We start from the raw sequence: 57,671 nt of genomic DNA on the forward strand, positions 1-57,671 counted from the left end.
CGCTTTGTTTGCTGTACGCTTTTTTCTTGCTTGAACCAAAAAACAAACGGCACAGGGCTTTTCCTATGCCGTTTTGCATTTCAGTTTTACTCCCGGTCTTGTCTTTGATCTTATCTTAATGACATTGCCCTCACGGGCACCCTTCTTCTTCTGTTGTCATCTATGCTACGCGCCGGCTCCCTCTAGCGGAATCAACTCCTGCTTCACGAGCTTCACGCGCGATATTCTCTTGTTGTCGGTTTGTTCCACTACGTAAATATAACCATCATTCTCGACAGATTGCCCGACCTGTGGCGGCAGCACCTGGATTCTTGAATATAACCAGCCGCCGATCGTATCGTAATCATCCGAATCCAACTCTAGTCCGAACCGGTCGTTTACCGCTTCAATCAGCATAAGCCCATCGATAGAATAGGTATCCTCGCCAATTTGCTCGATCCCGGGACGTTCCTCATCAAATTCATCCTGGATTTCACCGACGATTTCCTCGACGATATCCTCCAGCGTGACAAGTCCGGACGTACCGCCATATTCGTCAATCAGTATCGCAATTTGCGTCTTGTTCCGCTGCATGCGCTTCATCAAGTCGCTGATGTGGGTGGATTCGGGCACAGCCATAATTGGACGAAGCAGGTCTAAGTAATTCGCCGAGTTCGAACGTATCAAATCTTTTATATGAATAAAGCCGATCACGTGATCCTTGTCGTTGGCACATACCGGATAACGTGTACGTGTTCCCTCTAAAGCGATTTCCAAATTTTCATGCAAGGTGTTCTGGGTATATAGACAGATCATTTCGGTACGAGGTATCATAATTTCTTTTGCCGTTGTATCCGCAAATTCAAAAATGTTATCCACGAGGGACATTTCGGTACTATCGATCAGGCCGCTCTCGCTGCTCTCCTTCATCATTACTCTGATTTCTTCCTCAGTATGAGCTGAATCATACTGCTCCTTAAGCGGCTCGATGCCGAATATTTTCAGCAGGCCGGATGACAAGCCGTTCAGTACCCAAATCATCGGAAACATCAATCGGTAGAACACTTTCATGGGGCCTGCCGACAGCAGGGTTACCCTCTCCGCATTGCGGACGGCAACCGTCTTCGGTGCCAGTTCCCCAAGAACGATATGCAGCACAGCGATAAGCAAAAATGCCGTTGCCAGTGAAATGGTGTATGCGGCCTTGCTCCCTATCCCCGTGAGCTGAAAAATCGGATTCAGCAGACGCGCTACAACCGGCTCACCAAGCCATCCTAGACCAAGAGAGCTAAGCGTAATTCCCAGCTGGCATGCAGACAAATAACCGTCCAGACGGCTCATGAGTCCCTTTGCCGTGATGGCGCTCTTCTTCCCCTCCTCAATCAAGGCATCGATTCGGCCTGCGCGAACTTTCACAATCGCAAATTCAGCCGAGACGAAAAATCCGTTAAGCAGAACTAACATAATCATAAGTCCCACGTGGTAAATACTCGGTAAAGGGTCAGTCAATACGATTCCTATTCCCGCCGTACAAAAAGCGGAGAACAGGTGCACCTCCTTCGCGGTTTGAATTAATTTGACTGTGAACAGGTTCATGACCTTTTACATCTAATTATATTATTATACACTACACAGTCAAACGGCACGGTATGACAACAGACAAGAGTAAAGGGCCAATTTATTTTGTTTTCCACATAAAGTTGCGGCTGGTACAGCAATACCTAGCTTTTACTGGCTTTTCCTATCGATTTGATGCCAATTCCCATATGAATGAACATAAATAGATCACAGAATGAAACAAGGCTGCCCGATAGGGCAACCTTGTTTTGCGTTCGCTGCGAATCGGAAATAAGAGCCCGCTATCTTGACGTCTGCGGATTTCCGATCGTTCCCGGATATTGATAATACAGCGGCTCAGCAAAAGTAGCGTAGTCCAAATTCACCATGAGCAGTACTGTACGTACTCCCGTTGCAGGATCACTGATAATGATATGGTCGCGGCCTGCCGCTTCAAGGACGCCTTTGAATATTTTCGCGTTCCATTCTGAGTTGTTCTCATAAGTCATGTAAAATGTGCCCACCTTGCCCAGGTTCAAGCGGAAAATGTTCTCGATATAGGATTGCTCAAATTGTGGAGTTGCCGTTGGCACGACCGTACCCGTCGGCGTCATCGGACTGCCGCTTGGCACCTGCGGCGGATACGGCATCTGCATTCCCCCTCCCCCTTGCGTTTGCATTGGCACTTGCTGTTGGGGAGAATAAGTGCTGCCCCCGGCGAAAGCTCCTGACGGGCTGTTGCCGATCTTATAGGTGACCGGCCGGTAATTTGGATTGAACATGGAAATATACCTCCTTAATTTCTTGTTTGTGAAGGGAGACAGCTCCCGTTAAAATACAGAAGGACAATTCTCAACGGTTGGGGAGAAGAAGCAATGAGACTTGAATCGTCCTGTATTCTGCTGGTTGTACCAGGTACCCGGGCATTCGCCTTCCGGTCTAAAGAACCACAAAGCATTGCTCGCAGGCCATGTGCGCTCGCCGTTAATCACCCTTCTGGCCATGCGGATGTCGGAATCGCGGGCTCTTTGATAGAAGTAGCCTTTTTGTGTGGCCTCGAACCCTCCGGGCGACTGAAACACCATTTGGTTCATGGTTCGTATATCCCTGAAATCAAGGCAATTGCCGAGTATCCGGTTAACCCCGACGTTGCCGACCATCAACATGCCTAGTTCGCCTTCCCCTTCTGCTTCCGCACGCATCAGACGGGCCAGCAGTCTGACATCCTCGGAGTTTGCTTTTATGACAGCCAAGTGGCCTTCCTCCTTCGATCTCTTATGAACGATATATCCTATGTGCATACGCCCATATTTGTGCCTATTTTTTTGATGTTTGCTGCCATGTCAATCCGGTATAGCTAAGGTTTGCGATGAATGCGATTTCATTTTTGAACAAATCGTGTCTATTTCTATGGACGCGCTTACATGAATAGCATATACTAATAATGAATCCATGCTTCGAACATACGTAGTCGGAGCAGAATGTTGCGAGAAGCGCTTAAGCTGTGCTTCACAAAACGAATGGGAGGTACGACTAATGAGAATCGCGATTGTTGGCGGTGGACTTTCAGGGTTAACGGCCGCTGCTTATCTGTCCGACAGTCCGGGTATACAGGGAACAGTGTTCGAGCGTAGCCCACAGTTGGGCGGTAGAGCCTTTACTTATGAGAAATCAGGTTTCACGCTAAATTATGGAGCACATGCGGTTTACGGCATCGACAGACATACGCTGTTGGATATGGAGAATGAGCTGAACCTCCGTTTTAACAGCAAGCAGGTAGACAAACGGAATGTTGTATATGCCAAGCATGGACAACTCACTCCCGCTCCGCTTGATTTCGTAAATATTATGAAGACTGGCGTACTTACGACGATGGAGAAAATTCGTTTCGTTGCAGAAGTCGCTGCGGTCATCACTAATATTCATCAATTGAAGAATTATCCGACGTTAGGCGAATATTTGAATAAATCTAACGCTTCCCCTGACGTCAAAGAACTGTGGGAACATCTAGTCAGTTCCAATTTCTTCATCACTCCGGAAGAAGCGAGACGCGTATCCGGCGAAGTGATCGCCGAATACTACCATAACCTGTTCCTCTCGCACAAGCCGGTAAACTACATCCTCGGCAGCTGGTCAACGATTACGAATCAGCTGGTGGATAAGATTTCCCAGAACAAGGATTGGGAAATTGCCGTTAAGGAGCCGGTTGAATCGATTACGATGGAAAATGACAAATTCATACTGAACACCAAAACTCGCGAATCATTAGTTTTTGATCAGGTCATTTTCGCTATGCCAGTACAGCAGGTCGCTAAATTACTGGAATCGACACCTTGGGGCCAGTCCCTTGAACCTTTCAAAAATAATACATCAACAGAAGTGCTGGTATACGACGTCGGATTCTCCAAGATCATCAATCGTCCCTTCCACTATATCAGCGATATGAACAACAAGCTGTTCATCAGCGACGTCTCGGCGACGGATCATACCGTTGTTCCCGAAGGCGGCCAGCTTCTGCAGGGCATCGCCTACTTGAATGATGACTTTGCAGATGAAGAACAGAAGAAGCAATATCTGGAGAGCAAGACCTTGCAGATGGAAGCGCTCTTTGATACTTACTACCCGGGCTGGCGCGACAATACGGCGGTCAAGCGCGTATCAAAGAAGGCAATGGTCGCCAGCGTCAAGAACATCCATTCAAATAGGCTGCTGCCCAATAGGCTGGATCAGGTTCCCTTCTATTTCTGCGGGGATGGCTGCGAAGGCAAGGGAGAGCTGGCTGAACGCGCCTTCTCAAGCGGGCGCAAGGTGGCACAGGATATTCTGGCCAATACGGCCAGCATTAAAGCGCTATCTTATTCATGACAGTCAAATAGCAAGAGAGCTGCCCGGCCTGGACAGCTCTCTTATTGTTATTTGTAAGGCGCCTCAACGGCAGCCTGCTTGGAACAATTCAATAATTTCTCCTCAAGTCACGATAACCATCATCCATATTCCGGGACGATTTGCCTAAACGTTCGAATCCCAGGTAGCGATTTCCTTGAAAAGACAGCTTTCCTTGATCCCCTTCCGCACATTGTCCATACTCCAATCCACTTACCGGAAATTCCAGCCGGTCCCCACTTTCTACCTCAAATGTGATGAAGTACTTGCTATCCATCTGGCTTACTGCCGTATCCGTGTTATGGCGATGAGAAACCTCCGTACGTTTGCCCACGATAATTGTTGAGACAATGAGCAGCGGCTGTTTGGAGTTGTTCGCGTACCTTAGTATTCCCCGGCCAACAGAAATGAGAATGATCCCTAGGATGATAATGAAGAAAATAGGAAGCGCAGTGTTCATGACGCCGAACATTTCCACCCATGATTGCATCCTTCTCCCTCCTCGCATTCATGCCGGTAGTAGAACAATGTTAATGGTTCTTTGGTCGTCCCTGTACTTCTCTTCTATGTATATGCCTTGGACAGTGAAACTTGTCATAGGCCCGTGATAAATTCCTGGGTCTAAAACAACAATAACCTCCGGTTCCTGAGCCTTGAACCGAAGGTTATGCTGATCGTGCCCTTACTATAGAGCGGAAACTATGCATAATAGAATTGCAGCAATTGACGAGTTTCTTCTGCTCCGGCCGCTTCTGCTTCCGGCTCAAACCATCCATTTTCAGCCCAGCAGGCTTTGCAGGCTTCTTCTGTCGTACACAAATGCGCATCCTCGCAATGGTAACAAAATTGCAGCAGGTTGCGGGTTACTTGATCTTGATCGGTTTTCATCTTAATCACTCCTATTGTTTAAGCTCTTAAGCTGTCAAGCATTGTTCTTCCTGAGTTAAATATATCACACACCCCCTCCTTGTTAATGTGATTATTTTCACAATAATATGTATAATTATTTTTTGTGAAATAAAGCCATTTATTCCGCTGATACAGGAATAAATGGCTGCTGATTAAGCTATAATACACGCCAGCTGACGCCTCCGTCGAGGGTTTGAAGCAATAATGACCGTTTCTGATTGCTTTGCGCTACGAGCAGCCAACCGACTTCAGCTGTCGAGAATCTCAGTTTGACAATCTCCGGATAATCCGTCAGGATCTTCGTCAATACTTTGCTTTCCGGCAGCAGCGTCCATGTCTTGCCCTGATCCAGAGTGTGATACACCTTGGAGTCCCGCAGGAGCCACCCTTCCTCGCTGCTTATAAAAGCAGGAGCTAAAGACTCGTTTAATCCGTCCTGCCAAAACGAATTAAATGGAGCCAGATTCCACGTATCCCCATTGTCTGGCGTGAAATAGCCATTGAATTTTGTACTCTTCTCTTTCACACAGCCGATCGGTATCCAGCCGTTTAACGGTTCTGAAGAGAAAAATGGCTCTGAAGAAAGAAATGGTTCTGTAGAAAAGAATTGCAGCTCCCCTGCCACAAATTTCTCACAGGATTTGTATTTAGCTGTAGAGAAGAAATCCTTGACCTCGGACCAGCTGATTCCGCCGTTATCCGTCGTGTACAGCTTGGGAATGCCTGAGCTGATCATACTAACATAGCCATGCATCCGGTCCCGGAACACCATGGAAAGCTCGCTTCCGGAGCTAGGAAGCAGATGTTCGAGAGCGGCATCCGAAGAAGAGAGACTGCCCATGATTTTGGACCATGTCGCTCCCCCGTCTTCCGTTTGGTACAGTGTCTTTTCTTCCTTTTCCGGGTAAGATTTCGCCGCTAATATCCAGCCATGTGAATCGTCCGTGAAATAAATTGCAGCAACCTGCTCCGATCCCGGAAGAGCTGCGATTTTCCAGGTAGCTCCCCCGTCACGGGTACGCAGCACAATCGCATCGCTTGAGCCGACAGGATTGCGAACGATCCAGCCATATGTTTCGTTATAAAAGAAAATATCACGATTGTATTTAGGATGATACGGAAATTGCACGGAAGCGGCCGGTGATATGCTCGTCCAGGTTTTGCCGCTATTCTGCGTAAGATACAGGCGCAGCTCACTGCGAGTCGCCCCCCAGGCAATGCCCGAATTCTCGCTAAGCAGATGGAAGTCAGTCAGCCTCGTCTGAATTTGATACTGCTTCCCGTCTTTTGTATTGGCGGCTGTCTGCTCCGTTAGTACCTGGGGATTCTCAATCGTAATGACTTGCCCTTCCTCAACGGATTCATCCTGAACCGGACTTACTGTCTCGCCTTGCTGGGAGGAACATGCTGTCAGAAGCAGGCAAAAAATCAGCAGCGCTCCGGTTAATTTATACCATAAACTCAACTATCAGCACCTCGCTTACCAGGATCAAGCTGCATTTCATATTATATCATAAGATAAAAATCATAGATTAATAGCTTCCAATAAGGAAATTACAAGCGGGAATCCCCAGCAAAATTGACGGAGAAATGCTGCTCCGGCTTATATACGGCAAAAGCATAACCCTTATCTGTTAAATACTGAATGATTTCCGGCAAGATTTCGACCGTCTGCGCTTTCTCATGCATCAAAATGACCTCTACGTCCCGATGCGTCTGGCGCTTGACTTCTTGCATGATTTTATCCGGCTTTCCCGTGTATTTCCAATCTTTGGAGTCTATCGTCCAATCCCACATTTTAAAGCCTGCCTTCACGATATCGTTGCGAAACTCCTTGCCAATCTGCGGTTTGCTGCCGTAGGGCGCGCGAATGAGCCAAGGAGCTGTTCCAGTTATATCCTCAACCATGCCCTGTGCCTTCTTGAATTCCTTGAGGAAATTAGCAGAGCTGCCGCTGTTGTACAATATCTTTTTGTTATGGGTCATGCTATGTAAACCGATGTAGTTTCCCTGTTCAGATGCGGCTTTAATGGAACCCTCATAACCTTTAATCTGGTTGCCGATGACAAAAAACGTAGCATGAATACCATGTTCGTTCAGTATGGATACAATATCGTCAGTATACTTGCTTGGACCGTCATCAAAGGTCAGGTAAGCCACCTTAGGTTGGGCAGCTTTGGGCGGGTTAGTCGGCTCATTAGTGCCGGCTGGTGAATCTTTGCTATTCTGCGGTTCATGGTTATTCTTCGAGGGCTGCGTGGATTCAGAATCAGGCTCGCTTTCCGCGGGAATTTTGTCTGGAAGCTGGGCTTTCTCGTTGCCTCCGGCTAATTTAGGGATAATAACTGAAGCACTGTTCGTTTTAACAGTTTTGAAATTGATGTGCGATATCCCTACGATTGCGGACATAATTAAAGCCACAGAGGATAATACTAATGCCAATAAAATAATAGGCTGTCTGAATTTTTTGCGCGGCCTTTTGCGAATTTTTTTTCTAGTTTCCATCTGGTTGTTATTCGACATCATCATGCTTATCACCATTTCCCTCTCTCCATGTGTATTACTAGGATAATATAAAAAGAGGGGTTACGTCCTTACAGAAAGGTTACCCTCTGGTTACAAAGTTCTCATTTAGAATCTGTGAAAAAACTCAAAAATTAGCAAAAGCCCGACGTATTCCATGTTGAAGTCCGCAGCGGTAAAGCTCAAATTTTAGCCTTTAAAACTTAAGCTACATGCTTTTAATTTGAAATGATTCATGTACAATGAAATTAGGTGAATACATATTCGTCATATATTTAGAAGGAGATGAAACATTGACAACACAATTGCGATCTAGCCGAGTTGTTATTATTGGAACAGGTGCTGTAGGAGCGACCACGGCTTATACATTGCTCCTTCGCGAGAGGGTATCCGAGCTGGTGCTTATCGACGCCAACAAAGACAGAGCCATTGGAGAAGCCCTGGATATGAATCATGGCCTCCCTTTTACCGGCGGCGTCAAGCTGTGGGCGGGCGATTACAGCGATTGCAAAGATGCTGATATCATCATCATCGCGGCCGGAGCCTCCCAAGCGCCTGGCGAGACGCGGATTGACCTGCTTAAGCGCAATGCGGGAATTTTCGACAGCATTATCAAGAATATCGTAAAATACAATAACCACGGAATCATTCTCGTTGCAACGAATCCTGTGGACATTCTGTCTTACGTATCCCTTAAGAAAAGCGGCTTCCCATCCAACCGCGTTATCGGTTCCGGAACGCTTCTGGACAGTGCACGCTTCCGTTATTTGATCGGCCAGAACAAGAAAATCAATCCGCGCAGTATTCATGCGCATATTATCGGCGAGCACGGCGACACGGAGGTTCCGCTCTGGAGCCTGGCCAACGTCGCAGGCATCGATCTGGAATTCTCAGAGGAAGAACGCACAAACATTTTTAACAGCACCAAAAATGCAGCCTATGAAATCATCAATGCCAAAGGTGCTACCTTCTATGCTATTGCGCTCGCACTGGATCGGATCGTCACTTCCATTCTTCAGGACGATGGCTCCGTGCTTAATGTCTCTACCCTGTTGAGCAACTATAACGGGGTGTCCGACGTATACCTGGGGGTGCCAAGTATCGTTGACCGTACAGGGGTGCGTGAAGTGCTTGACTTGAAGCTCAGCGGAGAGGAACTGGAGAAATTCCAGCATTCCGCAAATAAGCTAAAATCCGAAATCGAAAAATTGGAGTTATAAGCGACAAACCTGGGGTTCTTTCGACCTCAGGTTTGTTTGCGCATTAAGGCTTTGTCAGATCAGAAACAAATGTTGTGCCAAGACTCGCATATACAGCGTTCACACAGTTGGCTAAACGGACAAGGTCACCGCCTATGAGCGTTTCGGTATTTCTCGCCGAAACAGGTTTTCATTTTAGGTAGCAAGTCATCTCTGCCAAGGACGGGAACACGATTGGTTCTCCCTCGCCTATCTTCTAGCAAACTCTTCATTATGGGTGAGAACATCAACATCATCGACATCATCGACATTCTAGCCACAGGCCTTTAGTTAATATTATTAATTATTTCGTCTGTGGCCAGACGGTTGAGTCTACCCAACGACTGCTGCTGGAAGATGTTGGGTTTCCGCTGATAGGTGTTGCTGATAGGTGTTGCTGGCAGGTGATGTTACGATTGATGCTGACGGGTGTTATTACCTATCGATTGTTACAACCTAACGATTACCGCCAGATCGTTGGTAGTTGACGATACTTACGACTGCGCTTGATTTGTTGATGTAACCTATCACTTAATGTTGACACTAGACGTTACCTAACGGTCGATGCTGGCTGTTGATGTTCCCCTAACGATTGTCGTATGACGGTTCATACTACTTAACGGTTGCTATCGCTGTTATTCCGCGGATGCATCACGGTCTTGAGAATCTAACGGTTGTATATGCCGCTATTTTAGCAATTATTTATTGCTGCGACGATTTCGGCGTGAATAACGTGAATAACAACCACTAGAATTCCTAAGAGCTCATTTTCAACTGAATAACGAATATGGCAACCATTAGAATTCTTGCTTCTCTCAACGAAAAGAATGGTACCTCAAATTTCTGCTAGCCACAGCAAGCAAATGCTTGGCAACAGAGAACGAGAATAACTTTTTGCGCGACGCTCAGACAGAGCCAGGAAGCTGCATATTCGCGAGCTTCGAATATCCGCACCAATCAGCATACATACCATATCTACTTTTTCTGCTACTCTTTTTCTGCCGTCAAGTCAAACCTAACGTCAAATCTATCGTTAAATTAATTTCGAATACATCAAGATGTGACTTAGTTATTCTTGTTTAATTAACGTCATTAATAATAAAATTAATTAATCACATTAATCATATGGATTAGAACGGAACATCGTCATCGCTTGGGTCAGCCCTCTTCTCGGCAATCCGCTTCGGCTACGACCTCAAACGGCTCCGGCTGCATCAGTTCCACTGGAGAGAAGGCTTTATCGAACACAAATGAATCCCTCTCTAATGTAACGGCGTAACGGCCGTTCAGCTGTGCAATATGGATTTGGTCGGCAAATTCGGCGAGACGTCCTTTGACAAGCGTATCCCCGATTCTGAATTTAAGCTCGATTTCCGGTTTAATTTCCACAATGCGCTCGGCAGCCTCCGCGACCTGCTCAGGCTCCCATTTTGCCTGAATGGACTTCATATTTCGTGTACTGATCGCCATTTCCACCTGACTGGTCAGGCTGCATTCATCGGATATTCTGGCGATTTTTTGCTCGAAGTCGCATTTTAATACGAAGATGTACGGATCATCGGAATATTTCGGCAAAGTTGCCTGTACAACAATTAACGCCCCGCCCCGAACCGAGCTTGTATCCAAATAGCTGCGGACGAGGTCGTCGCAGGAGTTCTTGAAATCCTCTTTATTATCGGCCCCGCGCAACCGGGCGAACATATCGGACTGCTATCGAGTTCATAACCTGGCTCGACGATGAACCGGCCTATTTTGGTTGGAGCATGCTCCGCTGCCGGATTCTTTTCGACCTTCCGTTTGGCGATCCGTGCAAATTCTCCGTCGAGAAAGGATTTGATTTCACTATCGATGTATTCGTAGCCGTCTGATGCCCCTTCTTCATCTGCGTCGATTTCGATGGCATCCATTTATTATAGCATGAGGCCGCATTCTTAAGATTAGAATATAATCTTTGCTGCCTTCGCTGTTTCAACTGCGCTTTTTACTTGAATGAATTTACTAGAGCGAGCTGCATGTTGAATAATATATAAAAGTGACTAGGAAGCGCAATGAATTAGTTTCCCTATTATGAATTTTTCATATAGTGTGTTTTTCATTATAATGCCGTAATGCTGGCAAATTCAAGCTATTTATTACTTATTTCTTCGTTTTCTCGTTCTCGTTTTCGTTTTCTCGTTGCGCCCTCCTTCGCCAGTGTGCGACTGGTTTATGCTACAATAGAATCAACATTGTTGGATTCGGAGGTACAGCCCTTATGAATATACAAAAAGCGATAGATCGGAAAAAGCTGGATGAAAAAGTTGTTCATATGCCCTGGTTCGTCCAGCAATTCATTGATTACAAGCTCCCGGATCTTTCCCCCTCGACCTTGCTGGAGTACATTCGCGACTATGAAGCGTTCTTTAACTGGCTTCGCGCCGAAGGCCTCTCTCCCGCAGCATCGAACGCCGAAGTAACGCTGCTCGATTTGGAGACGTTGCGGATGGACAGTATCGTAGGCTTCCGCCTTCATTTGACGACGCGAGTGGAAGGCAACAACTCCAAAATTACCATATCACGCAAAATGTCGTCCCTACGCTCCCTCTTCCATTATTTAAGCCAAATCGCCGAGGATGAGGAGTTTTATCCCCTACTAAAGCGCAATATCATGGCTAAAGTCGAGATTAAACGGATACATAAGCCCAAGGATACGGCGGCCAAGCTGAAAGGAAAGCTGCTTGAAGAGGACGAACTGCTGGAATTCATCGGATATATACGCGAAGGCTACGGAGCCGATGTGCAAAATAACAAGCAGGCGCTATATGCTCACGAGCTTAATAAAGAACGGGACGCCTGCATCGCGAGCCTGATCCTCAATTCGGGCCTGCGCGTATCCGAGGTCGTCAATTTGAACATCGACGATCTCGATATAACCAATAAAATCATTTATGTATATCGAAAAGGAAACAATGACGAGACCTTTAAAACGCCGGTATACTTCCGCGAGCAATCCAAGGACGAGCTGACCGAATATTTAGAGCTGCGCCAAGCGCGCTATAATACACCCAAACGGGAAAAGGCTCTGTTCGTCGCCCTTCCGAACGGCCAGAAGGACGGCAAACGGATGACGAAGCGGGCGATCCAGGCTATGATCATCAAATACGCTAAACGATTCGGCAAACCTTATTTAACAGTTCACAAGCTGCGCCACTCATTCGCGACCGATTACTACTTGCAAAATGATATTTACAAAACCAAGGAGCAGCTTGGGCATGCCTCAACTGAGACAACGGAAGTATATGCCCACCTTACCGATAAAACGATGTCCGAAGCCATCGAGCGGCGGGCAAGCTCCGACTCCTAACCGATATATCCTTGTGCATATGAAATCCCCCTCTGGATCGCCCAGAGGGGGATTTCTCGTCAATGATTCAATGATAATACCGATACGATGATTAGCTTAGCCAATTCTTCAACGTCATCAATATGGTAACACGGAAGATCGGAGCCAGCCAACACGCCGCCTGTACCATTGTTATCCAAGCAGTTTCCGGCGTCCTGCCTGAACACGGCGGCGCGTATTTCCGTCAACTCCTCCAGCAGCGGAAGGTCCTCCCGACTGCGGATCAACACAATTTTGGGATAATCCTCCTGTTTGAAACCCTCTACAATAGTCAGATCATAGGCTTCGAAATGATTGATCAGGCCGCTGAGCACCGTTTCCCGTTCTTCTATGATCGCAGTGCGCCAGGGAGAAGTAATGGCCGTCGCCACCGCTCCAGCCCGGCGGTGGCGAAACGTGTCGGTGCTCTCGCGGTCCGCTTCAAATCCATGAATGTCATGCTTAATGACGGCGACCCTCAAATTCATGGCATTGAAAATTTCCAGCAGCTTGCCGATCAACGTCGTTTTGCCGCTGTTTTTATACCCGACAATTTGGATAACCGGCATATATGCCCCTCCCTTTCTTTGTATTACTGTTCTAGTACTCAGCCCCGGCTTCCTCTGGGCAGCACGAGCACATCGACGAGTTGTCCCGCCTGCACTCCTTGATTCGTAGGAGGTATAACGATGAGCACATCGCTGTCCTTGATCGTGATCATGACGCTCGATTCATCCAGCGATGCCGGATAGACAACAATCCGTCCATTCTCGAACGCCAGGCTGCCTCGGACAAACCGGGTAAAATTGTTCACCTTTGCATAATTCCTGCCTAGCACCGCTTGAATTTTTGGTAGAAACGGCTCGCGAACGCCCAGCATCGCCCCGATAAACGGACGGACGAACAATTCACAGCCGACGAAGCATGCTCCGGGATTCCCGGAGAGGGCAAACAACAGCTTCCCCTCTTTTACGGCTGCGGTAGTGACGCTCCCCGGACGCATCGTCACCTTGTTGAACAGCATCTCCAGCGACTGCTCCCGCACTAGTTCGGCCATGATATCATAGTCGCCAACAGAGACGCCCCCGGTCGTAATGACGATGTCATATTCGGCAAAAGCCTCCTTTACGCGCTGCCGTGCCACCGAGAGATCGTCCTCAATCGCTTCAAGCATATAGGGTTCGCCCCCGGCCTCCCGAATTTGATGGACAAGCATATATGTGTTGCTGTTGCGGATTCTGCCGTCCTGCAGCGGCTCATCGATGGCAAGCAGCTCCGAACCGGTGGAGAAAACGGCTACTCGCGGCTTTCTCGCTACAGGAACCTGGTGAATGCCGAACGTTGCCAGCACCGATACTTCGCCCGGCCCGATGCGCCGCCCCTTCTCCATGATTAAATCGCCTTCGGCAAGCTCGAAACCTGCCGGTGTAATGTTTTTGCCCGGCTCGATCTCCCGCTTGATGAGAATATACCTTTTTCCGTCCTGTTCAGTGGCTTCAGTCATCTCGAGCATAATGACGGCATCCGCTTCGTCCGGCACCTTCGCTCCGGTCATAATTCTGGAGGCTGTTCCAAGGGCAACGCTTGCCGAAGGTAGCGATCCGCAGGGAATTTCGTCAATGACCTCCAATTTAACGGGCTGGGCGCTATGGCATCCTATCGTATCCAAGCTATGTATGGCATAACCATCCATCCCCGATCGGCGGAAATGAGGAAAAGGATGCGGGGCTTGTACATCGCTGGCTAGAACGCGGTGACCAGCCTCCAATATCGGAACAAGCTCGCTTTCGGCCGGCCGGACATGGGCCAGCACCTTAGCTTGGGCCTCTTCAACCGATACGGCGCTGCGCCGAAATTTATCTTCATTTATCTTCCCTTGCACCAATGCAAATCCTCCATTCTCCCTATCCTGCAAATAAGTTTACGCTATCCATGTTATCCCCTATATCACTTGAAAAGCAATGTTTGGATGAAAAATAGGAGCTACCTTGCAAGGTCCGCTCCTATTCATTACCCTGATTTGATTGATGTTCAAACCTGGTACCTACCTGCCGGAGCAAGTATTCTTCCATGAGACGGGATACATGCCCGCTAATCGCACTAATCTCCTCGCGGCTAAGCTGATCATAATGAATGCCCATGACGACCGTGACCGTTCGGCTTAGCATTTCGGCGGCCCGCATAGCCAGTCCTTCGCTTAATACATGTTCCTTATGGCCAGGCACAGCGCAAGTCTGGACATGCATCTGCCCTTCGTTCAAGTAGGCGGTCGACGACGCTCCGATATGCCGCTCTCCCCCGGAAACAATGAGCAGAATATCCTTGCCAATAGCTATCTCTTGCAGAGCAATATCCGCAAATCGATCCATTTAAACAATCCCTCGAATCTCATCCAATGACGAGATCCCTTCTCGCTCCATAAAAGCTTGCAGCCCGTCAACCAACTGCTCCCCTGCCCGCAAATGGACGAAATTGTGAGTCCCTACCTGAACGACCGCTGCACCTGCCATAATATACTCCACAATATCCTCAGCGCACTGTATACCACCCATCCCGGCTATGGGAAGGGTGACCGCTTTGCTCACCTGATGCACCATACGCAGTGCAATCGGCTTAATTGCCGGGCCCGATAGACCAGCGTACAGATTGTCAAACACGCTGCGCCGCTTATATATATCAATCTTCATGGCAGAAAAGGTATTAACTAGGGAGACAGCATCCGCCCCTTCCTCCTCGCACATCACCGCCATTTGCACGATATCCTCGGCATTTGGAGACAGCTTGACCATTAATGGCAGCGTCGTCGCCTGGCGGATTTCCCTGACAACCTCGCGGGCAACCGCCGTCTTAATACCGTAAGCCATACCGCCTGCTTTGACGTTCGGACAGGATATATTAAGCTCAATCATATCAACCGCCTGATTTCCGGACACCCTGCGGCGGAGTGCATCCTCCTCGATCAGCCGTGCTCCTTCTACATACTCCTCCAGCGTATTCCCGCCCAGATTAGCGATTCTCGCAAGCTTCAAGCCTGCCCAGTACTCACATTCCTCGCACAGAAATGACGCTACGCCCGGATTCTCCAAACCTACGCTGTTCAGCATGCCGGAAGGCGTCTCGAATACGCGCATTCCGTGGTTGCCTTCCTTTGGATGCAGGGTCAATCCTTTACCGGAGATGCCGCCCAATCGGTTAATATCGTACAACGAGCCGTATTCCCGGCCGAAACCGAATGTTCCTGAAGCCATAACGACCGGATTTTTAAAATGTACGCCCGCGATGCTGCACGACAAATCAATCATTCGAATACTACCTCCTCCGCCAAAAATACCGGTCCGTCCGCGCAGACCCTACGCCGTTGATCCCGGCATTTTACGCTGCACACGAGACAAGCCCCTATGCCGCACGCCATGCGGTTTTCCAGCGATACGTACACTTTGGCCGCATTGGCGGATTCCTGCTTTCTGCGCTGCACAGCCTGGAGCATCGGCTCCGGCCCGCAAGCAATAATGGTATCGTAAGCGTTAAAATCGACCTTATTCAGCACAATACCGCCCACATCCACTATTACGTTACCGGTCGTCGCCGCTTCGAATTGCTGCACCAAGTAAGCCTCCCGGCTAAATCCCAAATACACGTCCGCAGCAGAATACTCGCAAAGCGCGTAGAACAACGGAGCTGCGCCGATCCCACCCCCGACCAGAGCGATTTTTTCTTCAGCCGGCACTTCCGGGAATCCATTTCCAAACGGGCCTTCCAATTGAAGCTCATCGCCAGGCCGTAAAGCGCTGAGAAGCTTCGTGCCTTCCCCCGCCAGCTGATATAGAAACTCGATGCCTCCCTCGTCCCGGTCAAAGATGCTGAGCGGCCTGGAGAGCAGTGGATACTTATCCCAAGCCCGAACCATATAGAACTGGCCCATCCGTCCCGTATATGATCCTGCTGCTTTTAACCTGAATATGTTCGGGGCTACTTCTACATTTGTCATCACAACCGCCATGCCTCTCACCTCACTACAAATAAGCATTCTACTGCTTCACTGCTTTATCTAAAGATGCTATTTTTGCGCGGGCAAGTCTGTGACAAATAGCACACCCTTGCAGAAGAGGTCATATTTATGTCGAGTTTTGGGCATACCAGTAAATAACCATTCAGCGATCAAAGGAGAAGGTATCCATGTCCAAACTCTTCAAAGCGCCGGTCGCATGGCTATTATGCCTGGCGCTAGTTACGGGAATGGCCCCCGCGCCTGCCGAACCCGTGTCAAACCCGGAACCCACCTCCTCCAAACAAGCCGTGAAGGCTGAAACTAAGCCAATGACGCTGGGAGAGCTCCGGCGGAAATACTCGGAAACGTTCAAGTTCAGCGGTCCTGAGGTCAAGCAGGTCGCCCTGACCTTCGATGATGTTCCCGATCCCCGCTTCACCCCTAAAGTGTTGGATATACTGAAGAAACACGGCGTCAAAGCCACTTTCTTCGTCGTAGGCAGCCGGGCGAAGAAGCATCCGGAGCTGCTGCGAAGAATTCACCTTGAAGGGCATATCATCGGCAACCATTCCTACAGCCACCCTTTGTTTAAGAAACAATCCGTCCAGGAATTCAAAAACGAAATTGAGCGCACCGAGAAAGTGATCGAACGGATTATCGGTTACAAACCTCGCCTCATTCGTCCCCCCTACGGAGAAATTAACGAGGAGCAGCTTAAATGGGCCAAGCGGCGAGGCTACAAAATCATTAACTGGAACGTCGATTCCCTCGATTGGAAAGCGCTAAGCAAAGAGAAGGTCAAGCGTAACGTGCTGAGCGCCGTCGGTCCGGGATCCATCGTGCTGCAGCATGCCGGAGGCGGTACGGGTTCCAATTTGACGGGAACTATCGAGGCTCTGCCCGATATTATTAAGGTGCTGCGGAATCGCGGCTATCGCTTCGTAACGATTCCCGAGCTGCTATCTTATAACAAAGCACTATAACCAGCACCAGCTTGCAGGCAAAAAAGGACATCCCTGCAGATCCCCAGATCTCGCAGTGGACGTCCCTTTTTTAAGATAATCTAATCATAGCTTAAATTCATACTAATCCAAAACATATAGCGTGACATCCTGAAAACCAAACTCGTTAACTTTCTGCGGGCTCGCCGGAATAAAGATGTCGATGCGGTTTCCTTTGATCGCGCCGCCCTGGTCAGTCGCTGTGGCGACGAAGGCGTTCTTCGGCAGATCAGGATGGCTGTGTCCGGTGACCAGCACTTTGGTGCCCATCGGAATGACGTTTGGATCAACGGCGATCGTTCCAAGCTTCAAAGGATTGCCATAATAGTCGACAGGGCCCCATTTCCCGTTTTCGCTGGCAGCCGCAGAGTAAGCTGTCGCTTTGACCTTTACTGTGGATTTGTAGTTAAACGATTTACCCCAGGCCTGTACGACCCGGTCCGCCGTTAGTACTTTTAGCGTAGAGAGCGGTTGAACCTCAGTTTCTGTGGCGGTAAGCGCCTGCATGTTTTGTCCCGGTATCGTGATTTTTAAACCTTCGTAAATATTCGTAGCTTCTATGCTCGGATTCGCTTTCATCAGCTTGTCCAAATTGACTCCGTACTGCTTGGCGAGAAAATAGAAGGTGTCTCCATTCTTTGCCGTATGTACTGAATCCGCATATGCTGGCACGGCCTGCAGTGCACCTAACAACCCTGCCGCAATCATGGCTGACTTAATTCCCATCCCCAATTTGCGAAGACCTTTACGTTGTTTAAACATGATGCTCCTCCTTTAACTTGGCCTGCGGAGTTAGTTGTCGGATTCGGAAAAAAGGATAGCTCCCGGCGCCGGATCATCAGCGCTTCACCCCAAGACATACCATGCTGTCACCTTGTACTAGCATTGCTTGTCATAAGTCGTCCCCCGTACCTGCCTTGGCAGTGTTTCGGCCGTAATGAATATATCACAATTTTGTAACCTATGGACCATGCAAATGTTACCAATGGTATTAAAACCAGTATTTATCAAGAAAAAACAATGATGAAAACCGTGACAAAAATTTAAATTATTGGAGGTAACACCAAAAAGGCATGACCCTTGGTCATGCCTTTGCAATGCTATTTTCTAATTACCAATTACAAAACTTTGCTTAAAAAATCCTGCGTCCGCTGATTCTGCGGCGAACCGAACACCTGCTGCGGGCTGCCCTGCTCGATAATAACGCCTTGATCCATAAACAAGATGCGGTCGCCGACCTCGCGGGCGAAGCCCATTTCATGCGTGACGATAACCATCGTCATCCCGCCTGTAGCCAGCTCCTTCATGACTTCCAGAACCTCGCCCACCATCTCGGGATCGAGTGCGGACGTCGGCTCGTCAAACAGCATCACATGCGGCTCCATCGCCAGGGCGCGAGCGATGGCGATGCGCTGCTTCTGTCCTCCTGACAGTTGGGAAGGGTAAGCCCCGCTCTTCTCCTCCAGACCCACTTTGCGCAGCAACTGAAGCGCGAAGGCCTCTGCGTCCTGCTTCGCCTGTTTTTTCACCTGGAGCGGAGCCATCATAATATTCTCAAGCACCGTTTTGTGTGGAAAAAGGTTAAAATGCTGAAATACCATTCCCATTTTCTCACGGGTTTTGTTGATATTATGATTCTTGCCGGTAATAAGCTCTCCTTCGAAATGGATTTCGCCGCTGGACGGCTCCTCTAACCGGTTCAGACAGCGCAGGAAGGTGCTTTTTCCCGATCCGCTCGGCCCGATAACGACGACGACCTCTCCGCGGTTGATTTCCAGGTCAATGCCTTTTAAAATATGCAGCTGGCCGAATTTTTTATGCAAATTCTTAACGGTTATCACTAGCCTGCAGCCTCCTTTCAAAACGGCCCAAAATACGGGAAAGCGTAAATGTGACGATAAAATACATCACGGCAACAATCAGGAACGGCATCATGCCGTTATACGTAATCCCTTGAACGGCGCCCGCCTGGAACATTATTTCGGTCACCCCGATAAAGGAAACAATCGACGATTCCTTGACGATAACGACGAACTCGTTGCCAATCGCCGGCAGCACGTTTTTGATCGCCTGCGGAATAATAATGAAACGCATCGTTTGACCCTGCGTCATCCCGAGCGAACGCGCCGCTTCGCTTTGACCGCGATCCACGCCCTGAATGCCCGCGCGGAATATTTCCGCTAAATAAGCCGAGCTGTTAATGGACAACGTAATCGCCCCCGATTCAATCGGATCAAAATTGATATCAAACATGTAAGATAAGCCGTAGTGAATGATCATCAGCTGTACTAGCATCGGCGTTCCGCGCAGAAACTCAACCCAGGCATGTCCGATAAAGCGTACGATTCCCCATGGCGACATCCGGATCAAAGCGACAAACAATCCAAGAATGAACCCGAACAAAACGCCTAACGCGGCAAGCCATAACGTGTACTGCAGTCCGGTTAGAAAATAACTGCGGTATTCCCAAAACATCGTTGCAAAATCAGTAAAAAAGTTCATAAGCCTATCATACCTCCAATTACAGCGCCCGTTTCGTTAAAAACAGAAAAATAGCGAATTTTCTCCGCTATTTTCTGCCAGGTTGTCTTATCATCGCATGACCAAAGCCAAGTTATCTAATGGACAGATCGCTGGCTTCTTGTACAAATTTCTCAATGCTGCCGTCCTGGATCAGGCGATCCAATGTGGCATTCACTTGATCCAGCAGCTCCTTGTTGCCCTTCTTAATGCCTACGACGTAACCTTCATCCTCTGTTACAGGCTCCGCATCGGTAATGACGATGCCGTCTACATTCTTCACGAACGATTCGGCAACAGGGCCCTCGATAATAGCCACATCAACACGCCCCGAGTTCAGCTGCATGATGATGTCAGAAATCTTCGCCAGAGAGGTCAGCTTAGCACCAGGAATTTCTTTAGCGATGTCCTCCTGGATTGAGCTCTTCTGAACGCCGATCTTAAGGCCTTCCAGCGATTCAAGCGTGGAATATTTATCTTTGTCCGCTTCGCGGGCAACGACTGCCTGTTTGGCGTTGTAGTAGATTTGCGACATTTCGATTTCTTTCGCACGCTCAGGCGTCGGGCTCAATCCGGAAATGACGATGTCCACCCGGCCGCTGCCCAGCTCATTGAGCAGGGATGAGAACACCATATCCTTGATTTCGAGCTCTGCACCCATATCCTTGGCGATTTCTTTAGCAATTTCCACGTCGAATCCGACGATCTCGTCTTCCCCTTTGTCATTCTTGATATGGAACTCATATGGCGGGAAATCGGCGCTCAATCCGAGAACCAGCTTCTTCGCTGCCGGCGTGGCAGATCCTTGCGAGCTGTCCTTGGTTTCTTTGGCTTGTCCACAAGCTGCCAGTACAGTCGTAAGCAACAGTACCGCCATCAATAATGTACCCCATTTTTTCATGTCTCTCTCTCCTTGCTAAGTTATGAAAATTAATCATCGTCTCATGATTTCACTGGGCTAATTATAGATCATTATGCATATATATGCAAAAGAAATTTTCGACATTTTTCTTTCATCCTTTCTTCATCTATTATACCCGCGGTCAATTGCTCTTTTTCATGTTATTTAGATCACTCCCCGATTAGAACCTATATGATTACCATTAAAATCCACTCTCCGAACCCTCGTGATTCATTCTTTTATCAACAACAATGAACTTTATCACAGCATCGCGTTACCTGAATCAATGATTTTATACATTATAAAACGCAGCTCATGGCCTCCTCTTATTCAGGGAATAATGGTTCATACCAAGGGAGAGCTGGTTATTAATTAGCTGTAGCAGATGTTAAGGAGGTGGCCGCATGCTGCTTGAAGCTTTGTACCACGTGCCTCGCGATAAATGGGCTTATGCTTACAATCCGACAACGATTCATTTGCGTGTGCGCACCAAAAGAGATGATATAGAGCAAGTATTTGCCATGACCGGGGACAAGTACGACTGGCAGAGGACTTATCAGGAATTGGCCATGGAAAAAGCGGCCCATGACGCGATGTTTGATTACTGGGAAATCGCTGTGAAGCCGAATTACAAACGGCTCTCCTACGCCTTTAAACTGGTTGCCGGCAGCGAAACAGTTTATATGCAGGACAGCGGGATCGGACACGAGCCGCCTACTCCGCCGGGCGAGTTGTACGAATTTCCTTATATTCATGAGATTGACGTTTTTAAAGTGCCGGAATGGGCCAAAGAGGCTGTGTTTTATCAAATAATGCCTGAGCGCTTTGCGAATGGCGACCCGTCTAACGATCCTAAGCCAATCGAACCCTGGGGAGGAACGCCAAAGATCGACAATTTTTTCGGGGGCGATCTGCAAGGTGTTCTGGATCATCTGGACGATTTAGTCGACCTTGGCATTAACGCTATTTATTTTACACCGCTTTTCACCTCCCCCTCTAATCACAAATACGATACGGTCGATTATAAGAGTGTCGATCCTCATTTTGGGGACAACGCGCTGTTAAAGCGGCTAGTCGCGGCTTGCCATGAAAAAGGGATCCGAGTTGTGCTCGACGCCGTATTCAACCATTGCAGCGAGCAGTTTCCTCCTTTTCAGGATGTGCTGAAGCATGGGCAGGATTCTAAGTATATTGACTGGTTCCATATTAATGAATTCCCAGTGTCCATTAAGAACGGTATTCCAACTTACGATACGTTCGGATTTTTTGGCAATATGCCGAAATTCAACACTGCGAATCCTGAAGTGAAGGAATATTTGCTTGGCGTAGCGGAATATTGGATCAAAGAAATCAATCTTGACGGGTGGCGCCTTGACGTCGCCAATGAAATTGACCATCATTTCTGGCGCGATTTCAGGAAAGTCGTCAAAACGGCCAATCCGGATGCTTATATTATCGGAGAGGTCTGGAGCGATTCCCTCAACTGGCTGCTCGGGGATCAATTCGATTCCGTCATGAACTATCCCTTCGCTGACAAAGTGCTAACCTTCTTTAACGGAGGCATGGACGGATACAGCTTCTCCAATGAGATGGGCTCGCTCATCATGCGTTATCCGCAGCAAACCAATGAGGTTATTTTCAACATGCTGTGCAGCCATGATACGCCTAGGCTGCTGACCAGCGTAGGACATGACAAGCGTAAGCTGAAGCTATGCGTCGTCTTTCTTTTCACCTATATGGGAACACCATGCATTTTCTACGGCGATGAAGTCGGTATATCGGGAAATGGCGATCCCGATTGCCGCAAATGTATGGTCTGGGATCCCCATAAACAGGATCGCGAGCTGTATGATTTCTATAAACTGATGATCGCTCTGCGTAAGAAGCACGCCGCCTTGCGCCAAGGCCGCTTCCGCTTCCTGCATGCGGACATTCATGATCCATGCATCATTTACGAGCGGCTCGACGACAAGGTCCATTTTACGATCTGGATGAACAATACCGGTAAGAAGCGTACGCTGTCGCATCCGATGGACACGAACGACTGGTATGATGCTTTGACAGGCGAACGCGTGATGCCGGATAAAGGCATCATGAATATCAGCCTTGATCCGTACGGATACCGCATACTATGCCGTAAGCTGAACTAGCTGGCTTGATCTGCGGGAACTACAAATCCCCCAACTCCTCGGGTTGAATCGAAGGATTGGGGGATTTGTAGTTGTTCAAGCATCTCTCGCAACTCGTTCATAGATATCGATATATTGTTTGGCCGACACCGCCCAGCTGTAATCTCCAGCAAAGGCATTGCGAAGCAGCTGTTTCCAGTGATCTTGCTGATGATAAAATTCGATTGCCCGGCGCAATGTGTACAGCAGGTCGTGGGCATTGAAATTCGCAAACGTGAATCCGTTCCCTTCTCCGGTCGCCTCGTTGTAGGACTTTACCGTATCGTTCAACCCTCCGGTTTCACGGACGACCGGGATACTGCCATAACGCAGTGCCAGCAGCTGGCTAATTCCGCAGGGCTCGAATTTGGAGGGCATCAGGAACAGGTCGCTGCCTGCATATATTTTCCGGGACAATGCGTCACTGAACAGTAATTGCGCCGACAGCTTTGCAGGGTGACGATGCGCCGCTTCTCTGAACCAATCCTCATACGCCCTGTCGCCTGTACCAAGAATGACGAATTGAATATCGTCAGAGGCCAGCCACTCATCCAAAATGCGGATGACCAGATCAAGCCCTTTTGGCTCAACAAGCCGTGTAACCATCGCTACGAGAGGCGTCCTGGCGGATACAGGCAGGCCCAACTCCTCCTGCAAAGCCTCCTTATTCTCCTGCTTCTTCTTTGCGCTTGACTTGTACCGGACGGCCAGTACCTCGTCTGTCGCCGGGTTGTACAGCTTCGTATCCACGCCGTTGACAATTCCCGACAATCGGTCCCCGAGGGAACGCAGCAGTCCGTCCAACCCGTAACCGTAATACGGTGTCTTGATCTCCTCCGCATAAGTCGGGCTTACTGTTGTAACATGATCTGAAAACACCAAGCCTGCTTTCATAAAACTTACAGCACCGTTATATTCGACGCCCTCCGGCGTATAATAAGTGTGCGGCAAGCTCAGCAGGTCACCAAGCACCTCGTCAGGAAATAGCCCTTGATACAGCAGATTGTGAATGGTAAATACGGTACGAATGCCAGCGTAATTAGGGTGATGGCGGAAGTGTTCCTGCAGTAATAGGGGAATCATCGCGGTGTGCCAATCATGACAGTGCAGTACGTCTGGCCAGAAATCGATCGCAGGCAGAATCTCCAGCACAGCCCGGTTCAAAAATGCAAATCTCTCCCCGTCGTCCCAGTAGCCGTACACCCCTTCCCTGCCAAAGTAGTATTCGTTATCGATAAAATATACCGGGATTTCCTCCCAAGCCAAATACTCGATCCCACCGTACTGCCGACGCCAGCCAACCGGAACTTCAACCGCCCCCCAGTGTTCAAGGAGGTCACTGTAAGCAGCGGACATATCCCGGTACTTCGGCAGCACGATTCGGACATCGTGTCCGGCCTCGTGCAGCGCTTTCGGCAATGCTCCAATGACATCGGCCAGGCCACCCGTTTTGATGAACGGCGCAACTTCCGCCGCGGCGAACAGAATTTTCATTTTTTCTTCGTCCTCCTCTTCGCTGAAGCAGTTTGTCGCTTCAACGTCTTCTTCCAAATCGTCATACTCAGGGGAGCTATATCCATGACTACGCTATGGGACTGCTCATGCCAAGGTATTTTAACAGAGGCCAAGGAGGTTTTTATCATTGTCCCGTTACCGCCGTAGGCCAAATCGTCACTGTTGAATATCAGCGTATATTCTCCATGTTTTGGCACGCCTACACGGTAGTCCGTTCGTGGGACTGCCTGAAAATTAATGATCACAAGCAGCGTGTCTCCCGCTTTCTTGCCCTTACGCAAGAAGCAAATCACGCTTTGAGCGGCATCATGCGGGTTAATCCACTGATAGCCGTCGAAAGAATGATCCAGTTCCCACAGCGCCCTCTCCTGCAAATACAGCCTGTTCAAAGCAGCCGTGTATTCCAGCATGCACCGATGCGAATCATAATCCAGAAGGAACCAGTCCAACTGGTCCTGATCCTTCCATTCAATGAATTGGCCAAACTCACCGCCCATGAATTGCAGCTTCTTCCCGGGTGAAGTAAGCTGATACCCGCGCAGCAGCCGCAGCCCGGCAAACTTCTCTTCGTAGCTGCCCGGATTTTTGTCCAGCAAAGATTTTTTTCCATGAACCACTTCATCATGTGATAAAGGCAAAATGAAATTTTCCGAATAAGCGTAGCAGATCGGAAAGGTCAGTAAATTGTGATAGCTAGGCCGCTGCTGAAAATGTTTCTCGACATATTCGAGCGTATCGTTCATCCAGCCCATATTCCACTTGTAGTTGAATCCGAGCCCTCCATCCTCGATCGGCGCAGTCACAAGCGGCCATGCGCTGGATTCCTCTGCCATCATTAATGCATGAGGATAATATTGGAATACAGTACGGTTGAGCTGCCGCAGAAAGGAAATCGCCTCGACATTCTCAATGCCTCCCTGATCGTTCAGCCGGTACTGACCAGCCTGCTTCTCGAAATCGAGACGAATCATGCTGGTGACCGCATCAACGCGAAGACCGTCAAAGTGGTAAACATCCATCCAATACAGAGCATTGGAAATGAGGAAGGAACGTATTTCCGGCTTCGAGAAATCAAAGCTGAGCGTTCCCCAGCCCGGCTTCTCAGCCATTAGCGGATCACCGTATTCGTACAGCGGTGTCCCGTCGAACATACGCAGCCCGTGAGCATCCTTTGTGAAATGTCCTGGCACCCAATCCAGCAGTACCCCGATGTCCGCCTGATGGCAGCGATCAACGAAATACATGAGATCCTCGGGCTCGCCATATCTGCTTGTAGGCGCAAAATAACCAGTAGCCTGGTAACCCCAGGACAAATCGTAAGGATGCTCGGCGAGCGGCATGATTTCAATATGGGTGTAGCCCATATCTACGACATAAGGAATTAACTCGTCAGCCATCTCCCGATAAGTGAAAAAATCGCCGCCGGGTTTTTGCCTCCACGTGCCGAAATGCACCTCATAAATGTTTAGAGGTCTCTGAAACGGCACTCTGTTCTTGCTTCTCCACTTTCCGTCATTCCATTTATAGCCTGACAATGACCGCACAATGGATGCCGTCGCCGGTCTGACCTCCGCATGAAAGGCATATGGATCGGCTTTGAGGAAAGTATCGCCGTTCGGTCCTGTTATTTCATACTTGTAAAAAGTTCCTTCTTCAACACCAGGGAAAAAGCGAGTCCAAATTCCCGAATCGGGTATCTTATATAATAAATCGTTCTGCCCACTCCATTCATTCCAGTCCGACGCAAGGCCAACACGAATCGCATGGGGTGCCCACACGGTAAATCTGACTCCTGTACGGCCGTCCTCAACCGCCCGGTGCGCACCGAACGTGAAATAACTGCGATACAGCGTACCTTCATGAAACAAGTAAATATCGCTTGCTGAAATGGCTTGCTTGGACGATCGCTCTGACAATAACAAGGAATGATCACCTGCTTTTCTAAATGTTCCAACAACTAATTTACCCATTTATTTCCGGACTGAATAACGAATTTATGGTTTGAAAAATAAAATGTAACTTTTCATCTATTTTATCTTCTGATCGTTTCAAGGGCTGCACATCTCGTTTATGTAAGTACTACATTGAAAATCCACAGGGAGGGAAAACGACATGAACAAAAAGGATTGCATTGCCATGCTGTTGGCCGGAGGAGAAGGCCGGAGATTATCTCCTCTCACGTCCAAACAGGCTAAACCGGCAGTGCCATTTGGCAGCAAATACCGTATTATCGATTTTCCTCTCAGCAATTGCGTAAACTCAGGAATCGATACCATCGGTGTTCTGACACAATATGAAGCAGAATCACTCCACCAGCATATCGGAGACGGCGAGGCATGGGGTTTGCCCAGAACGGAGAATGGCGGGATCGCTTTGCTCCCTTCTTATGGCACGGACAATACCGGAAACAATGAATATGTAGGCACCGCCGATGCCATTTATAAAAACATCGAGTACGTGGACCGCTATTCGCCCGACAACGTCCTTATTTTGTCTGGTGATCATATTTATCACATGGATTATCGCGAAATGCTGAAATCCCATATCAAGCAAGGAGCTTTGGCGACCATTTCCGTTATGCCGGTACCTTGGGAGGAAGCCCATCGTTTTGGCGTCATGTCCATCGACAAACAGCAGCGCATTACAGAATTCGCCGAAAAGCCGGAGCAACCCGTAAGCAACCTGGCCTCCATGGGTATTTACCTGTTCAAGTGGGATTTCCTGAAGCAGCATTTGATCGAGGATGCGAATGATCCGCATTCCAGCCATGATTTCGGCAAAGATGTCATCCCTAAAATGCTTGCCGGTTCCATGCCGCTGCATGCCTATGAATTTAAAGGGTACTGGCGCGACGTCGGTACTGTCCAAAGTCTATGGGACGCTCACATGGACCTGCTGAGCGGCAGGGACTGGATATTTCCGAATGAGCAATGGCCGATGTATACGCGCGAAATGCGAACGAAGCTGGGTTCTGTCAAAACCCGCAGCGCCGAAATTAAAGCATCCATGGTTCACGATTGCTGCACCCTCGAAGGCTGTGCTGAACGTTCGGTCATTTTCGGCGGATCGATCATTGGCCGCCATACTAAGATCAAGGACAGTATCGTCATGCCGAACGTAGAAATCGGCCGCAATGTGCTCATTGAGCGAGCGATCATCGGCGAAGGTGCCGTCATCAAGGATGGAGCGGTCATTAAGGGTACCGCACACGAAATCATCGTGATTGGTCCTAACGAGACAGTGCTGGCAAAACCTGCCGTCCGTACCCAGCCTTCCCGCTTACTCAAGGAAGTATACGACAATACGGCTCGCTTGCGGGCAGAAGGACTATCATCTTAAGAAGCTTTGTCCAATTCCATATTCTATGTATATAACAAAGAGCGGATCCTCATGATCCGCTCTTCAACATTACCGCAAATTTAAATTCATTTCATACAGGTTATAACCCCTGCCCTGCTTCTTGCCCGTGCCTTTATGAGCGAATCCCATGCCGGCGTACATGCGGTTAAGCTTTGCATTGCCGTCCCAGCAGTCCAAGCGTAGTGCTCTTCTCCCGAGCTCCTTCGTTCGCTTGGCCGCCCATTCAATCATCGCTCCCCCTAACTGCTTACCCCGCCAGGAAGAGCGGACCGTTAACCGGTGCAGATAGCTGCAGCCTTCTTCATTAAGCGGCCCCCAATACTCGGGATCGCTGCTCTGCAGTGTAAACATCCCGACAGCCTGATCCCCACGTATAAGCAGGTAAACTTCACGTTCGGCAAAATACCGATCAATCTCCGCTGCCGTAAATTGTTGCGGATTCCATTGCTGCACGCCAAGGCTTGCCATCCACTCCGCCGCTTCGATCAGCATCTCGCGGACGGTATCCTTGTCCTGTGCATCGGCAAGCGCAATCGCAAACGATCCGTGCGGTGTAGTGATCTCTTCCCATAAATTATGCATCCTCGTTCATCCCATCTTGACCCAATTGTTCGTTCCCAGTTAACAGATCCGAAGTTTGCGGCGCTTCTGCGCCTTCCGCTCCAGTGCCTGCTTCCCCTACCATTTCCAGCAGAGGCAGCGTAACGGATACGGTGGTCCCTGCACCGAGCTCGCTATGGATTTGCATTTCACCTTTATGCAGTTCGACAATCTGCTTACTGATGGCCAGCCCGAGCCCCGTGCCGCCCCGGTTATGATTAACTTGGAAGAAGCGGTCGCTCACTTTGCCTAGATGCTCTTCGCTAATCCCGATTCCGCTGTCGATCACTTGCACTAGAGCCGTACTGTTATCCTTTAAAGTGATGACGAGATGAATCCAGCTGTTCTCATTTGAAAATTTAACCGCATTATCCACCAGATTCAAAAATACCTGCTTCAGACGGTTGCCATCTCCAACCACGATCACAGGACGCTCCGCGCGATCATCCAGCTTCAGCTGGATCTGCTTCTGCTCGGCCTTAGCCCATACGTTAAGCATCGTCTCCTGCAGCAGCTCCTTCAGGTTCACCTTGCCGATGACTAGCTTCATCTCATTTTGCTGGAGCTTGGAGAAGTCGAGCATTTCCTCGACAAGGCCGATCAGCCGCTCCGTCTCTTTGGAAATAATCTGCATCCCGATCTTCGTTTCTTCCGGGTCGAAGCCGCCGGAGGTTAATGTTTCACTCCAGCCTTTGATACCAGTCAGCGGCGTTCGCAGCTCATGGGAAATCGACGAGATGAAATCATCCTTGATCTGGTTGCTGCGGACAATCTCCTCGGCCATATAGTTCAAGGTTGCCGCCAGCTCTCCGAGCTCATATTTATAATTCCCTTTAATCCGCGCATCAAATTTTCCCTTAGCCATCTGCGCGGAAACAGCTCTGATATTATTAATCGGTTTGACGATCGAGTTGGCGAGACCGATGCTGAACAGCGTCACCAGAGCCAGTACGGCCGAACCTACGCCCACGGAGAGCAGCGTCATGTTCATCAGCTTGGCATTGACGTCCTCCAGGGAAGTAACATATCTGACAATATAGCGGTTCTCACCACGGACCTGCAGTGGGGTTGATACGGCCATGACCCATTCTCCGGTTGCCTGCCGTCCTACCCATTTGCCAACGCCCCCGGCAAGGGCCTGCGGCACGTCGCTTGTCTGAATGGGTTTGTCCGCCTGAAACTGCGTGCTGCTGGCCTTCACCTCGCCCTTGCGGCCTAAGACCATCAGTTCCGTATTATCCAGCTCGAACGTACGGAGAATCTCCGTGAAATAATCCGGATCCCTCTCCGCATAGAGCTTCACAAATCTCTGGAAATAATCCGTTGTCCTTGTAGCATGGTTGGACATATGGTTCTCAATCGTTTGGTAGTAATATGTCCGTAAGGCGAAGGCAAATATGACTTCAACCATAAACAAGGTTACAAATACTACGATGAAATAATGCAGGACGATTTGGCGCCCGATCCCTTTTTTGATCATTGCCCCTCGCCCTTCCACTTATAACCGTGTCCCCATACGGTTTGCAGGAAGGCCGGTTCGGAAGGGTTGTTTTCGATTTTTTGACGCAGTCTGCGAATATTTACGTCAACAATTTTGGGATCGCCCATATATTCCTTGCCCCAGACATGGTCCAACAGCAGATCGCGGCTCAGCGGCGTGTTCTCCTTCTCCAGAAAATACTGAATAAGTGAAAACTCAGTTGGTGTAAGCTCGATAAGCTGTCCGTTTTTCTTGAACTGCTTGCTGATCAAATCGAGTGTGAATGGCCCAGAGGTAAAGGATACCTTTGCGCTGCTCTCCCTGTACACATTCACACGTCTCAGTAAGGACTGGATGCGGGCAATGAGTTCAGTCGGACTAAACGGCTTGCTGATGTGGTCGTCCGCTCCGACGGAGAGAGCATATACCTTATCCTGCTCCTGCACCTTGGCCGTTAGAAAAATGATGCCGATCCGTTCATTCGATTCCCGGATTTTGCGGCATACCTCGAAACCGTCGATTCCCGGCACCATAACGTCCAGCAAAGCGATATCGATGTCCGGAATGCTGTTATACCGGTCCAATGCCTCATTGCCGTCCGCCGCCTCGATTACTTCAAAGCCATTGCGCTTCAGGTTGATCACGATAAAGCTGCGGATGGATTCTTCGTCTTCCAAGATTAACACTTTGCTCAACTTTGCCTTCCTCCCTTTTGATTGCATTAAGCGATTAGCGCTTAATTTCTTTCTCGCCTTTATTCACTCTTAAATCGGTATGGCTAAGGAAACCGATCACTTTATCGTTGTCGCGCGCTAGCAATTCCCAGTCTTCCTTGACCTGCTCCCACTCCGCTAAAGAGAAGAAGCGGATTTCCGCCAGTGTCGCGTTCGTATCGATATCGATGAAATTGATATGTTCATCCTTGATGGATTTAATATCGATTGTTACTTTACCCCACCATTCCTTCGGAAGATTGAAATAGAACCTGCCTTCCAAATCCATATATTGCTGCATGACAAAAGTCAAACCATTGCTCGGATCCCATCGATAATACGAGAACAGCCAAGGAATATCGTCAAAAGCGATGTATTCCCAGCCTCTCGGGGTTTCCAGCATACCGATTTCCAGAATACCGTCATCATTGACATCAGCGCTCATGATCTGGTAATCCTTCAGCGTCGCGCTCTGGTCGGGTATGAGATCTACAAGCTGACCGTCTTCCATCACTATAATGATGGAATATCCGGAATGCTCGCCTGATATAGCGTCAAGAATTATTCCGCGCTTATCCGGCGTAATGTTGCCATGAACAACGTTGTAATAACCGCTTACCGCATCTTCGAGCTGCAGCTTAGCCAACTCCTGAAATGATTGATCATATTGATAAGTCGTTATCGTTGTATATTGATCCTTCCTGAGCGATATAACTGTAATATCAAGCTGGCCGTCATCATTCAGATCATCGATGATGAAATAGTTATATGGAAGCTCCAAAATCCGCTCCACCGAGCTTCCCGTATAGGAATAGACGATTAAGCCTTTCTGGGTTTGCTTCTCCCCGCTCGAGAATCCGGCAACGATATTAATTTCACCGTTCCCGGTCACTTCCTTGAGTTCAAAAGATTCAAGCACCTGGCCTTCTCCATCGAATCTGACCTTTGGTATCCACGTATTGTCCCGGTTTTCCAGAATCAGGCCATGAACCTTGACCTTCTCCATCGGGGTCTCGTAGAAAACCACCGCTTCCATGATGCCGTCCTTGTTGAGGTCGACCACCCGGATTGAGCTAATGTCCGCCGCATCGCGAGGGCGAATGACCGCGCCCTTGAGTTGGGCGTTGATGACGCTTCTCAGCGTCTCCTTATCAGAGCTAAGCTCGGGCGTTTTCATCAGCAGCTTCGGATCCATCATAAAGTTGCATCCGCTAAGCACAAGCAGCAGCAATGCGCTTCCCAGAAGGGGAAGCCATCTGGTTAAATTCAATCGTATCACTCTCTTCATGCTAAGTCGATTTGCCGCTTCTCTTCGCCGGTTAGACGTCTTCCCTTCACGTCTAGCTGGAGCTGCCCGTCGTAAATGCCCCAAATTCTCGTGCAGTACCGCTCCGCCAGCTCGATCGGCAGCGCCGCGATGACCGTCTTTCCCTGTTCGGTGCATAAACTTTTGAGCGTAGCCATGACTTTGTCCGCAGAGTGCGGGTCCAGTCCGATAACCGGCTCATCCGCGGCAATAAAGCCCGCGCCGTGCACCAGCGCCCGGCAAATCGCCACGCGCTGCCGTTCACCCCCGCTTAAATTGCCTGCTTTGAGATGCGCTTTGTCCAGCAAGCCGAATTTCTCCAGCTCGTCCATCGCGCCCATATAATCGTCCGAGCGTACCATGCCTGTCAGCCGCCTTAGCAGCGATGTCTGCCCGGCTTGGCCGATCAGCACGTTTTTCAGCGCGGTTTTCTCGGGGTTAAGTGTAGGATTCTGTTCCAAGTATGCGCATTTAGAACGAAATTTTCCCGCTCCCTTGCCGCCGCCGCGAATGACTGATTTGCCATCCCAGGTATAATCTCCATCATTCCAGCTTTCCCGCAGGGCGAGGCATTGCAGCAAAATGCTCTTGCCGCTTCCGCTCGGCCCGACGACTCCGATCATTTCTCCCGCTTCAAACTCGGCGCTAATCCCGTGCAGTACTTCTTTGGTATTGCCTTCTACCGATTTCTTGAGGTTGTTCACCTTAAACATGTCGATTCTCCTTTGGTCAATGCTTCTCTTCCTTTAGTTTATTGGAAATAGCTCTGAAAATCCATTACACCATGTTCATAATTTATGATTTATTCCCAGCTTCCGGCCGAAACAGCAAACCCGCCACCGAAAATGTCAAATAAAACAAACCGAGAATCACGAACAGCAAGCCGGCCGAGCCGAAATGCATGGCAGCTCCGCCCAAATTCGGACCCGCGATGCTGCCGATATTAAAATGAATGGAAGCGATGACGTTGGCCGCAGGAAGCAGATGCCGCGGCAAAATATCGGCTGCATAGGCCAAGCCAAGCGAGAAAAATGAACCGACCAGGCCGCCGGTAAGCATGAAGATCATCAGAAGTCCAAAATAATCGCTTCCTATTATAGGAACGATAAGGAATAGCAGACCCCCTAGACTTCCCGCAATCATAAGAATTATTTTACGTCCGTACCGATCGCTTAAGTAGCCCAGCGGCAGCTGCAGAATCAGTCCGCCGATACCGAAAAACGGCAATAATGTAGCTATTTCGCCTGCGGTCAGCCCCGTGCGCAGCCCATAAATCGGAAAGTTGCTATTCATCGCAGCCTCCATATAGCCATAGAGCACCGACGGAATTAACGCAAACCAGGCCAAACGGTATATTCGCAGCGTTTTTCGTGAGCCGGTGGCCTTCCCTTTTCCCTCGTCCAGTTTGTCAGGCATGGTATCCGGCATTTGCAGATACACAAGCAAGGCAACCAAAGCGAACAGAATGGCTAGCAGCAGGAACGGGACAAGCTGCCCGTAAGGCAGCAGCCGGATGGCCAGCGGTCCGATAGAAAAACCAATGCCGTAAGACATCCCATAGATGGAAATATTTCTCCCCCGCTGATTCGGAGGCGTGATAAGCATCATCCAGAGCTGGGATGCAAAATGCAGCGCGTTGTCGCCTATGCCCACCAGCAGGCGGAGGATAAACCAGATTTCGAGATTCGAGATCAGCGGAAATAGCGGAAGTGCCACCATAACCAGCACCATTCCCCCAAGGATCAGCTTCTTGAAACCAATCCTATCCAGCACCTTTACCGCGACAAGAGACATCCCGAAAGAACCGATATAAAGGGCGGCCGCATGCAAGCCGTTCACGGAGGAGGAGATCCCCCGCTCTTCCATAAATATGGATAGAACAGGAAGAAGCAAGCCCTGGCTTAGTCCAGCAGCAATGATGACTAAGATAAGAATAAATACTGGTGAAAACAAGCGTTTGTGATGATATTCCATAGATGTAATTTTACTCCTTCGCTAAAAAGAAAGAAAATCGTCAACAGATGACGACTTTCCACAATCATTTGTAGGTTATAATTCAAATCAGGCATTCCACCCACAGCTTATAACAATAAACATTATAGTAGACAATCTCATAGCAAACAAGCCATAATGGATATGGATGTAAAGATGTCAGGGAGGTTTCTTGTCATGACATACAATGTCAAAGTTGACGTTTCTCCAATATATGAGCTCATCAGCAGCTTCATAGTATTTACGACCCGCAAATGGGTGAATAATCTGGATGTAGGACTGGAGTGGCTGGATGATGTCGGCTCCCGCTTTAACCTGGATACACAGCAGGCTTTCGCCGCTGCCGCGAAGTTCCCTTTTTCCGATTACGATGTGCTGTATGCCTTGGCGATGGATCGTTCCAGCCATAGCATCGACGCCTTTCTGGACGACCTGGAGCATGCCGCAAATGATACCCTTTACCATAGTATTAAATCCTATATTCCCGATATGAACACTCAAGAAGTCGAGCGTATTCGCAGCAGTTATGTCCCGCTGCTTCGGAAATGGAATGATTTGTACTTTATCGATGTCGCTCCGCAATATACGCCTCTTTTAGAAGAGGATGCGGCCGAGAAATCCACCTTATTGCATAAAATGGACCCTGAGGCCCTCGTAGAATACGCCTCAGGCGGAATCGTTCTTGAAGCGGGACTGCCAAGTAAACAGGTTGTGCTTGTCCCATCCATACATTTCCGACCCATCAACACCTATTGCTTCTATAACGGTGCGCTGCTAATCCAATATCCGATCGATATTCCTGAGCTAGACGAAGACGAACCGCCGACATGTCTGCTGCGGCTAACACGTGCACTAGCCAATCCAGAACGCCTTCGCCTGCTGCGTTATGTCGCTAATGAACCGAAATCACTGCAGGAAATGGTCAGTAACCTGCACGAATCCGAAGACAAGCTGATGCATCATCTGATGCGCCTGCGCGTGGCTGGCTTGCTTCGCGTACATCTCGTCGACGTCGATACGGAGAAATTCAGCATCAGGCCGGATGGGGCAGCTGAGCTGCAAATGTTTTTGGAATCCTATATCCGGTTATAGTAATATTGTTTCCCGCTGTACAAAGGAGTGACCTGTTTTGAATGATACACTGCGCCAACAAATCATTTTTGATCTGGATGACACACTGATTTACTGCAATAAATATTTCGATCAAATTCTGGAGAGATTCGCTGACCAGCTGTTGGAATGGTTTGGGGCAGAGCGGCTTACGGCACCTGAAATCCTTGCCAAACAAACAGAAATCGACGTTGCCGGAGTCAAGAAGCTGGGCTTCGTTAGCAGCCACTTTGCGGAATCGCTCGTGGACACGTATCGTTATTTCAGCTCATTAATCGGACGTGAAGCCAACCTGATTGAGGAGGAGCATCTATCTCAGCTTGGCATGAGCGTATACGACCAGGAAGTAGAGCCCTACCCCGGCATGGTGGAAACGCTCAATTTGCTGAGCGAGCAAGGCCATGAGCTGAACTTATATACGGGCGGTGACGAATCGATCCAGCAGCGCAAAATCGAACGGATGAAGCTGTCCTCGTATTTTGGCGACCGAATCTACATCCGCACGCATAAAAATGCCGAGGCGCTGGAGGAAATTTTACGATCGCGGCACTTCAACCGCAGACGCACCTGGATGATTGGCAACAGCCTGCGCACGGATATTGCCCCGGCGGTAGCCGCGGGAATTAACTCGATCTATATCAAGCATCCCACGGAATGGTCCTATAATCTGGTTGATATCAAGCAGCCTGCAGATACGTCGATGTACACGATATCCTCCTTGGAGCAAGTACCCGGCATTATCGCCGAAAGCCTGGCGATGACGATCCGGAACAGCGCCAGGTAAATTGCATCAGGTTTCAAACCGATTTTTAAAGACAGAAATAAGGTTGCCTATTTCAGGCAACCTTATTTCATTTTTGCGTTTAATGATAAATGTTTGCAGACTATTCTTCGGCCCGCTGCAAATCCAGTTTCCCGCTCATGGAATCGGCGAGCACGATCCGCGCCTTAAAATCGCCTTCGGGCTGCTTGAAGGTCAGCAGCTGCGTCTGGCCTTTGCCGACCAATGATGTCAGCATATTCACGGAAATATTCTTGCCTGCGTATTCCTTCCAAATGACAAATCCGCAGCCTTGTTTATAATGCGTGCAGCCATACCCTTTGCGCCCTTCGATAAGCTGGCCGCCGCAGCCCTCCCGGGGGCAGGGCGCAAGCGGCTGCAATGAGCCGGGCGCGGAGCCGCTTACGCGTTTTTTCCCTGCCGTATCCGGTTTTTGGGGCTCGTTTCCTCCGCTCTGCTCTGAACCATACGCTTTGCGCTGGGACGTGCCCTTCGCTTTCAGGCCTTTCCCGCGTCCGCCCTTCCGTTCTTCCTCCTTGATCTCGAATAAGGAAGCATCCGCTTTTGGCTGGACCCGGACTTTATCGATGATCGACAACGTGAAGCGCTTGACGTTCTCCATGAACTTCTCTCTGGCCGCCTCACCCTTCGAAATTTGATACAGCCTGCGCTCCCACTGCCCGGTCATCTCCGGCGAGGTCAGCAGCTCAATGCCAGCATGGCGAATGAGCTCGATGGCCGTCCTTCCTTTTTGGGTTACGGTAATCCGCTTACCCTGCATCGTAATGTAACCGACGTTTTTGAGGCGCTCAATCGTCGCGGCCCGTGTAGCCGGCGTGCCAAGCCCTGCGTCTTTCATCGCGTCCCGCAGCTCCTCGTTCTCAAGCTGCTTCCCGGCGCTCTCCATCGCTTTCAGCAGCGTCCCCTCCGTATAAGCCTTTGGCGGCTGGGTAGCCTTCTCCTTCGCCTGCGCATCCAGGCACTGGACAGGCTTATCTTTCTCGACGTGGAACGGTTCGCTGACCAGTTCTTCCTGCTCCTCTTCCTCATCCTTCTTCTTCCCGCGGCTGCCAGCCCGCGGATCTTCTGGCTGACATACTTTCCAGCCCAAGGACAGCAGTTCTTTCACGTTCGTCTTGAAGGTTTCGCCGGCAACCTCGGTGAGCACGGTATGCTGCTTGTACTCCGCAGGCGGGTAGAAATGCGAGAGAAAGCGGCGAATCACCAGATCGTACACATTCTGCTCTTCCTTGCTGAGCGTCCCGGCCCGCCGAAGCGTCGGCAGGATCGCATGGTGATCCTCGACCCGCGCCGGGTTGCAGACCGATTTATTGCCCACGTGCACAAGCCTAGGATTCGCACCCTCCACCAGCTGCTGGTACGGGCCGGATTTGAGCATATGAAGTGCTTTATGCATCCCGTCGATATTTTGCTCTGTCACATAATTAGAATTCGTCCGGGGATAAGAGATCACTTTATGCCGTTCATAGAGCGCCTGCGCTAGATCCAGGGTCTTCTTGGCCGAATAGCCGTATTTGGCGTTCGCGTCACGCTGCAGCAGTGTCAAATCATACAGTTTGAACGGATATTCCTTCGTGTCCTTGACCTCGTACTCGCTAATCCGGCCTTCCTTGCCCCGCACTTTATCCGCGATAGCTGCCGCCTTCTCCGCATCTGTTAGACGATCACCCTGCCAGGTCCCCGTATACTTGCGGCCAAGCTGCTCCAGCTCCGCCTTTATTTCATAATAGGTCAGCGAATCAAAGCTCTCGATTTCCTTTTGCCGATCGTAAATAAGCGCCAACACGGGAGTTTGTACCCGGCCGACGGACAGCAGCGTACGATGCTTGGTCGTAAAAGCGCGCGACGCGTTCATGCCGATTAGCCAGTCCGCTTCGCTTCGCGCTCTCGCCGCCTGCGTCAAATTCTCGAATTCCGCCTCCTCATGCAAGGAATCGAAGCCCTTCTGGATACTCTCCGCCGTCAAATCGGAAATCCACAGCCGCTTAACGGGCTGCGTCAGCTTCAACTGCTGTTGGATCAAAGCGAATATGTACTGGCCTTCCCTCCCGGCGTCGCAGGCATTGACGATGCAATTGCAGCGCTTGGCTACTTCGCCGATGGTCTTCAGTTGATCCTTCGTTCTCGGATTAGGCACGATCTTGAATCGATCGGGCAGGATCGGCAAATCGCCGAAGTTCCAGCGCTTATATTTCTCATCGTAAGCGTCCGGCTCCGCCAGACCCAGTAAATGGCCGATCGCCCAAGTGATGATGTAATGCTCGCCTTCCAAATACGATCGATTATTTTTCGCTCTCGGTTCGATGACGGCAGCGATCGTTCGACCCATGTCCGGTTTCTCTGCGATTACGAGCGTTTTCATCGGTTAAGCCGCCTTTCTATCACAATTACGTCTTCATTTCCTCTCTTATAGCCAAAACAAAGAGCTGCGCTCCGCGCAGCTCCGATGCACACTCTATTATATCATATTTTAGAAGATTGCTGTTTTAAATTCTATTCTTTAGCCCTTGCGCCGTTCATAGATCATAAAGCGGTGATCATATAAATTTTTCTCATCCCGAATACCAGGGATCTCTTCGGCTAAGGCAAACTCCGACCAGTCCAGCGGAGGAAAATGGACGTCTCCTTCAAATGCTGCGTCGATCCGGGTAACGAACAAACGGTCGGCATACGGAATAAACTGCCCGTATACGCTGCCCCCGCCGATAATCATCAGATCAGCGTCCTTCGCAATTTCAAGAACCTCGTCTACCGAATGCAGTACTTCGGCGCCCTCAGCTTCATATGAACGGTCACCCGTCAGTACGATATTCCGCCGTCCAGGAAGCGGCCTGACTCTTAAGGACTCCCATGTTTTTCGGCCCATGACGACCGTCCTGCCCTTGGTCTTCTGTTTAAAGAAGTTCATGTCGTTTGGCAATCTCCAGGGCAAATCATTGCCCTTACCTACCAAGCCATTGCGATCCATGGCCCAAATTAGCGAAATGCCCATATAGCATACCCCTTTTCTCCCCTATTAAACTGCGGCTGCTATACGGCTACCGTTGCTTTGATCGCCGGATGATGCTGATAGCCAACGAACTCGAAATCTTCATATACGTAATCAAAGATCGAATCCGGCTTGCGTTTGATCACCAGTTTTGGCAGCTCATAAGGCTCTCGTGTCAACTGCGTCTTCACCTGCTCCAAATGATTGCTATAGATGTGGACGTCCCCGCCGGACCAGATGAATTCGCCAACCTCCAGCCCGCATTGCTGCGCCACCATATGGGTCAAGAGCGCATAGCTGGCAATATTGAATGGCAGACCGAGGAATGTATCGACGGACCGCATCGTCAGCATGCACGACAGCTTCCCGTCCGCGACATAAAATTGAAACACGAAATGACATGGCGGCAGCTTCATGTTGTCGACCTCCGCCACATTCCAGGCGCTGACGAGATGGCGGCGTGAATCGGGATTGTTCTTGATCGCTTCGATTACGTTGGCAATCTGATCGATCTTTCTGCCGTCCGGCGCTTCCCAGGACCGCCACTGCGAGCCGTACACCGGGCCAAGGTCGCCATTCTCGTCCGCCCATTCATCCCAAATACGAACGCCATTTTCTTTTAGATAAGCTATATTCGTGTCCCCTTTAAGGAACCATAGCAGTTCATGAATAACCGACTTCAAATGGATTCGCTTCGTTGTGACAAGCGGAAATCCCTGACTCAGATCAAAGCGAAGCTGGCGGCCGAATACGGACAGCGTGCCCGTGCCCGTGCGGTCTTCCTTGACCGTTCCGTTATCCAGCACATCCTGCAGTAAATCTAAATATGCTCTCATGTATCGCACCCCGTACTATAGTCTATTATCAAATTCTAAATCATTATAGCAAAGTGTTCCGCAGATTGGGAGCGTAGACTCAATTTAAGATACGCCAATTGCTGTATTACTTCGCGCGAACGCCCTCGTCATAATAGGCTACCTCGGCGCCTCGTCGCACAATATCCCTAAGCTTCTCCTTGTAATAGGGCATCAGCTCATCGGCGCGCTCTACATCGATCCATTCGATGGCTGCAATTTCATCCGGCCTGACAATCTCCATCCGCCCTCCGGTAATCCGCCCGCGGAAAGTCACGAAGACGACATGCTGCCCAAGCTCCGTAAACAAGCCTTCATTGACTGCCACTACGCCGCCGATTTCCACGTCCAGTCCGGTCTCCTCCTTCGCTTCGCGGATCGCTGCCGTTTCCAGCGTCTCTCCATGCTCTACCGAGCCTCCCGGAAGGGTCCATGCATCCCTGCTATTGTTTTTGACCATCAGGATTTTCGTCTCGTCTTCATTAAGCAGCAGCGTATATACGACATCAACACGTCTCATATGAACTTACTTCCTTTCCCCTTACATTAAGATGAACGAATCATTCTAACCGCAAAATACAGAATCAATACGCCTACAGCGCCGTCCAGTATTTGAAGCAGCGTCTTGGGCAGAAATTGCCCGATAATGCTGCCGCCCAAGGCGACAAACAGGAGGAAAACCAGCGTCGACAATACCGTTCCTAACCCAAAAGCATAAATTCCAGCTTTGCTTAAACCGCCTTCGGCAATTTTGGCTGTAAACAATCCCGCCCAGAATACAATCGTTAGCGGATTGGAGGCTGTAAGCAGAAGACTGGACAGAAAAGGCCTGTCCACCTCAGCGACACTCGATATGCGAAAATGGGACAGCAGCTCTATGCCAAAGGCCGATAATACCAGGTTCATCCCAAGTGCAAACAGCACGGCAAAGCCGAATATGCGCAATCCCCGGTTAACCTTAGGCCGCTCCATTAAGGAAGCTACGCCAAAGATAGCCAGCAGGATGAACATCGCATCGACGAAGGTGACGGCCGCCACCCCGGCCGCTGCTTCCAGCAGCCCTTGCTTGCTCGCCACATTAAAAATATATATACATACAGGGCCAACAGCCAGCTGCAAAATCATCCCGAACCTGAACCCTCTTAAAACAACCATCATTGCAGTTTCCCCCGGCACCAGAATGCAGCATCAATTAAGCATCTTTGCAAGCGTTGACGATTAATCGGTGATCCAAGTGAGCAAAGGCCAGTCCTGCAGCCAGTTTTTCCTGCGAACCCTCTCCAAATAGTATAGCTGATCCGTAAAAAGAGGACTTCGCCGCACCACCATGCACAGCAAATCGTCCAAACCATAAGGAGCACACAGCTCCAATTCATCTTGATCTGTCAAACGAACTCCAATAGCCGTGGCGGTCTCCGGCCACCTGCTCATCGCATCCGCCGTTGACGTATAGGGCAGAGCTCTGTTGCGGATATGCATGCGCGCCTGATTTTTCACCGACCATCGCGGATTGCCGCTCTCTTCGATCAACCGTGATTGCAGCGCTTCATCCCGCTCTGCACTGCAAAGCCGTGGATCGAAATAAATCACATCAATATCCTCATGGCGAAGGCGAGCCTCATAACCATGCAAACAATCCCATATGTAACCCCGAATATACCCGGCAGCAATATAACAGTCAGGCAATCCCAGACTCCTAACGGTGCGCAGATCCTGCATCAACGGCTCGCAATCCCTAATTAGCCGCTTTACACGCTCTTCGTCCCGAACGCCTGCCTCGGGGCACAGCAGCTCGTTCAACTTATTCATTTCGACGAAGTCCCGCCAAGAGCTTCTCCCACTCGTCCAAGGAGAGTTTATCTGTGATATGCTTCAATTCAGCTGGCACCTCAATATAACACATCAGCTCAAGACTATTGCCGTCCGGATCATTGAAATAAACCGAAGCATTGCCTTGGTTCGGCCGTACAAAAGGCTGCACCGTGCTTCTGCTCCCAAATGGAACAGCCTCGACTTCGATCGATGCGAGCCAATCCAGGGATCGTTTCAAATCGTCATATGCCACGCGGAACGCAATATGCCGTAAGGACGGATGGTACGGAGTTTCATGCTCCGAGCCTTCCCACAGTCCGAGCCAACTGAGACCTTCCTCGATCCAATAAAATGCCGTATCCTCATCCCGCCAGGCTAATTTTAGTCCCAATTTGCTGTAGAAGGCCATTGAAGCCTCTAGATTTTTAACCGGCAAATGCGCCTCATACAGACCTTGAATCATTCCCATCCCTCCATAAAGCAGCAATATCCATTGCATTCATTGCAAAGACCGCCACTTATGTAATTACATTATATTGTAAAGCAATTGACCACTAATTTAAATGACAAAAAAAGCACTTTCCAGTGCTTACAAGTCATAGGACATGCCTGTTTCCCTGCTACGGTTTGCGGCTTCCAAGAAGCTGATTACTGCAAGGGTTTCCTTCGGAGCTACCGGAGATATTCCCTTGCGAAAAAAATGAGCGACCTGCTCCAGCAGACTCTCATAATACGGCTTGCCTCCAGGGTGAATACCCACATGATCACTGCCGCGTTCTCTGTGAATGACGGCACCAAAGCAGCCGCCCTGCCGCCTGCCCCGTACGACGCCAATCCGGCCATCCGCCCAGGTCCCCGTCATCACCTCATGACCCCCGCTGCAAAGCGTATGAACTTGGCGACTGCTATGCCCCATAATCGCGAACAGCATCTCTGCCGCGTGAATGCCATACCAGAAATAATCCGCCTGGCCATGCACGAATGGCATCGGCCCGTACACATCCGCCCCGATAATATCACCGTGGCCAACACGCTCCAGCGCGTCTGTCAGAGCTGAAGCATAACGAAGCGACGAGGCACTCATGATCGGCACGCTATAACGTTCGGCAAGTGCGACAATGGCCAGCGCATCAGCAAAACATGTGGCAAAGGGTTTATCAATAAATACCGGTTTCCCGTAAGGAGCCACTTTACTGAACTGCTCCAGATGCGTGCTGCCGTCAACCGACTCGATCATGATCACATCCGCCGCCTCCGCAACAGCTTCGATGCTGCTAAGCATGGGTACGCCATATTCGCGAATTAGTTCGTTCTTATACCGGTCCACACGGCTGTAGCTTAATTCCATGCGCGAGGAGCCGCCAGGATAGGCGCAGCCAATCGTTATGCCGCGCAGGCAGGAAGCATCCGCAGCCTGATGGCGATGCAGCAGCGCCGCAAAAATGCTGACATGCGAAGTATCTAGACCAATCATCCCAATCTGAAGAGGGCGCTCCAGCTTGATCACCACGCTTTCAGATAATTTTGAGCCTTTTACTGTTTTATTTTATGAGTCATTGGAGCCTTTTTTACCTGTTGCGGTGCATTGAAGAGCAAAGAACAATAAGCCAGCGCAAAAAAGAGCGCTTTCGCACTCTTCTTACTGAACTTCTGCCGTTGTCATTTTGCTTGAAAAGAAACTCCGTCAAACACAAATGTATTCATTGTCGTTGCCGGGGCTCCCTGAATGGTCTCGGCGTCATCCTCCAGCAAACTTAACGTCCTCCAAAAGTAAAGAACATCGTCTTGGATATGGTACCCTGCCACAGTGAGCGAATAAGAATCCGGTATCATCGCATTCATTTCCATCGTAATGCCCTTCCAGGCTTCTATAACCCGTCCTTCCTCCATGTACCAGAGGTGGGCTATTTCAACGTCCAGTCCAGTGCCTCCGGTTCGCTCCACGGTCTCGTACAGCAGCTTATCGCCTACTTGAACAGGCGATCCCGGCTTTAAGGTCTCTACCTTCCAAGGGCTCTCGAAAATCAGTCGATAATTCTCCTCTGCATCCCGATTAAAAATAAAATAATGGCCAAGATGCACTCCCCCGTCGATCGCAGCTACTACTTCTGCTTCCCCATCCCCATCGAGATCGATCAGTTCGTAGGACAAGCCCTCCACATAATAATTGTCTTCTTTCCCTTGTTCAACAATCCAGTCTGTTACCTGCTGTTTCGTAATTCCATCGTCTCCCCGACCATTGCCCGCTCTCTCCGAATCGGTTACGATATCTATTCTATCGCTTTGCTTGTTCCAGTTCACTGTATAACCTAGTTCTTTGGCTAGAGAAAGAAGCGGGGCGTAAACTTCCCCGTCAGCTACTTCAAACCGGGACTTTAGTTGCTGTCCATCCAACGTTACGATTAACGGATGATCCGCTTCCACCGGAGGGGTTACCGTTATGCCAATTACCAACAAAGCTGCAACAGCTAAGGATCTGGCCTTGTCCTTATACTGCATCCATCCGTCCTTCCCTTCTCCGCAAGCGATTTCATATTAACATACAAGCTTTGTAAACTATAGTTACATCTTACCATTAATCTAACAGCTCTTGGTATATTTTTTGTAATTCTTTTTATTTGAATAGAACTAATGAATTAGCGCTATTAATAGCATCAAGAATCCTACGACTATCATAAATAAAAACGATAGCTTATCCTTGAACTTAAACCCGTTAAAGTACGGAAACACCTTCGTTATAAGAGCCAGAAACAAGGTGGTTAACCCTGCGCTTATCCCAAAATAAACAGTGCTCTTAGTCAAATTAAAACCAGCAAATTAACTGAAACATATAGAATTAGCGTAATCATTTTTCTAAAAATGATTGGCATTATACCTCCTCATCATCCGAATCGCCCATACAAGTGAATTTTACCAGACAAACTCTTATTTTGTAATCATTTCCTTTGTGATAAAAAAAGAGCTGCCCGCAGGTTTATATAAACCTGCAGTAGCAGCTCATCCATATGCTTAGGAGTTTGTGTAACTCTTAGGAGTTACGTGAAATTAACGGGAAATAATGTGGATCGGTTTGCCTTCGACAACCTCAGCCGCTTCCATCGCGATTTCGCCCAGTGTTGGGTGAGCGTGGATCGTCAGGGAGATATCTTCAAGCGTCGCGCCCATTTCAATCGCCAGCGCAATTTCAGTAATGAGGTTGGATGCTTCAATACCAACGATCTGCGCGCCGATGACAAGGTCGTTCTCCGCGTTGGCGACAAGCTTCATGAAGCCCTCAGGATGATTCAAGGAAACCGCACGGCCATTTCCGGCAAACGGGAATTTACCAGATTTGACTTTAATGCCCTTCTCCTTGGCTTCCTTCTCGGTCATACCTACGCTAGAGCATTCTGGATCGGTGAAAACAACAGCAGGGATCGCTTTGTAGTCCACAACTGAAGGCAGTCCTGCGATAGCTTCAGCCGCCACTTTACCTTCGTAAGAAGCTTTGTGAGCGAGTGCCAGACCTGGTACGATATCGCCGATCGCGAAGATTTTCGGATTGGATGTGCGTCCTTGATGGTCAACTTTAACGAGGCCGCGATCGTCCAGCTCAACGCCTGCCAGATCAAGACCAAGCTCGCCATCTGTGTTTGGACGGCGTCCTACGGTAACAAGCAAGTAATCCGCCGTAATTTCTTTACTTTCACCGTTCACGGTGTATTTAATCGTAACATCTTTATCCGTCTGAACTGCACTTTCTGCTTTGGCGTTGGTTACGATCTCGATACCTGTTTTCTCCATGCTCTTCGCCACAAGACGAGTCATGTCCTTGTCAAAACCAGGAAGAACCGTGTCAAGTCCTTCAATAATCGTTACTTTAGTTCCGAATTTGGACATCATTTGTCCAAGCTCAGCACCGATATATCCACCGCCGATAACAACTAGGCTTCCAGGAAGTTCTTGGAGCTCCAGCGCTTCTGTAGAAGATAGGATGCGTCCGCCGAACGGGAATGGCTTCAGTTCGATTGGACGGGAACCCGTTGCCAAGATGCAATGTTTGAAACGGTAACGAGGTGCTTCATAATCGTTAAAGACGCGAGCTTCGTTCTCATTAATGAACATCACTTCGCCATTAAATACTTCAACTTTGTTGCCTTTCAGCAAACCGCCAACACCTTGGGTCATTTGCTTAACAACGCCGTTTTTGAATTCCTGTGTTTTCGAGAAATCCACTTTTACGTTTTCCACAGAAACACCGAATACATCTGCATGTTTTGCGGACTCATATTGGTGTGCAGCGGAGATCAAAGCTTTAGAAGGAATACATCCGCGGTTCAAGCACACGCCGCCGAGTTCCGATTTATCTACAATCAGTACCTTTTGTCCGAGCTGGGCAGCGCGAATGGCTGCCACGTATCCGCCGGGACCTGCACCGACTACCAGTGTATCAATATCAAGAGAAGCGTCTCCTACGACCATGTTGTTATACCTCCATTACGAGCAGCTCAGGGTTGGAGAGCAGCTCTTTGATATAGTTCATGAAGTATTGAGCAGTAGCACCATCGATTAGACGATGGTCAAAGCTGAGGGACAGGGCCATAACCGGAGCTACGACAACTTCCCCGTTCTTCACAACCGGCTTCTCGCTAATACGGCCAGTTCCGAGAATAGCTACCTCAGGGTAGTTGATGATCGGAGTAAAGAACATACCGCCGGCAGAGCCGATGTTCGTAATCGAAATCGTGCTGCCTCTCATTTCGTTAGGGGACAATTTGCCTTCGCGTCCGCGAGCAGCCAAATCGCGAATCGCGTCTGCGATCATCCAGATGCTCTTGCGGTCCGCATCCTTGATCACCGGAACGATCAGACCGTTGTCCGTATCGGTTGCAATACCGATATCGTAATGCTTTTTGTATACAATTTCGTTGTTCTCTTCGTCGATCGAAGCGTTAAGCGCTGGGAATTGACGAGCAGCTGCAACAAGCGCTTTGACGATAAACGGAAGATAAGTCACTTTCGTGCCTTTCTTCTCGGCGATCGGTTTCATACGCGTACGGAACGCTACCAGCTCGGTTACGTCAACTTCGTCCATGATTGTAACGTGAGGAGCTGTGTACGCGGATTTAACCATCGCATTGGAGATCGCTTTGCGGATGCCTTTGAACGGTACGCGCTCTTCTTCGGCGCTTACGCTGACCGCTGCCGGAGCTGCTGCTGCTGGAGCCGCTTCTGCTGCTTTCGCGCTCTCTTGTGCTGCAGCCGGTGTTCCGCCGCCGCTCAGGAATGCTTCCACGTCTTCGCGTGTAATTTTGCCTGCTTTGCCGGAGCCTTGAACCTGGTTCAAATCTACGCCTTTCTCGCGAGCGAATTTACGTACGCTAGGCGTAGCCAGGATTTCGCGGTTTGGTGCCGCTGGAGCAGCAGCGCTGTCCTTGCCAGCCGCCGGATTCTCGGTTGCCGGAGAATCTTTCGTATCCGCTCCGCCTTGTGCTGCATCGGCTTCTTGAGCGCTATGCTCTTCTGCTGCGCCCTCTTGCTCTGGAATGTCGCCTTCAGCGTCGATAACAGCGACGACTTGACCTACGCGGAACACGGCGCCGTCCGTACCGAACACCTCTTGCACCGTACCATTTACCGGACAAGGAACCTCAACGACCGCCTTGTCGTTTTGCACTTCCATAATAATATCGTCGTCGGTTACTTTATCGCCGACTTTGATATGCATTTTAATAATTTCGCCTTCGTGAAGCCCCTCGCCAAGCTCAGGGAAACGATATTCAAATTTAGCCACCTGGAAGACCTCCTAGTTCATTAAGATTAAAATTCGAGTACTTTATTCACTCCTGCAATAATCGTAGCCGGAGACGGAAGCCATTGATCTTCGATTTGCGCGAACGGATAGACAGTATCCGGCGGAGCAACACGAAGAACCGGCGCTTCCAAGTGAAGGATCGCTTTCTCGTTAATTTGAGCGATAACCTCTGCAGCGATACCTGCAGATTTTTGCGCTTCTTGAACGATAATAGCGCGGTTTGTTTTCTTCACCGATTCAATAACGGTGTCAATGTCAAGAGGCACGAGCGTACGGAGGTCGATTACCTCTGCCTTAATGCCGTTCTTCTCAAGCTCCTCTGCCGCTTTAACCGCCGTATGAACCATTAGGCCGTAAGCGACGATCGTTACGTCAGAGCCCTCGCGAACGACTTTCGCTTTGCCGATCTCAACAGTATACTCGCCTTCTGGCACTTCTTCACGGTAAGCATGATACAGGTTCAAGTGCTCCATGAAGAAAACTGGGTCATTGTCGCGGATAGCAGAAATCATCAAACCTTTAGCGTCGTAAGGGTTGGATGGAATCACTAATTTAATACCCGGAGTTTGCGCGATCAAACCTTCCAATGCGTCTGTATGCAGCTCAGCTGCTTTAACGCCCCCGCCGAACGGAGTACGGAATACGATCGGCGCGTTGTAGCGGCCGCCGGAACGGTAACGCATACGGGCTGCCTGAACAACGATTTGATCGAGCGCTTCAAAGATAAAACCTACGAACTGGATTTCAGCAATCGGACGGAATCCTTGGATCCCCAAACCTACTGCCATACCGCCAATTGCGGATTCTGCGAGCGGCGTATCGAATACGCGCTCTTCACCGAACTGTTTTTGCAAGCCTTCCGTAGCACGGAATACGCCACCGACATTTCCGACGTCTTCCCCGAAGATCAGAACGTTAGGGTCACGTTCTAATTCCACGCGCATCGCATCACGAATCGCTTCTTTTAAATTCATTTGTGCCATTAGATTCATATCCTCCTCATTAAGAAACAATCAGACTTTTACTGCCAAGCATTCATTAATGCTCTTTGGTCCTGCTTATCGTCCTTACTGGAATTCTGCTTTTTGCTCTTCCAGATGTTTAGGCGTCGTTTCAAACATGCTATCGATCAGACCAGGAATGGTCATTTTTTCGGTTTGCTCAGCTTTTTTGATTTGCTCGTTAACCGTAGCTTTGGCTTCTTCCTTCACGCGAGCGGTATCTTCTTCTGTCCAAAGGCCTTTCTTCTCCAGGTATTTGGCAAGACGTGCGATTGGATCCTTCTCGCTCCACTCACCTTCTTCTTCTTTCGTGCGGTACTTGGAAGTATCGTCGGACAAGGAGTGTGGACGGAAACGGTAAGTAACGGCTTCGATCAATGTAGCACCTTCACCATTGCGGGCGCGCTCTGCTGCTTCTTGAACAGCGCTGATGACGGCAAACACGTCCATACCGTCGATTTTCACGCCGCGGATCCCTGCTGCAACCGCTTTGTGAGCGATCGATAGAGCTGCGGTTTGTTTGGAGAACGGAGTTGTGATCGCATATCCGTTGTTTTGCACAAAGAAAATAACCGGCAGTTTATAAACTCCAGCAAAGTTGAGTGCTTCGTAGAAATCGCCCTCGGAGGATCCCCCGTCACCTGTGTATGTGATAGCGACTTGCTGCTGCTTCTTCAATTTGTATCCCATAGCGATACCCATGGCATGAAGCACTTGGGCGCCGATAATGATTTGTGGCATAAGTACGTTGACGCCTTCCGGAATTTGACCGCCGTGCTGATGTCCGCGGGAATACAGGAATGCTTGATACAGCGGAAGACCATGCCATACGAGCTGCGGCATATCACGGTAGCCCGGGCAAATGAAGTCGTCCTTGTTCAGAGCGAACTCGCTTCCCACCATCGTAGCTTCTTGGCCAGATACAGGCGCATAGAATCCAAGACGGCCTTGACGGCCCAGGTTGATGGCTCTTTCATCCCATGTACGGGTAAATACCATGCGGTACATTAACTCTTTCAATTGATCATCACTTAAATTAGGAACTTTATCTTTGTTAACGATTTCACCGTCCGGGGATAGCACGGACAAAGCTTCGACTTCCTCAGTGTATACTTCGTAAGGAACCCTGCTCTTGTTCTTGCTCATTTTCTTCACCTCGACAAAAAATTTGATTATCATGTGCTGCTGTTATAGAATTATTATACATCTGTTCCACTCAATAAGTCAAAGATATTCCGGTAATTTGTACTTTATACTTATCTTTGTATGTATAACAGCGTATCATTTTTACTATAACAGAAGCCAGATTTAAAACCAGTGAATGGAACACTTACTCTAACGGTTATCTTAACTTATCAGCCATTTAAAAGCAAAATGCAAAGACGGGAGCGTGTTGTATTATGACGGATTCGCGCTATTTAAAACGAACGATCGTCAAGGAAGAAATCGACAGCAAATACTTGGGCGAGAAGCGGTCGCTGCGGATTTATTTGCCTCCGGGCTATAATGAAATCCTCAGTTATCCTGTCGTATATTGTCAGGACGGAGAAGAATTTTTCAATTACGGCCGAATCGCTACTCATGCGAACCGCCTCATCCTGGATGAAGGGCTCGACCCGTTCATCATTGTTGGCGTCGAGGTTGATACATCGGTGCGTACCGAGGAGTATGCTCCTTTCGGCAACCGCTTCGACGCTTATATTTCCTGCTTCACTGAAGAAATTATTCCCTACGTTGAGAGCAAATATCCGGTTCGCCGCGATGCTGACGAACGTATTTTGGCCGGAGATTCGCTAGGCGGCACCATTTCGCTGCATATCGCTATGAAAAAACCTGAGCTGTTTTCCAAAGTGATCAGCTTGTCCGGCGCGTTTTACGAAAAAACCCAGCAGCTGGTAGCCGAAGAATCTGACTTGTCCTTCCTTTCCTTATATATGATCGTCGGCCTGCAGGAGGACAATTACACGACAGATACAGGAACGTATAATTTTGTGGAGCTGAACCGGGCGACCAAATCGCTCCTGGAAGAGCGCGGCGCCCAAATCCGGTACCTTGAAAAAGACGGTAAGCATTTATGGGGTTTCTGGCAGAACGAGCTGCCTGATGCGCTCCTGCATTTTTTGAAATAGTGCGTGCAGTCATCAAAAAATAAGCTGCCTCCAGAGCGTGGTGGCGCTTTCAAATCAACTTGATTTAAAGAGAAGCCGCTGCGGCTTCTCTTTTTGCTTCTTATATAATACACGCACTAGAATCATTGTAGTCTGACCTGGTAAAATTGTGCAAGCCTTAAATCTGTTTTATACTGGAGTTGGGGCATGTTCCGCAAAATGAAAGGAAGTAGAGATATGACTGAGAAAAGAGTGCTCATTTTTGCAGGCGGCAATATGAATCCTGTATTTTTGGAGGAGATCAGGCAGAATGATCTGGTTATAGGCGCAGATCGCGGTGCATTATTTCTCGTAGAGCATGGTATCCACCCTCATATCTCCGTCGGAGATTTTGATTCCATTACACCGGAGGAGCTGGAGAAGGTTAAATGTGCCAGCGGCAAAATCATTACATGTGATCCAATAAATAAAGATTTGACGGATACCGAGCTGGCCTATGTGACCGCTATGGATAATGAAGCCACAGAAATCATCATGATGGGCGTGACTGGTTCAAGAATGGATCATACGCTAGCCAACATTCAAATCATGCTCAGAGGTTTGCAGCACCAGGTCCAAAGCGCGATTTACGACACCCACAACTATATTACGCTCACCGGATCTACCATCACCATCCAGGAGCGCGGCTTCACTTACGCATCTTTGGTTCCTCTTACGCCGGAAGTGACCGGGATAACACTGGACGGGTTCATGTATCCCCTAGACAATGCAACGCTTCGGATGGGGCAGTCGCTTGGGATCAGCAATCGCCTTATCGGTCAGGAAGGAACCATCCGGATCGAGAGCGGTCTGCTTTTAATCATCCAAAGCCGGGATTAACCACAAAATTTAAGACAAAATTGTAACTTCTAGTTACACACGAAGGAAACCTTGATGCTTCAAGGTTTCTTTGCTTTTCTCAGTATGGATTCACTCTATATTCTTAATTTTTTGTAAACTTTAATGGTATTTTAATAAACGCCTTCAAAGCTATGGGAGACAGCGCGCTCCGCAATTCTACCAAAATATAGCTGGTATCAAACCTGTTATACTTCAAATCGAGCCGGTCAAAACAAAAACTTTGGAGGTACACAACAACATGAAATTGCACACTATATCCCAAAAAGTATTGACGGTAGGTATCGTTTCAGCTATTGGCTTTGGAACTTTGCTTGCAAGCGGAGGCGGTACGGCACAAGCGGCTGCTGCTCCTCAAAGCGCAGAAAGCGTTGCTGTTTCTAAGGGAACTCAAGTCGTTAATTTCGGAAAAAAATATATGGGCACACCTTATAAATTCGGTGCATCGACTTCAACAACAAGAGTATTCGACTGTTCTTCATTTATGAAACATATTTTTAAGCAATATGGAGTTAACCTGCCACGTACATCCGCTGCCCAATCTAAAGTAGGTAAAGCGGTATCCAAATCGAACCTGCGTCCGGGCGATATGGTCTTCTTCTCCAGCGGCAGCCGTTCGACAGGAAAAAATATTACACACGTGGCCGTATATATGGGCAACGGTAAGATTCTGCACACTTACGGTAAACCTGGGGTAACGATCTCTGATTTGAACTCCGGAACATGGAAAAGAACTTACATCAAAGCTCGTCGCGTGCTGTAGTTTGTATCAATCCGACTACGTCCGAATGTTAGCATCAGCAGATGCTTACGATATTGCAATGGGACTGTATAACTGACACTTGATCTTCTATCATCTTGCAAAAGAGGCTTCCCGGCAGGCATTTCTGCCAAGGGGGCCTCTTTGTTCATCAATGCATCATATAACCGGTTCCCCGGACAGTATGGATAATCTTTCGAGCGCGCCCGCGGTCGATTTTTTTGCGTAAATGGCGGACATACACGTCTACGACATTCGTACCGGTCGCAAAGTCATACCCCCATACCTCCTGTAAAATATCATCACGATGGCACACGGTATTGGCATGCTTCGCGAGATAAACGAGCAAATCATATTCCTTCGGGGTCAGCTTGATGATTTCCCCTTCCCGGAATACTTTGCGGCTTTTTGGCTCAATACGCAAATCCTCGAAAATGATCTCGCTTGGTTGGCCGTCGTTTAATCTCATGAACAGCCTGACCCAATGCTCCATACGTACGGACAGCTCTTCGAAAGGGACGCTGCCGTCTACGACGTCGCTCGCCCCGGCTGCGAATGCCTCGACAAGCTGCTCCGTACTTCGTTCAAGAAGCACGGCTACGACGGGAAATGATAACACGCCTTCATGAGCTTTAAGCAGAGCCATGGCATCGACGTCCGATACCCCTTTTTCAACCAGCATAATGTCTGGCTTCTGTTTAAGCAGTTCTTCCTTCGTCACATCTTTGTTGCGGAACCAAGTGACGTCATGTCCCGCTTCCTTCAGCTGCCGGTACAAACGGCTGCTCTCCCGGGAGTCCCCTCCTGCCGATAATATATGAACTTCCATACGATTCGCCGCCCACCTTCTGCTCCACATCCCGAATTTATTAATTAAGATGGACAAAATGCAAACAAACCATTCCCTAATTTAACGGAAATGGTTTGCTGCTTCTATCTTACTTTAGCCGAAGTACCTGTCATAAAGCACTTTGGCTTCTACAGTATCCTTCGTTCCATGGACCAATGCCCGCCCGTCCTTAAATAATACCAGCCGGCGCTCTCCAATCGTAAAGGATAGCAGAAACTTATTGAATTCTGCCGTCCCTTCCCCAAGACGCATCAAGGCTTTGGCCGTCTCCTCCAAATTCCATTCCCGCGGTTTAGCCGGACGAATTTGGACAGTATCCCTGCCGCAGAGTACTTCGGTCTTTCGCGAGCCCGAATGGGACAAATAGGGATATGCCGGTTGCGAGCCGCAGGACGGACAGTCCGGCTTCCGGGCCGCATCCATCTTGAGCGCTGCCTGCTCATTGCGCCATAAGTCAAAGGTCAGCAGCGTTCCTCGAAGATGCTCGGTCTGTCCCGTGAGCAGCTTCAGCGCTTCTGTTGTCTGATGGGCAACAACCGTCTGAACCGCAGGCGGAATAATCCCTGCTGTATCACAAGTGTCTCCGCCAAGCGGAATCGAGCCCAGCAGACAGTTCAAACAGGCGGTCTTCCCTGGCAATATCGTATACGTTATGCCATAGCTCCCTACGCAGGCACCGTAAATCCAAGGAATGCCCTTCTTCTGGGAAATGTCGTTAATTACCATTCTCGTGTCAAAATTATCGGTAGCATCCAGTATAAGCTGGATTCCCGGCAATAAGGAGCTTATTTCAGCATAGGTTACATCCATGACATGAGCTTCAATGGTCACTTCGCTGTTAATCGCTTGCAGCCGCTTCTGGGCAGCGATTGCCTTAGGCAGCCGGAGCTCGGCATCTTCTTCCGCGAACAGCTGCTGTCTTTGCAAATTGCTCCATTCCACGTAATCCCGGTCTGCTATGACTACACGCCCAACGCCAGCCCGTACGAGCGTTTCCGCAATGCCTGTGCCCAGCGCTCCAGCGCCTACGATAAGAATAGCGCTTTCCGACAGCTTGCGCTGCCCTTCCGGACCGATCATCGCAAAACGTTCCTGCCTGGAATACCGGTCCGTCCGGTCTCTTGTCTCCGCGGACAATACTGCTGCCGAGGTTTCAGATCGATTGCCTTGCATACCCGCTCCCGCTCCTTTTCATCAGAAAACTATGAGTACCCGCTGCACAATGGCCTTATTTCGTGGACCACTGCTCGACGTCCCAAACCTTCGTTACCCAATCTTCGTAGAAGTCGGGTTCATGAGATACGAGCAGCACCGTCCCCTTGAACTCCTTCAGCGCACGCTTCAGTTCCTCCTTGGCCGCTACATCCAAATGGTTCGTCGGCTCGTCGAACAATATCCAGTTTGTCTCGCGCATCATCAGCTTACACAACCGCACCTTGGCTTGCTCGCCACCGCTCAGCGCTTTGAGCTGGCGGGTGATGTGATCATTCTTCAGGCCGCAGCGCGCCAAATGCGCCCGTACTTCATGCTGGTTCAGATGCGGGAATTCATTCCATACATCATCGATCGGCGTGCCATTTCCTGGGCGAACCTCTTGCTCGAAATAAGCCGGAAACAGGAAGTCCCCCTGATACGTTTTGCCGCTAATCGGCGGAATTTTGCCAAGAATCGTCTTTAGCAGCGTAGATTTGCCGACGCCGTTGCACCCGACGATTGCGATTTTCTCGCCACGTTCAATCGTCATCGACATTTTAGGCAGCAGTGCATGCGTATAGCCGATTTCAAAGTCGATGCCTTCGAATACCGTCTTTCCGCTCGCTCTCGACTCTTTAAAGCCGAAAACCGGCTTAGCGGCCTCCTCGGGCTTATCGATCCGCTCCAGACGATCCAGCTGCTTCTCCCGGCTCTTCGCCCGGCCGGAAGTGGAATATCGCGCTTTGTTGCGTTGTATGAAATCTTCCTGCTTCTTGATAAACTCCTGCTGTTTCTCGTAAGCCTCAATATGCTGGTTTTTGTTGATGTCGGCCATTTCCAGGAACTTCTCATAATTCGCCGAATAACGCGTCAATTTGGCAAATTCCAAATGATAAATGACGCTGACGACTTTATTCATGAACTCGGTATCATGCGAAATGAGAATAAAAGCGTACGGATAGTTCTGCAAATAGTTCGTAAGCCATTGGATATGCTCCACATCCAAATAGTTGGTCGGCTCGTCAAGCAGCAGGACGTTCGGCTTCTCCAGCAGCAGCTTAGCCAGAAGCACCTTCGTACGCTGTCCACCGCTCAGAGTCGAGACATCACGGTCAAGGCCGATCGCGGACAATCCTAGCCCGTTCGCCATTTCCTCAACCTTCACGTCGATCAAATAGAAATCGCCGATATCCAGCTGCTCCTGAATTTCGCCCATCTGCTCCAGCAGCAGCTCTAGCTCCTCGGGAGAGGCATCGGCCATTTTTTCCGTAATCTCCATCATTTCCTTCTCCAGCTCCAACAGCGGAAGAAATGCATCCTTCAATATATCTCGAACCGTCTTGCCAGGTGTCAGCTTCGTATGCTGATCGAGGTATCCGTACCGTACCTTCGGCGTCCATTCGACCTTGCCTTCATCCTTCAGGATCTGTCCAGTCAAAATATTCATTAATGTGGACTTGCCTACGCCGTTTGCCCCAACCAGGCCGACATGCTCACCGGCCAACAAGCGAAATGAGACATTCTTAAACAAAGTACGGTCCCCGAAATTGTGGGAGACGTTCTCTACAGTTAATAAACTCATATTAGCAACCCTTACTCCTTCTATATGACATTCAAGAACCTATTTTAGCATAAGTGGGAGAAGGTCTGAAACAGTTTTTATTTAAGCGTCAGCGGCAAGTATTCTCAAAATATCCCTTAGCCGCCGCATCCCTGCGGTTCGTGAATGCTTGTTCAACACGGTAGCGGGGCGGGCAGCCTTCCCGAAAGAAGTAATGAAGACCCGTCTTTTCATCGATGCCTCCAACCAGCAGCTTGCTTTGCAATAGCCGTCCACCGCCAAAGGCATAATTATTATAATAACGATCACCCACCGGAATGCCCTGCACAAATACAATGACACCGGTATCATTGAGCGTATTCGTCCAGTCCTCCTGGGACAAGGCCGGTAATGTAAAAAAATAATTTACTCCGATCCGTGCTGCGTATTCGTTATGACGATTCATGTATCCTGCTAAGTCCTCCTCAATGGTTCGCACAATCGTCGCTCGCCTGACTTGTTCAAACGCTTCAGCGTCCTGCAGCAATGGTATGTCCGTTGCAAAGCTGAGCTCGCTTTGTCTCCCTCTTAGCCACTCGCCCGATCTGCTCTCATATGCCGTTACCTGATTATCCAGCGTAAATGCAATACTGTTGCCGGATTGATCCGTGTATACATACGGTTTTTTCGGCCTCCAGCGATGCATTAATTCAGACTCACCCGTCCCGGCCTCCTTGCTCTCATGCACGGCATATATAGAAAATCCGTCATATTCAATGACCGCAATTACCGGTATATAAGCCAGCATTGCCCTTTGGGCAATCGGGTCATTCTCAATACCTAAATGAATTGACAATGTCTCGATGAACGCAGAGAGGGCTTCCTCCTTATCCGTTCTCATAAATTTCGCCGAACCATATCCGGTTTCGTAATGCTGAAGCTCATTTAGATTGAGCGCATGAGCAGCATCCTGGACAGCCGTGCGGAGAGCCGAGGTATAACGCAGCTGAAGCCCGTGAGCCTCCCTTAGGTCCCCTGTATGCAGATGAAGAACCCATAGATAGGGCGAAGCAATCAGCACGAAAATCATCGCCCAATCAGTAATCTTCATTGAGCACCATCCCCCCGTAACTCATGGAATTCCATCCGCCGGGGTTTGCAGCCCCATATAAAAAATCATTCAGCACCGTCATCGGCGTTCGCTCCAAACCGGTAATGGTTACCGTGAAATAATCGCCAATTTCCATTTCATACCTGGGGCGCCCGCTTGCGCCGGCTGGAGCTTGCTCAGGAAAAAGCAGCGGCAATATGTCATGGTCATAATAATCTTCATAATGAATGCTGTATCGGTCTAGAAAGGAACTAGAATCGGACGGATCGCTGTATTCCGGATGATATTTTTTGTGACGGTGCACCAGTTCAATCTTGTATACGCCTCCTGCGGCACCAAGCTCATGGACAAAATCCCTGTACATCGATGCCGATAAATATCCTTTATTTCGGACTGCGTCAGCAAACCGAACCAACGTGTTGTATGCCGCAAGCGCCCGATAATCCTCCTCCCGTTGTGCCGATTGAACAGCCGGAATCAAATACAGTAAGACGACAGCCAATATCGCTGCAGAAATTTTAGATAAAGCGTTTGACATCGTTCAGCCCCTTTATTTCTTTTGAAAAGCTATTTTTTGCGCGCGGCCTGCGAAGTCGTAATCAATCAGCACATGATAGCTCTCCTTTAAGTCCAGGAGGGCTGCTGCTTTCATTACAGCCGCATCCTGCAAAGAATAATCATCGCTGCCCGCTTCATTCAAATCCGCCATCCTCCCGTCTATTTCAACGACAACGCCTTGTCTGGCCAGTTCTCCCAAGCTGTGCATGATTTCAGCTCCGCTGTACCGCTCAGCCTGCACTTCAATACCGATCGCAGTATGGATACTGTCCTTTTGACCTTGTGTAAAAGGGATTA

54 protein-coding genes, 1 pseudogene and 1 riboswitch (1 of these 56 running past the window's edge) are annotated in these 57,671 nt (G+C 49.2%); of the genes and pseudogenes, 11 read left to right on the forward strand and 44 right to left on the reverse strand.

Annotation, left to right across the window (positions count from 1 at the left end; translation table 11 throughout):
• Positions 1–165 precede the first annotated feature (165 nt).
• The 3 genes from GNP95_RS21360 to GNP95_RS21370 form a co-directional block, all read right to left on the reverse strand.
• Positions 166–1,449, reverse strand: coding sequence for a hemolysin family protein (locus GNP95_RS21360; protein WP_196427275.1), 1,284 nt, complete (start codon positions 1,447–1,449; stop codon positions 166–168).
• 389 nt (positions 1,450–1,838) lie between these two features.
• Positions 1,839–2,318 carry a spore coat protein GerQ gene (gene gerQ / locus GNP95_RS21365; RefSeq protein WP_155612863.1) on the reverse strand — a complete coding sequence of 160 codons (480 nt, stop codon included), beginning with the start codon at positions 2,316–2,318 and terminating at the stop codon, positions 1,839–1,841.
• A gap of 48 nt (positions 2,319–2,366) precedes the next feature.
• A complete protein-coding gene (locus tag GNP95_RS21370; protein ID WP_155612864.1) occupies positions 2,367–2,789 on the reverse strand; it encodes a cell wall hydrolase in 423 nt (140 codons plus the stop codon).
• Between the two features lie 283 nt (positions 2,790–3,072).
• Between GNP95_RS21370 and GNP95_RS21375 the strand changes: the two genes are divergently transcribed.
• Complete coding sequence (locus GNP95_RS21375; protein WP_155612865.1) at positions 3,073–4,401, forward strand: FAD-dependent oxidoreductase; 1,329 nt, start codon at positions 3,073–3,075, stop codon at positions 4,399–4,401.
• An 88-nt stretch (positions 4,402–4,489) separates the two neighbouring features.
• Here the strand turns inward: GNP95_RS21375 and GNP95_RS21380 are convergent, their stop codons facing one another.
• The 4 genes from GNP95_RS21380 to GNP95_RS21395 all read right to left on the reverse strand — a co-directional run bounded on the left by GNP95_RS21380 (position 4,490) and on the right by GNP95_RS21395 (position 7,833).
• Positions 4,490–4,909: a DUF2500 domain-containing protein gene (locus tag GNP95_RS21380; RefSeq protein ID WP_155612866.1), complete on the reverse strand. Its 420-nt coding sequence runs from the start codon at positions 4,907–4,909 to the stop codon at positions 4,490–4,492.
• Positions 4,910–5,118: 209 nt separating this feature from the next.
• Entirely contained in the window at positions 5,119–5,307 is a 189-nt protein-coding gene (locus tag GNP95_RS21385; RefSeq protein WP_155612867.1) for a hypothetical protein, read from the reverse strand.
• A gap of 178 nt (positions 5,308–5,485) precedes the next feature.
• Entirely contained in the window at positions 5,486–6,793 is a 1,308-nt protein-coding gene (locus GNP95_RS21390; RefSeq protein WP_155612868.1) for a WD40/YVTN/BNR-like repeat-containing protein, read from the reverse strand.
• Positions 6,794–6,882: 89 nt separating this feature from the next.
• Positions 6,883–7,833 (reverse strand): polysaccharide deacetylase family protein, encoded by a 951-nt coding sequence (locus tag GNP95_RS21395; protein WP_196427277.1) that lies wholly within the window; start codon positions 7,831–7,833, stop codon positions 6,883–6,885.
• Positions 7,834–8,144: 311 nt separating this feature from the next.
• On the opposite strand from GNP95_RS21395, the gene GNP95_RS21400 reads away from it, so the two are divergent.
• Positions 8,145–9,071, forward strand: a complete 927-nt coding sequence (locus tag GNP95_RS21400) for an L-lactate dehydrogenase (RefSeq protein ID WP_155612870.1) — start codon at positions 8,145–8,147, stop codon at positions 9,069–9,071.
• A gap of 1,148 nt (positions 9,072–10,219) precedes the next feature.
• Here the strand turns inward: GNP95_RS21400 and GNP95_RS21405 are convergent.
• A pseudogene (locus GNP95_RS21405) lies at positions 10,220–10,996 on the reverse strand (DUF3900 domain-containing protein).
• 347 nt (positions 10,997–11,343) lie between these two features.
• On the opposite strand from GNP95_RS21405, the gene xerS reads away from it, so the two are divergent.
• Positions 11,344–12,432, forward strand: a complete 1,089-nt coding sequence (xerS, locus tag GNP95_RS21410) for a tyrosine recombinase XerS (protein WP_155612871.1) — start codon at positions 11,344–11,346, stop codon at positions 12,430–12,432.
• Positions 12,433–12,491: 59 nt separating this feature from the next.
• Here the strand turns inward: xerS and mobB are convergent, their stop codons facing one another.
• The 5 genes from mobB to GNP95_RS21435 form a co-directional block, all read right to left on the reverse strand.
• Positions 12,492–13,019, reverse strand: a complete 528-nt coding sequence (gene mobB, locus GNP95_RS21415; RefSeq protein ID WP_155612872.1) for a molybdopterin-guanine dinucleotide biosynthesis protein B — start codon at positions 13,017–13,019, stop codon at positions 12,492–12,494.
• Between the two features lie 38 nt (positions 13,020–13,057).
• Complete coding sequence (locus tag GNP95_RS21420) at positions 13,058–14,335, reverse strand: molybdopterin molybdotransferase MoeA (RefSeq protein WP_155612873.1); 1,278 nt, start codon at positions 14,333–14,335, stop codon at positions 13,058–13,060.
• 118 nt (positions 14,336–14,453) lie between these two features.
• Positions 14,454–14,819 carry a prenylated flavin chaperone LpdD gene (gene lpdD / locus GNP95_RS21425; RefSeq protein ID WP_155612874.1) on the reverse strand — a complete coding sequence of 122 codons (366 nt, stop codon included), beginning with the start codon at positions 14,817–14,819 and terminating at the stop codon, positions 14,454–14,456.
• Positions 14,820–15,752, reverse strand: coding sequence for a dihydroorotate dehydrogenase (locus GNP95_RS21430; RefSeq protein ID WP_155612875.1), 933 nt, complete (start codon positions 15,750–15,752; stop codon positions 14,820–14,822).
• Positions 15,749–16,450 (reverse strand): dihydroorotate dehydrogenase electron transfer subunit, encoded by a 702-nt coding sequence (locus GNP95_RS21435; protein WP_155612876.1) that lies wholly within the window; start codon positions 16,448–16,450, stop codon positions 15,749–15,751. Before GNP95_RS21435 ends, GNP95_RS21430 begins: the two co-directional genes overlap by 4 nt.
• A gap of 176 nt (positions 16,451–16,626) precedes the next feature.
• On the opposite strand from GNP95_RS21435, the gene GNP95_RS21440 reads away from it, so the two are divergent.
• Positions 16,627–17,421 (forward strand): polysaccharide deacetylase family protein, encoded by a 795-nt coding sequence (locus tag GNP95_RS21440; RefSeq protein ID WP_155612877.1) that lies wholly within the window; start codon positions 16,627–16,629, stop codon positions 17,419–17,421.
• A 102-nt stretch (positions 17,422–17,523) separates the two neighbouring features.
• Here the strand turns inward: GNP95_RS21440 and GNP95_RS21445 are convergent, their stop codons facing one another.
• The 4 genes from GNP95_RS21445 to GNP95_RS21460 form a co-directional block, all read right to left on the reverse strand.
• A complete protein-coding gene (locus GNP95_RS21445; RefSeq protein ID WP_155612878.1) occupies positions 17,524–18,201 on the reverse strand; it encodes a 3D domain-containing protein in 678 nt (225 codons plus the stop codon).
• Positions 18,202–18,203: 2 nt separating this feature from the next.
• Positions 18,204–18,383, reverse strand: a riboswitch (cyclic di-AMP (ydaO/yuaA leader).
• Positions 18,384–18,557: 174 nt separating this feature from the next.
• Complete coding sequence (locus tag GNP95_RS21450) at positions 18,558–19,280, reverse strand: amino acid ABC transporter ATP-binding protein (RefSeq protein WP_330163555.1); 723 nt, start codon at positions 19,278–19,280, stop codon at positions 18,558–18,560.
• Positions 19,267–19,941: an amino acid ABC transporter permease gene (locus GNP95_RS21455; protein ID WP_155612880.1), complete on the reverse strand. Its 675-nt coding sequence runs from the start codon at positions 19,939–19,941 to the stop codon at positions 19,267–19,269. The genes GNP95_RS21450 and GNP95_RS21455 overlap by 14 nt, the downstream gene beginning before the upstream one ends.
• A 112-nt stretch (positions 19,942–20,053) precedes the next feature.
• Entirely contained in the window at positions 20,054–20,860 is an 807-nt protein-coding gene (locus GNP95_RS21460; protein ID WP_155612881.1) for a transporter substrate-binding domain-containing protein, read from the reverse strand.
• A gap of 404 nt (positions 20,861–21,264) precedes the next feature.
• Here GNP95_RS21460 and GNP95_RS21465 point away from each other — a divergent pair, with 404 nt between their 5' ends.
• Positions 21,265–23,010, forward strand: coding sequence for an alpha-glycosidase (locus GNP95_RS21465; protein ID WP_155612882.1), 1,746 nt, complete (start codon positions 21,265–21,267; stop codon positions 23,008–23,010).
• 75 nt (positions 23,011–23,085) lie between these two features.
• Here the strand turns inward: GNP95_RS21465 and glgA are convergent, their stop codons facing one another.
• Together glgA and glgB are read right to left on the reverse strand one after the other, a co-directional pair.
• Complete coding sequence (gene glgA, locus GNP95_RS21470) at positions 23,086–24,522, reverse strand: glycogen synthase GlgA (RefSeq protein WP_155612883.1); 1,437 nt, start codon at positions 24,520–24,522, stop codon at positions 23,086–23,088.
• Entirely contained in the window at positions 24,519–26,459 is a 1,941-nt protein-coding gene (glgB, locus tag GNP95_RS21475) for a 1,4-alpha-glucan branching protein GlgB (protein ID WP_230873947.1), read from the reverse strand. The genes glgA and glgB overlap by 4 nt, the downstream gene beginning before the upstream one ends.
• 196 nt (positions 26,460–26,655) lie before the next feature.
• On the opposite strand from glgB, the gene GNP95_RS21480 reads away from it, so the two are divergent.
• Entirely contained in the window at positions 26,656–27,882 is a 1,227-nt protein-coding gene (locus tag GNP95_RS21480) for a glucose-1-phosphate adenylyltransferase (RefSeq protein ID WP_155612885.1), read from the forward strand.
• 69 nt (positions 27,883–27,951) lie between these two features.
• Here GNP95_RS21480 and GNP95_RS21485 read toward each other — a convergent pair whose 3' ends face one another.
• The 6 genes from GNP95_RS21485 to GNP95_RS21510 all read right to left on the reverse strand — a co-directional run bounded on the left by GNP95_RS21485 (position 27,952) and on the right by GNP95_RS21510 (position 33,976).
• Complete coding sequence (locus GNP95_RS21485) at positions 27,952–28,485, reverse strand: GNAT family N-acetyltransferase (RefSeq protein WP_155612886.1); 534 nt, start codon at positions 28,483–28,485, stop codon at positions 27,952–27,954.
• Positions 28,478–29,983 carry a sensor histidine kinase gene (locus tag GNP95_RS21490; RefSeq protein WP_155612887.1) on the reverse strand — a complete coding sequence of 502 codons (1,506 nt, stop codon included), beginning with the start codon at positions 29,981–29,983 and terminating at the stop codon, positions 28,478–28,480. The genes GNP95_RS21485 and GNP95_RS21490 overlap by 8 nt, the downstream gene beginning before the upstream one ends.
• Positions 29,980–30,678, reverse strand: coding sequence for a response regulator transcription factor (locus tag GNP95_RS21495; protein WP_155612888.1), 699 nt, complete (start codon positions 30,676–30,678; stop codon positions 29,980–29,982). The genes GNP95_RS21490 and GNP95_RS21495 overlap by 4 nt, the downstream gene beginning before the upstream one ends.
• Positions 30,679–30,712: 34 nt before the next feature.
• Complete coding sequence (locus GNP95_RS21500) at positions 30,713–31,975, reverse strand: hypothetical protein (protein WP_330163562.1); 1,263 nt, start codon at positions 31,973–31,975, stop codon at positions 30,713–30,715.
• 5 nt (positions 31,976–31,980) lie between these two features.
• Complete coding sequence (locus GNP95_RS21505) at positions 31,981–32,715, reverse strand: phosphonate ABC transporter ATP-binding protein (protein ID WP_155612890.1); 735 nt, start codon at positions 32,713–32,715, stop codon at positions 31,981–31,983.
• Positions 32,716–32,797: 82 nt separating this feature from the next.
• Entirely contained in the window at positions 32,798–33,976 is a 1,179-nt protein-coding gene (locus tag GNP95_RS21510) for an MFS transporter (protein ID WP_155612891.1), read from the reverse strand.
• Positions 33,977–34,171: 195 nt separating this feature from the next.
• On the opposite strand from GNP95_RS21510, the gene GNP95_RS21515 reads away from it, so the two are divergent.
• Both GNP95_RS21515 and GNP95_RS21520 read left to right on the forward strand, forming a co-directional pair.
• Positions 34,172–35,086: an ArsR/SmtB family transcription factor gene (locus GNP95_RS21515; protein ID WP_155612892.1), complete on the forward strand. Its 915-nt coding sequence runs from the start codon at positions 34,172–34,174 to the stop codon at positions 35,084–35,086.
• Between the two features lie 37 nt (positions 35,087–35,123).
• Positions 35,124–35,888 (forward strand): HAD family hydrolase, encoded by a 765-nt coding sequence (locus GNP95_RS21520; protein WP_155612893.1) that lies wholly within the window; start codon positions 35,124–35,126, stop codon positions 35,886–35,888.
• A 100-nt stretch (positions 35,889–35,988) separates the two neighbouring features.
• On the opposite strand, the gene GNP95_RS21525 is transcribed toward GNP95_RS21520, so the two are convergent.
• The 13 genes from GNP95_RS21525 to pdhA form a co-directional block, all read right to left on the reverse strand.
• Positions 35,989–38,268 carry a type IA DNA topoisomerase gene (locus tag GNP95_RS21525; protein WP_155612894.1) on the reverse strand — a complete coding sequence of 760 codons (2,280 nt, stop codon included), beginning with the start codon at positions 38,266–38,268 and terminating at the stop codon, positions 35,989–35,991.
• 138 nt (positions 38,269–38,406) lie between these two features.
• On the reverse strand, positions 38,407–38,898 hold the full coding sequence (locus GNP95_RS21530) for a dihydrofolate reductase (protein WP_155612895.1): 492 nt from the start codon (positions 38,896–38,898) through the stop codon (positions 38,407–38,409).
• Between the two features lie 38 nt (positions 38,899–38,936).
• The gene (gene thyA, locus GNP95_RS21535; RefSeq protein WP_155612896.1) at positions 38,937–39,731 is read right to left on the reverse strand and encodes a thymidylate synthase; all 795 of its coding nucleotides are present in this window, start codon (positions 39,729–39,731) and stop codon (positions 38,937–38,939) included.
• Positions 39,732–39,837: 106 nt separating this feature from the next.
• Complete coding sequence (locus GNP95_RS21540) at positions 39,838–40,269, reverse strand: NUDIX hydrolase (protein ID WP_155612897.1); 432 nt, start codon at positions 40,267–40,269, stop codon at positions 39,838–39,840.
• 26 nt (positions 40,270–40,295) lie between these two features.
• Positions 40,296–40,907: a LysE family transporter gene (locus tag GNP95_RS21545; RefSeq protein WP_230873941.1), complete on the reverse strand. Its 612-nt coding sequence runs from the start codon at positions 40,905–40,907 to the stop codon at positions 40,296–40,298.
• A gap of 60 nt (positions 40,908–40,967) precedes the next feature.
• Positions 40,968–41,558: a nucleotidyltransferase family protein gene (locus GNP95_RS21550; protein WP_155612898.1), complete on the reverse strand. Its 591-nt coding sequence runs from the start codon at positions 41,556–41,558 to the stop codon at positions 40,968–40,970.
• The gene (locus tag GNP95_RS21555) at positions 41,551–42,024 is read right to left on the reverse strand and encodes a VOC family protein (RefSeq protein WP_155612899.1); all 474 of its coding nucleotides are present in this window, start codon (positions 42,022–42,024) and stop codon (positions 41,551–41,553) included. The genes GNP95_RS21550 and GNP95_RS21555 overlap by 8 nt, the downstream gene beginning before the upstream one ends.
• Before the next feature lie 126 nt (positions 42,025–42,150).
• Complete coding sequence (locus tag GNP95_RS21560; protein WP_196427278.1) at positions 42,151–43,035, reverse strand: Gfo/Idh/MocA family protein; 885 nt, start codon at positions 43,033–43,035, stop codon at positions 42,151–42,153.
• A 185-nt stretch (positions 43,036–43,220) separates the two neighbouring features.
• Positions 43,221–44,060: a hypothetical protein gene (locus GNP95_RS21565; RefSeq protein WP_155612900.1), complete on the reverse strand. Its 840-nt coding sequence runs from the start codon at positions 44,058–44,060 to the stop codon at positions 43,221–43,223.
• A gap of 546 nt (positions 44,061–44,606) precedes the next feature.
• On the reverse strand, positions 44,607–46,022 hold the full coding sequence (gene lpdA / locus GNP95_RS21570) for a dihydrolipoyl dehydrogenase (protein WP_155612901.1): 1,416 nt from the start codon (positions 46,020–46,022) through the stop codon (positions 44,607–44,609).
• Positions 46,023–46,026: 4 nt separating this feature from the next.
• Entirely contained in the window at positions 46,027–47,334 is a 1,308-nt protein-coding gene (locus tag GNP95_RS21575) for a dihydrolipoamide acetyltransferase family protein (protein ID WP_330163557.1), read from the reverse strand.
• Between the two features lie 26 nt (positions 47,335–47,360).
• Positions 47,361–48,338 (reverse strand): alpha-ketoacid dehydrogenase subunit beta, encoded by a 978-nt coding sequence (locus tag GNP95_RS21580; RefSeq protein ID WP_155612902.1) that lies wholly within the window; start codon positions 48,336–48,338, stop codon positions 47,361–47,363.
• An 84-nt stretch (positions 48,339–48,422) separates the two neighbouring features.
• A complete protein-coding gene (gene pdhA, locus GNP95_RS21585) occupies positions 48,423–49,535 on the reverse strand; it encodes a pyruvate dehydrogenase (acetyl-transferring) E1 component subunit alpha (RefSeq protein WP_230873942.1) in 1,113 nt (370 codons plus the stop codon).
• Between the two features lie 221 nt (positions 49,536–49,756).
• Here pdhA and GNP95_RS21590 point away from each other — a divergent pair, with 221 nt between their 5' ends.
• The 3 genes from GNP95_RS21590 to GNP95_RS21600 all read left to right on the forward strand — a co-directional run bounded on the left by GNP95_RS21590 (position 49,757) and on the right by GNP95_RS21600 (position 52,124).
• On the forward strand, positions 49,757–50,485 hold the full coding sequence (locus tag GNP95_RS21590) for an alpha/beta hydrolase (protein ID WP_155612903.1): 729 nt from the start codon (positions 49,757–49,759) through the stop codon (positions 50,483–50,485).
• 216 nt (positions 50,486–50,701) lie between these two features.
• A complete protein-coding gene (locus GNP95_RS21595) occupies positions 50,702–51,343 on the forward strand; it encodes a thiamine diphosphokinase (protein ID WP_155612904.1) in 642 nt (213 codons plus the stop codon).
• 259 nt (positions 51,344–51,602) lie between these two features.
• The gene (locus GNP95_RS21600; protein ID WP_155612905.1) at positions 51,603–52,124 is read left to right on the forward strand and encodes a C40 family peptidase; all 522 of its coding nucleotides are present in this window, start codon (positions 51,603–51,605) and stop codon (positions 52,122–52,124) included.
• Positions 52,125–52,272: 148 nt separating this feature from the next.
• Here GNP95_RS21600 and GNP95_RS21605 read toward each other — a convergent pair whose 3' ends face one another.
• From GNP95_RS21605 to GNP95_RS21630, 6 genes are all read right to left on the reverse strand, one after another.
• Positions 52,273–52,950 carry a winged helix-turn-helix transcriptional regulator gene (locus GNP95_RS21605; protein WP_155612906.1) on the reverse strand — a complete coding sequence of 226 codons (678 nt, stop codon included), beginning with the start codon at positions 52,948–52,950 and terminating at the stop codon, positions 52,273–52,275.
• A 114-nt stretch (positions 52,951–53,064) separates the two neighbouring features.
• Positions 53,065–54,144, reverse strand: a complete 1,080-nt coding sequence (locus GNP95_RS21610) for a ThiF family adenylyltransferase (protein WP_155612907.1) — start codon at positions 54,142–54,144, stop codon at positions 53,065–53,067.
• Between the two features lie 55 nt (positions 54,145–54,199).
• Complete coding sequence (locus tag GNP95_RS21615; protein WP_155612908.1) at positions 54,200–55,747, reverse strand: ABC-F family ATP-binding cassette domain-containing protein; 1,548 nt, start codon at positions 55,745–55,747, stop codon at positions 54,200–54,202.
• An 88-nt stretch (positions 55,748–55,835) separates the two neighbouring features.
• A complete protein-coding gene (locus GNP95_RS21620) occupies positions 55,836–56,816 on the reverse strand; it encodes a hypothetical protein (protein WP_155612909.1) in 981 nt (326 codons plus the stop codon).
• Positions 56,803–57,354 carry a hypothetical protein gene (locus tag GNP95_RS21625; RefSeq protein WP_155612910.1) on the reverse strand — a complete coding sequence of 184 codons (552 nt, stop codon included), beginning with the start codon at positions 57,352–57,354 and terminating at the stop codon, positions 56,803–56,805. Before GNP95_RS21625 ends, GNP95_RS21620 begins: the two co-directional genes overlap by 14 nt.
• Before the next feature lie 12 nt (positions 57,355–57,366).
• Positions 57,367–57,671, reverse strand: the 3' portion of a protein-coding gene (locus GNP95_RS21630; protein WP_155612911.1) for a hypothetical protein. Its footprint extends 70 nt past the window's final position; the window shows 305 of its 375 coding nt (coding positions 71–375); its start codon lies off the right edge, out of view; it ends in the stop codon at positions 57,367–57,369.

The organism is Paenibacillus woosongensis (genome assembly GCF_009725165.1).
GTDB classification, from domain to species: domain Bacteria; phylum Bacillota; class Bacilli; order Paenibacillales; family Paenibacillaceae; genus Fontibacillus; species Fontibacillus woosongensis.

Coding starts and splice junctions, on each gene's coding strand:
- GNP95_RS21540 (WP_155612897.1), bottom strand. CDS start 40,269: ATGAGACGTGTTGATGTCGTATATACGCTGCTGCTTAATGAAGACGAG.
- GNP95_RS21515 (WP_155612892.1), top strand. CDS start 34,172: ATGACATACAATGTCAAAGTTGACGTTTCTCCAATATATGAGCTCATC.
- GNP95_RS21455 (WP_155612880.1), bottom strand. CDS start 19,941: ATGAACTTTTTTACTGATTTTGCAACGATGTTTTGGGAATACCGCAGT.
- GNP95_RS21625 (WP_155612910.1), bottom strand. CDS start 57,354: ATGTCAAACGCTTTATCTAAAATTTCTGCAGCGATATTGGCTGTCGTC.
- xerS (WP_155612871.1), top strand. CDS start 11,344: ATGAATATACAAAAAGCGATAGATCGGAAAAAGCTGGATGAAAAAGTT.
- thyA (WP_155612896.1), bottom strand. CDS start 39,731: ATGAGAGCATATTTAGATTTACTGCAGGATGTGCTGGATAACGGAACG.
- GNP95_RS21550 (WP_155612898.1), bottom strand. CDS start 41,558: ATGAATAAGTTGAACGAGCTGCTGTGCCCCGAGGCAGGCGTTCGGGAC.
- GNP95_RS21510 (WP_155612891.1), bottom strand. CDS start 33,976: ATGGAATATCATCACAAACGCTTGTTTTCACCAGTATTTATTCTTATC.
- GNP95_RS21530 (WP_155612895.1), bottom strand. CDS start 38,898: ATGGGCATTTCGCTAATTTGGGCCATGGATCGCAATGGCTTGGTAGGT.
- GNP95_RS21580 (WP_155612902.1), bottom strand. CDS start 48,338: ATGGCACAAATGAATTTAAAAGAAGCGATTCGTGATGCGATGCGCGTG.
- GNP95_RS21480 (WP_155612885.1), top strand. CDS start 26,656: ATGAACAAAAAGGATTGCATTGCCATGCTGTTGGCCGGAGGAGAAGGC.
- GNP95_RS21605 (WP_155612906.1), bottom strand. CDS start 52,950: ATGGAAGTTCATATATTATCGGCAGGAGGGGACTCCCGGGAGAGCAGC.
- lpdA (WP_155612901.1), bottom strand. CDS start 46,022: ATGGTCGTAGGAGACGCTTCTCTTGATATTGATACACTGGTAGTCGGT.
- GNP95_RS21505 (WP_155612890.1), bottom strand. CDS start 32,715: ATGTTTAAGGTGAACAACCTCAAGAAATCGGTAGAAGGCAATACCAAA.
- GNP95_RS21460 (WP_155612881.1), bottom strand. CDS start 20,860: ATGAAAAAATGGGGTACATTATTGATGGCGGTACTGTTGCTTACGACT.
- GNP95_RS21465 (WP_155612882.1), top strand. CDS start 21,265: ATGCTGCTTGAAGCTTTGTACCACGTGCCTCGCGATAAATGGGCTTAT.
- GNP95_RS21565 (WP_155612900.1), bottom strand. CDS start 44,060: ATGCAGTATAAGGACAAGGCCAGATCCTTAGCTGTTGCAGCTTTGTTG.
- GNP95_RS21360 (WP_196427275.1), bottom strand. CDS start 1,449: ATGATTATGTTAGTTCTGCTTAACGGATTTTTCGTCTCGGCTGAATTT.
- GNP95_RS21380 (WP_155612866.1), bottom strand. CDS start 4,909: ATGCAATCATGGGTGGAAATGTTCGGCGTCATGAACACTGCGCTTCCT.
- GNP95_RS21440 (WP_155612877.1), top strand. CDS start 16,627: ATGTCCAAACTCTTCAAAGCGCCGGTCGCATGGCTATTATGCCTGGCG.
- GNP95_RS21600 (WP_155612905.1), top strand. CDS start 51,603: ATGAAATTGCACACTATATCCCAAAAAGTATTGACGGTAGGTATCGTT.
- GNP95_RS21595 (WP_155612904.1), top strand. CDS start 50,702: ATGACTGAGAAAAGAGTGCTCATTTTTGCAGGCGGCAATATGAATCCT.
- GNP95_RS21615 (WP_155612908.1), bottom strand. CDS start 55,747: ATGAGTTTATTAACTGTAGAGAACGTCTCCCACAATTTCGGGGACCGT.
- GNP95_RS21620 (WP_155612909.1), bottom strand. CDS start 56,816: ATGAAGATTACTGATTGGGCGATGATTTTCGTGCTGATTGCTTCGCCC.
- GNP95_RS21545 (WP_230873941.1), bottom strand. CDS start 40,907: ATGATGGTTGTTTTAAGAGGGTTCAGGTTCGGGATGATTTTGCAGCTG.
- GNP95_RS21490 (WP_155612887.1), bottom strand. CDS start 29,983: ATGATCAAAAAAGGGATCGGGCGCCAAATCGTCCTGCATTATTTCATC.
- mobB (WP_155612872.1), bottom strand. CDS start 13,019: ATGCCGGTTATCCAAATTGTCGGGTATAAAAACAGCGGCAAAACGACG.
- glgA (WP_155612883.1), bottom strand. CDS start 24,522: ATGAAAATTCTGTTCGCCGCGGCGGAAGTTGCGCCGTTCATCAAAACG.
- GNP95_RS21555 (WP_155612899.1), bottom strand. CDS start 42,024: ATGATTCAAGGTCTGTATGAGGCGCATTTGCCGGTTAAAAATCTAGAG.
- lpdD (WP_155612874.1), bottom strand. CDS start 14,819: ATGGATCGATTTGCGGATATTGCTCTGCAAGAGATAGCTATTGGCAAG.
- GNP95_RS21435 (WP_155612876.1), bottom strand. CDS start 16,450: ATGGCGGTTGTGATGACAAATGTAGAAGTAGCCCCGAACATATTCAGG.
- GNP95_RS21525 (WP_155612894.1), bottom strand. CDS start 38,268: ATGAAAACGCTCGTAATCGCAGAGAAACCGGACATGGGTCGAACGATC.
- GNP95_RS21375 (WP_155612865.1), top strand. CDS start 3,073: ATGAGAATCGCGATTGTTGGCGGTGGACTTTCAGGGTTAACGGCCGCT.
- GNP95_RS21430 (WP_155612875.1), bottom strand. CDS start 15,752: ATGATTGATTTGTCGTGCAGCATCGCGGGCGTACATTTTAAAAATCCG.
- GNP95_RS21385 (WP_155612867.1), bottom strand. CDS start 5,307: ATGAAAACCGATCAAGATCAAGTAACCCGCAACCTGCTGCAATTTTGT.
- GNP95_RS21590 (WP_155612903.1), top strand. CDS start 49,757: ATGACGGATTCGCGCTATTTAAAACGAACGATCGTCAAGGAAGAAATC.
- GNP95_RS21485 (WP_155612886.1), bottom strand. CDS start 28,485: ATGCATAATTTATGGGAAGAGATCACTACACCGCACGGATCGTTTGCG.
- pdhA (WP_230873942.1), bottom strand. CDS start 49,535: ATGATAATCAAATTTTTTGTCGAGGTGAAGAAAATGAGCAAGAACAAG.
- GNP95_RS21395 (WP_196427277.1), bottom strand. CDS start 7,833: ATGGAAACTAGAAAAAAAATTCGCAAAAGGCCGCGCAAAAAATTCAGA.
- GNP95_RS21560 (WP_196427278.1), bottom strand. CDS start 43,035: ATGATTGGTCTAGATACTTCGCATGTCAGCATTTTTGCGGCGCTGCTG.
- GNP95_RS21610 (WP_155612907.1), bottom strand. CDS start 54,144: ATGCAAGGCAATCGATCTGAAACCTCGGCAGCAGTATTGTCCGCGGAG.
- gerQ (WP_155612863.1), bottom strand. CDS start 2,318: ATGTTCAATCCAAATTACCGGCCGGTCACCTATAAGATCGGCAACAGC.
- GNP95_RS21445 (WP_155612878.1), bottom strand. CDS start 18,201: ATGTTTAAACAACGTAAAGGTCTTCGCAAATTGGGGATGGGAATTAAG.